We start from the raw sequence: 57,671 nt of genomic DNA on the forward strand, positions 1-57,671 counted from the left end.
CTCTGGGGAGGGAGGGGGAAAAGAGTTCGAGACCGACGAAAGGCCGCCCACAGGGAGGGGGTGGAGGGCGGGGGATGAGGGACAAAGCCTGGAGCCCCCGCGCAGCAGGAGTGGGGGCCCCCCCCCCCCCCCCCCACCTTCCGCCGTGGGACGGGTCACTGTGCGGGGCTCACCGCCACGTTGTCGAACGCGGCGCCGGTGCCGAAGACCCGCACACCGTTCGCGCCGCTGGTGTACGTGGCGTCGGTGACCGAGATCCTGGGCCGCCGCATGTCGTCGACGTACACCTTGATGGAGGAGCCGACGGCCGTGACCCGCAGCTTGTGGGTCGAGCCCGGAGTGATCCGCAGACCGGCGGTCCGCAGCGGGGTCCAGGAGTCGTTCACCCTCCCGAGCACCACCTGACCGTTCGGGCTGATGCCCGCGTAGTAGCCGCTGTACCTGTCGGTACCGACCGCGGGCCGGGTCACCCGGAACGTGAGGCCGGCGTCGCCACCGTGCGAGGACACGGTGACGTCGGCCTCCTGGGTGAAGTCGGCGAAGTCCGTGTCCAGCAGCGCCTTTCCACCGGCGGAGGGACCCGCCCGATAGCGTCCGCCCGTCGCCTCCCAGGACCCGCCGTAGGTCTTCCAGCCGAGCGCGTTACCGTCGGCGAAGTTGTCCCGCACCTTCATCTCGATACGCTCGATCGTGCCGTCGGACCGGAAGTACATGCGGTCGTACGCCAGTTGACGGTGGTTGCCGTCCGTCTCACTGAGCGGGCGCCGGTGGTAGAAGATGTACCAGATGTCGGTGCCGGGCACATTGACGACCGAGTTGTGGCCGGACCCCCTGGCGACCGCCGGGTCCTGGGCGAGCACCTTGTCGAGTTTCTCGAAGGGGCCGGTCGGCGAGTCGGAGATGGCGTACGACACCGAGTAGTCGGGCCCCGTCCAGCCTCCCTCGGACCACATCAGGTAGTACTTCCCGTCCCGCTTGAACATCTGGGATCCCTCGACGTAGTCCGCCGGGGTGATCTCCCGATATGTCGATCCGTCGTCGAAGGTGCCCAGGCTGGTCATGTCCGGGTTGAGCTTGACGACGTTCGCGTGACCCCAGCCGCCGTAGTACATGTACGCCTGGCCGTCGTCGTCGATGAAGACGTCCTGGTCGATGGGCTGGGCACCGTTGTGGAACTGTGAGATCAGCGGGCGTCCGATGGCGTCCTCGTACGGGCCCTCGGGACGGTCGGCGACGGCCACCCCGATCCCGCCGAGCTGGGAGTTGTTCTGGATGTCGTTGGCGGCGAAGTACAGGTAGTACTTGCCGTCGCGCTCGATCGGGGCGGGTGCCCACATCGCCCGCTCGGCCCAGGAGATGTCCGCCTTGGTCAGGACCTCGCCGTGCCTGGTCCAGTGGACCAGGTCGGTGGACGAGAACGCGTCCAGGTGCGTCTGCTGGCCGTAGGGCCGAGAGGTGGTGGGGAAGACCCAGTAGGCGCCGTCGTACACCGCGATGTCCGGGTCGGCGTACCAGCCGTCGACGAAGGGATTGCCGGCCTCGGCGGTCGTGTGGTCGGGTGCGGCGACGGCGACGGAGGGTGACACCGTTGTCAGAAGGCCGCCGGCAAGCAGGGTGGCGCAGCACTTGGCGGCGAGTCCGGTCCTTGTTGCAGTCATCGTCCAGGAGCTCCAGTGGTGGGGGAAACGGGTACGGTGGCGGCCGCGTACGGCCGCCACCGCTCTTCTCACGCGGCCGGCATCGCCGCGGTCACGGGGCCCAGGGCGCTTGCACGGCCCAAGTGGTGTCCTCCGTGAAGTGGGCGGGGTTGTCCCAGGTGCGTGTTCCGCCCGGGGTGGCCAGCCACAACTCGGCGTGGTAGTGGCGCAGGTACTGCTCGGGGAAGTTGTAGGCGGACAGCCTGACACCGCCGTTCGCGCCCCGAACGGGGCAGAAGGTGGCGTCCGCGCGGAACAGGTCGCTGCTGCCGCCCTCCTTGTACACGCGGGAGTTGCGGTGGCGCAGGTACTCACCTGCGTAGTTCCGCGACTCGAAGGAGTAGCACGAGCTGTCGGCCAGGCCGGGGACGATCCGCCATGTGGCGTCGTTCTTCAGCAGCGTGTCACTGCCGCCGGTGACGACCGCCGTGAACACCGCGCCGTCCTGGTGCCGGACGTAGCGGTCGGTGTGGCCCGGCGTCGTCACGCGCAGGGACGTGTACTGCCCGGTCGGCAGCGTCACCGGCGCGGCCGGCGAGCGGGAGGCGTCGATCAGCGCCCGGTTGGCGGCCCTGACCCTGGCCTCGTCCACCTTGACGACCTGGCGGTCGTAGGTGAGCAGGCCGTTGGCCTCGTTCTCGACGTCGGTGATCTCGGTGTAGACCGACGCGGACAGTCCTTTGGGCATCCGCACCTCACGGATGCCGTCCAGCAACCCGACGAACCGGTCGCCCAGATGCGCGAGGTCGGGCTGGTCCTCGTAGCTGAAACCGCCGCCGGGATACCACTCGTGCCCGGCCACCGCGAAGCCGAGCCCGCCGAACTCGCCGAGCACGGCGGCGCGCGTGGCACTGGGCACCGTGGTGCCGGGACCGACGTAGACGTGATGGTCGACGACGTCGCCGTTGCCGCCGTCCACGGCCCCGCAGCAGTTGACGCCGCTCATGTTGTCCACCAGGCGGGAGGGGTCGTACGCCTTGACCTCGTCGGCGATGCGCGCCTGGTCGTACTGGCCCCATCCCTCGTTCTGGTTGACCCACATCACCAGGGACGGTGAGCTGCGGTGCTGGTCGATGACGCGGTCGTACTCCGCCTCCCACTGGGCGCGCCCGGCGGCGTCCGGGGTGCGCTCCATGGAGGGCATGTCCTGCCAGACCAGCAGACCGAGCCGGTCGGCCCAGTAGAACCAGCGCTGCGGTTCGACCTTGATGTGCTTGCGGACCATGTTGAAGCCGAGGTCCTTGTGCTTCTGCAAGTCGTACCGGAGGGCGGCGTCGGTCGGGGCGGTGTAGATGCCGTCCGGCCAGTAGCCCTGGTCCAGGGTGCCCGTCTGGAAGACGAACTCCCCGTTCAGGACGGGGCGCAGGATGCCGTCGACCCGGGCCAGGCCGATGGAGCGCATGCCGGTGTAGCTGCCGACGGAGTCGACCGTCGTGGAGCCGGCCAGCAGCTGGGCCCTCACGTCGTAGAGGAACGGATCGTCCGGCGACCACCGGTGGGCGTTCGGCACCGCGACGGTGAACTCGACTCCGACCGGACCGCTGGCCGTGCCGATCGCGGTACCGCCGCTGGAGACGGTCACGCGAGCCTGATGACCGTTGGTTCCCGCCCCTCGTACGGTGACCTTCAGACGGTTGTTCGTGAGGTCGGGCACCATGTCGAGGCGGGTGATGTGCGCGGCCGCCGTGGGCTCCAGCCACACCGTCTGCCAGATGCCGGACGCGGCCGTGTAGAAGATGCCCCCACCCGGATGCGGTGCCACGTCGTTGAGCCGTTGCTTGCCGACCGCCTGACCGCCGGTCTGGGTGGGGTCCCACACGGAGACGACGAGGGTGTTCGTGCCGGCGTTCAGCAGATCGGTGATGTCGTACGAGAAGGAGTCGAAACCGCCGCTGTGGGTGACACCGGCCTGCCGGTCGTTGACCCACACGGTGGTACGCCAGTCACTGGCACCGAAGTTGAGCCGGACACGGCGGCCGTCCCAGCCCGACGGGACGGTGAAGACGCGCTGGTACCAGAGCCTGTCGTTCTGCGTGATCTTGCGCTGGATGCCGGACAGGGCCGACTCGGCGACGAACGGGACCCGGATCTGCTCGGTGAACGACGCCGGCCGGCCGGCGTCCGCCGCGGTGACGGCGAAGTCCCAGATGCCGTTGAGGTTGGCCCAGTCGGGACGGGTGAGCTGGGGCCGGGGGTATTCGGGCAGCGGGTTGTCGACGGAGACCTGACCGGTCCAGGGCGTGGTCATCGGCGCCGGCTTGGGAGCCCACGCCCGGGGCGCCGCGGTCGCGGTGCCGGAACCGGTGAGCGCCGTGCCGGCCAGCACGGCCAGCACGGCCAGCACGGCCGACAGGGCGGTGAACCACCGCGACCAGCGTCTGACGCGAGGGAGGCGGGCAGGTGGGGCGAGTACTCGACGCATCGTCACTCCTTGGGAAGTGGGGGTGGGAGACGTGCGCGTGCGAGAAACGGCCGGCCCACGTCGGAGCGTGACCGGCCGCCCTGGTACCGGACGCGGCGGCGGGGAGCCCTCAGTGGCCCGCTGCCGCGTCCGGAGCTCTACATCAGTTGCCGTCGGCGGCCCAGCCAGGTCTGGGCGACGACCACGACGGCCAGGAAGGCGCCGCTGACGACCTGCTGGTAGGAGGAGTCCAGCGAGCCGATCTGGTTGATGACGTTCTGGATCACCTTGAGCAGCAGCACCCCGACCAGAGCGCCGCTGACGTAGCCGAGTCCGCCCGTGAGCAGGGTGCCTCCGATGACGACGGCGGCGATGGCCTCCAACTCCATGCCGTTGCCGAGGATGGTCACCCCCGAGGCGAGCCAGGCCGCGTTGAGCGCGCCGGCCAGGCCCGCCAGTACTCCGGACAGGGTGTAGACGAGGATCTTCGTACGGGCCACCGGAGCACCCATCAGCGCCGCCGCGTCCTCGTTCCCGCCGACCGCGTACACATGCTGGCCGAACCGCGTACGGCGCAGCACGACGGCCCCGGCGACGAACATCCCCAGGGTGATCCAGACGGGGTTGCCGAGACCCAGGGTGCTGCCCTGACCGAGTTCGGCGAGGAAGGAACCTTTGCCGATCAGATAGGTGTCGGCGCCCTCGTCGGTGAGTGCCAGCATCAGACCGCGCGCACCGAGCATGGCCGCCAGGGTCACGATGAAGGGTGCCAGCCGGGACCGGGCCACGAGCAGCCCGTTGACCACGCCGACGGCGCCGCACACCAGGAGCGGCAGCAGCAGCGCCACCAGGGTCCCGTGCCGGGACCCCCAGGCCGCCAGGACCCCGCCCAGCGCGAACAGCGAACCCACCGACAGGTCGATGCCGCCGGTGATGATCACGAAGGTCATGCCGAGCGCGACGATCGCCAGGAACGCCGAACTCGTCGCCATGTTGCTGACGTTGTCGCCGGTGGCGAAGGAGTCGAAGCTGAACGACGCCACCAGGGAGACGACCACCAGCACCGCCAGCGCGCCGTGCTGCTGGACCAGCGCGCTCACCCGCTCGGAACGGGCGGAACCCACGGGCCCGCCGGCCGGCGCCGGTGGCTTGTCACTCGTCGCGGTCACCGGGGCGTCCGTCTTCGTGGCGGTCATCGCTTCCCCCGTCCCCGTGCCGCGTAGACCGCGCACACGATCACTATGGCCTGCGCGATCTGCGTCCAGGAGGGCGGCAGATCGTGCTTGATGAGGGTGGCGGTGAGCAACTGGATGAGCACGGCTCCCGCCACCGTGCCGGCGATGTTCACCCGCCCACCGGTCAGCGGTGTCCCGCCGACCACGACGGCGGTGATGGCGGACAGCTCCATCAGATTGCCCAGCGAGGTCGGGTCGCTGGCCCCCAGCCGTGCCGTGGCGAGAACGCCCGCCACCGCGGCGAGCAGCGCGCAGACGACATACACCACGATCAGCACCCGGCGCACCGGCAGTCCGGCGAGCTGTGCCGCGGGGCGGCTGTCGCCGATCGCGAGAAGCTGCCGTCCGAATGTGGTGCGACGGACGGTGAAGGCCACCAGCAGCGCCAGCACGGCGGCGATCAGGATCAGATACGGGATGCCCAGCACGTCACCGGAGCCCAGGGAGGCCAGTGCGGGGTTGCGCAGGTCCTCGAGTTGCGGCAGCAGCACCAGGGCGAGACCCCGGCCACCGACCATGAGCGCCAGTGTTGCCACGATCGGCTGCACCCCGACGAACGCGACCAGCACGCCGTTGGCGAGCCCGACCCCCGCGGCGAACACCGCCACCACGAGCAGCGCCGGCAGGAGCCCGTAGCCGAGGTAGAGGGCCGTCACGGAGGCCGCGAGGGCCATCACGGCACCGACCGAGAGGTCGACGCCCTCGGTACCGATGACCAGGGCCATGCCCAGCGCGACGATGATGACGGGGGCGACCTGCACGGCCTGGGTACGGAAGTTCTCCGCGGACAGGAAGTGCGGGGTCATGACGACGTTGACGACCATCAGCAACGCCACACCGGCGTAGACGCCGTACGTCTGCAGCCACTGCAGGATGCGGGCCTTGTCCAGGGGGACGGTCTTGAGGGTGGCTTCAACCATCGGTGGCCGCCTCCTGAACCGCGTGCCCGTCCGGGGCGTGCCCGGCGATGGTCCGCATCAGCTTGTCCTCGGTCACCTCGTCGCCGGTCAGCTCGCCGACGACGGCGCCGTCCTTCAGTACGACCACGCGGTCGGACCCTTCGATCAGTTCCTCCAGATCGGAGGAGATGAGCAGGACGCCCAGGCCGTCCGCGGCCAGTTCGTCCACGAGCTTTTGCACCTCGGCCTTCGCTCCGACATCGATGCCCCGGGTGGGCTCGTCCAGGAGCAGCACCTTCGGGTTCATCGCCAGCCAGCGGGCGAGCAGCACCTTCTGCTGGTTGCCGCCCGACAGTTCGCCCACCTTCTGGTGCGGCGAGGACGCCTTGATGCGCAGCCGCTCGATGAAGGTCTCCACGATGCTGTCCACGCGGGCCTCGGAGACCAGGCCGAAGCGGGAGAGCCGGGGCAGGACGGCCAGGGAGATGTTCTCCCGGACCGACAGACCGGGCACGATGCCCTCGCTCTTGCGGTCCTCCGGCAGCAGACTGATGCCCGCCCGGATGGCCGCGGGTGTGGAGCCGGCGCGGAGCGCGACCCCGGCCACCGTCACCCTGCCCGAACTCGTCGCCAGCGCACCGGAGATGGCCTTCGCGGTCTCGGTGCGTCCGGAGCCGAGCAGCCCGCCCAGTCCGACGACCTCGCCGGGGCGGATGCTCACGGACACTCCGTGCAACTGGTGGGGGACCGTCACATCACGTGCGTCCAGCACCGGTTCGGTGTCCGTGGCGTGATGGGCACCGGTGAACTTCGTCAGGCCCTCCTTGCGGACCTCGCCCAGTTCCCGGCCGAGCATGGTGGACACCAGGGAGAGCCGGTCGAGTTCGGCGAGGCGGCCGTGGTGCACACGGCGTCCGTCGCGCAGCACGGTGACCGTGTCGCACACCGCGTACAGCTCGTCGAGACGGTGACTGACGTAGACGACGGCGATGCCCGCCTCGCGCAGCCGGCGGATGACCGAGAACAGCGTCTCGACCTCCCGGGGTTCCAGGGAGGAGGTCGGTTCGTCCATGATGACGATGCGTGCCTCGCTCGCCACGGCGCGGGCCAGGGCGACCATCTGCTGCGCACCCACACCGAGGCTGCGCAGCGGCCGGCGGACGTCCACCCGCACGCCGTAGGCGCGCAGGGTCTCCTCGGCCTCGCGGTTCATACGGGCGAAGTCCAGCAGGCCGAAGCGGTTGCGCGGCTCGCGGCCCAGGAAGAGGTTGCGGGCCACGCTCAGCAGCGGAATGAGGTTGACCTCTTGGTAGATGGTCGAGATCCCTGCCCTCTGGGCCTCCAGCGGGGTGACGAAGGAGACCGTGCGGCCCTGGAAAACGATGTCACCGGCGTCGGGCCGGTGGACCCCGGTGAGGAGCTTGATGAGCGTCGATTTGCCGGCGCCGTTCTCGCCGATCAGGGCGTGGACCTCACCGGCGTGCAGGGTCAGGTCCACGTCGTCCAGGGCCCGGACGCCGGGAAAGGTCTTGCTCAGTCCGCGGACGGCGAGGACTTCGGCGGGGGGAGCCACCTGTGCCTCCAGGAAGAATGGGGTGACGGACGGGCCGGGGCCCGGAAACCCCGGGCCCCGCGGCGAGATCAGTAGGCCTTGCCGAGGTCCCGCTCGGCGTTGTCGGCGTTGTAGGCGCTGTCCTGGATGATGATGTCCTGGGGGACTTCCTTGCCCCGGGTGAAGGTGTCCAGCGTCTGGAACGCCAGCGGGCCGAACCTCGGGTTGGACTCGATGACACCGCTGATCCAGCCGTCGACGACGCCCTGCACGGCGTTGCGCGTACCGTCGACCGTGACGATCCTGACGTCGCCCGCCTTCTTTCCGGCGCCCTTGAGCGCGGCCATCGCGCCCAGGCCCATCTCGTCGTTCTCCGCGTAGATGCCCTTGATGCCGGGCTTGGACTGGATGAGCTGCTCGGTGACCTGCTGGCCCTTCTCACGGGTGAAGTCACCGGTCTGTTCGAACACGACCTTCAGGCCGGGGGCCTTCTCGGCGACGCGCTCCTTGAATCCCTGGGTGCGCTCGGTGGTGACGTTGTTCCCGGCCGAGCCCAGCAGGATGGCGACCTCGCCCTTGCCGCCGGTGGCCTCGATCATCTGGTCGGCGGCACGCCGGCCCTGCTCGACGAAGTCCGAGGCGATGAAGGAGACGTAGTCCTTGCAGGCCGTGGCGTTGATCTTACGGTCGATGGTGACGATCGGGACCTTCTTCGCGGCCGCGGCCTGCAGCACCGGGTCCCAGCCGTCGGAGTTGAGCGGGGCGATCACCAGCAGGTCGGCGCCCTTGGCGAGCAGGTCCTGCACATCGCTGATCTGCTTGGAGAACTGCGACTGGGCGTTGGCCGTCAGCAGCTTGACGCCCCGCTTGGCCGCTTCGTCCCTGATGGACTGCGTCTCGGCAATGCGGAAGGGGTTGGCCTCCTTCTCCGACTGGGAGAACCCGACCGTGGCGTCCTTCAGGTCGATCTTCTCGCCGCCGTAGGAGTCGATGGTGCAGGTCTTGCTGCCCGGCTTCGGTGTGACGACCTTCTGGCCGGCGTCGGCAGCGGCCGCCGGGGACTTCTTGCTGTCCGCCGCGTCGTCCTCCGACTTGGCGCAAGAAGTGGCGGTCAGGGCCACGGCAGCGGCCAAGGCCACGACCAGAGGGCGGGCGAGAACGAGAGAACGGTGAGTGGTGCGCTGCATGGTGACCCCGATCCGGGTGACGCTGAAAAGGGAACTGGGAAGCCGAAGGATGCGCAGATGTGGAGCTGCTCCCCCTGTGCACGGCGGCGTCCGGTGTGCCGCAAGGAGGTTTTACATCGTTGGAAGGATGCTGTAAACCCCTTGCGCGCAAGGTGGGAGGGGGAGGGGGCGGCTGGTCGAACCAGGGCCTCGGTGTCGCACCGGAGACGGACGGCGGGGGAAGCGCTTGCACCAGGGGACGAGCGCGCAGGTGGCACCGCATGCGGTGAAGTGCGTTGATGCCGTGGGGATTTCGCGGGAGAACGACGGGTGGGGCACCACGGGCGTACCTCTGTCCGGGCGGGGGCCGGCCGCCGAAGTCGCGGTGGGACCGGTCTGCTCGAGCGAGCGTGGCTCGCCCGGAGCGCAACGGTGTCGTGAGGGGTGGACAGCGCCCCTCGCCGGCGACGGCCGCCACCGTGCTGCCCGTGAACGCCGCGCCCGGTGTTCACATTCGGAGCCGGGCGTGGCGGCGGCCCCGACGGGTTCGCCCGCACCGGTGTGAACTCCGCAGTCGCGAACGCGCCGATACGAAGACGCGGGGTTCGTGGCGCCGTACGGGGTCCCGTGACCATGGTGTGCGGTGTTCACACCGTGGTTGGGAGGTCGCTGTTTCTGTGTGGAGGCGCCGGTCCGGAGCCACCGCTGTGAACACCGCGGCCGCTGTGCGCACGTGGCACGAGGACCCTGCGCCCGTCAGGCCGCTCCGAGTCCTGGCCGGCAGCGGGTGCTCACGCCGAAGCCCGTGCGCGGCTGTGGTGTCCGTGTTCCTGCACCGGCCCTGGCTCACTGTGAACTCCGCGGTCGGTGTGTGTGTCCACCGCGGTGAGTCCCCGGCCCTCAAGCCACGGGGGCGGCCACTCCGGCGACGGGGGCGCTCGTCAGGTGGTTCCCCGGTCCGCGCCGGCGGGGCGGCCCAGTGTGCTCTCCCGTTCCACAAGCTGGTAGTCCGCCCAGATGCGACGCGGTTCCGGTGCCCGGCCGCCCAGCCGGGCGAGCACCGATTCCACCGCGAGCCGGCCGATGGCCGCCTTGTCCGGGGACACGGACGTGAGGGTGACCGCGCCGAAGCGCCCCTCGATCACATCGTCGAATCCCACGACGGCGATGTCCTCCGGCACCCGCAGGCCCCGCTCGTGCAGCACCCGCATCGCCCCGATCGCCATCGGGTCGTTGTAGGCGAACACCGCGTCGGGCCGCCGTCCGCTGTCCAGAATGTCATTCATGGCCAGCGCCCCGTCGGCGTGCCCCCAGCCGTCGGTGGCCGCGACGAGCCCTTCGTCGGCCGGGAGCCCCGCGGCGGTCAGCTCCTCGCGCCATCCCCGTACGCGCAGTTGGGCGGGCTCGCTCCGCTTGCGCCGGGCCCCGATGAAGGCCACCTCCCGCCGCCCGCGCCCGATCAGATGCCGGACGGCGGCGCGGGCTGCGGCGACATTGTCGATCGCGATGTGGTCGTACGGCAGGTCGTAGTCCCGTTCGCCGAGCAGCACCAGCGGCACGTCCTCGGAGCGGTCGCGCAGGTCCGCGCTCTCCAGCTCGATGGGACTGAGGATGAGCCCGTCGATCACGCGTGCGCGGAAACCCTGGCTCACCAGGAGTTCCTGCTCGCGCGATCCACCGGTGTGGTCGAGCAGCACAATGTAGTCGTGCTGGGAGGCGGCGTCGATGACGGAGGCGGCCAGTTCGGCGAAGTAGGGGTTCCCGAGCTCGGGCAGCGCGAGGGCGATGATGCCCGTGCGTCCCTTCCTCAGATGCCTGGCGGCAAGGTTGGGCTGGTAGCCGAGCGCGTCGATGGACCGCTGGACACGCTCGCGCATGGCCGGGGTGACGTGCTGGTAGTTGTTCACCACGTTGGAGACGGTCTTGATGGAGACCCCCGCGTGCGCGGCGACGTCCTTGAGGCTGACCCGCACGACAATCCCTTCGTGAGCGGCCCGACTCGGTTGGCCGGTGCGGATGGTGTGCCGTCACCATGAGTCGTGCGCCGAGCCGCCGGGCTCAAGTTTTACAACGTTATACATGCCGTTCCGTGGCACTGACAAGGCTATGGAGGCCGTCGTCCGGTGCATGCCGCCGTCCATGTGCTCGTTCGGCGGGAAGGCACCTCCCGTGAGGCTCTCATCCGCCCGGACCCTCCGCACGACCGGCCGGTGCCCCGTCGTTTCCGTCCGACGCCGCGGGCTTCACCGAGGCCGCCTTCCGCGGATACCCGGCCCTCGGGCCGGAAATGACGAGCCTGCGGAGCGGTGGGCCGGACGCTCGTCGGCGTGGTCCGTCGACGGTGACGGTGCCGCTGGACGCGACCGGACAAGGGTTCGGCTCGATGCCCGTCGAGGCCCCGGCCGTCGAGCCGCCGGCCGCCACGGACACGGCAGTCGCGATCGACCCGGCCCCGACCTCGGGCACCTGCCGGCACGGTCCTGACCGCGCCGCGCCCGGTCCTGGAAAGAGCCTTCGACCGCCGCCACCACGGAAGCCACCGCGTCCGCCGAGGTCGGGCCGTGCGAGTGGAACCGTGGCCTCGGGACGGAGGACTGCCCACTCTGGAGCGTCTGCCGCGACACGGGTATCCCCGCGCACGCCGCGAGGACCGCGGCGCTGGGCATCTACGGGTATGTGGCTGGGGTTGCCCCCGCCGATCACGAGGCCGGGATCCACGGCGAGCGCGCCCGCGGGGTCGCAGCCGACTACGGTGTGCGGGTCGCCACGGCGGCCTTCGCGGGTCCGACCGGTGGCGGCTTCGACCGCACGTCCGGCCGCTCGGGCACCTGGTCCGCAGACGGGAAACTGGTCGCCGAGGCGTGCGCCGCCCCCGATGAGATCGCGCGAGCGGTTCTCCTCAAGTGAGTCCGAGTCGGAGCGCGGGAGCCGCGTCGGCAGATGACAGAGGGCAGCCGTGCTCGACTGTCTTGTGCGGTGACAGTGTTGTTGATCGTGGCACTGCCTTTCAGCTCATGGGTGTTGGGCCACGCGGGGGCGGAACCGCCCGCAGCAGCTCCCACAGTGGACGCGAGCCCGACGCCCACACGGCCAGCGTCTGGCGGTCGACGACGTGCAGCCGCTGCTGCCTGGCGAACAGCACCGCGGGACCGGTCACCCGGCCATTCGTGACGATCACCGCGACGTCCGCCCCGTGCACCTGCCGGGCCGTCCCGTTGAGCACCTGCAGATCCGGCGTCCCCACCGCCGAACCCTGGGCACCGTTGCGGCGGTGCTTGCACTGGATCACCCAGTGCCGTCCGAACGGATCCGTGGCCTTCACGTCCGCGCCCAAGTCCCCACGGCCGCCGACCCGCTGCGCATCCCGGCAGCCGTCGCGCTGCATCAGCTCCCGTACCGCATCCTCGAACCGCGTGTGGTGCAGCGCGTCCAGCTGAGGAAGCCCGTAGCGCAGGCCCTGCGCCCGCACGGCCTCCCACCGCGCCCGTTGCTGCCGGTTGTACAGCCGGCCCGCACCCGCCAGCACCGCGAGCACCAGGATCACGACGAGGACCCACCAGTGCGCCAGCAGCCAGTTGACCGTCATCACCACCAGACCGATGGCAGCAGCCGTCACCACGGCGAAGACGAGCAACTGCGCCTCCCGCTGCTGCTGCCGTCGCCTCGGTCGCCTCGTACGCCGCCGAGCCGGCGGCCGCCGCCGGGTCACCGCTCCCACCGGATCGGGTACGACACCGACGGACGAGGCTCCGGCGCCCGCTCGGCAGGGGCGTGGTCGAACCGGATCGGATACTGCACCGTCGACTTCGGCGGCGGAGACCCGGTCTCCCCGGCAGAGACGTTGCTGTTGCCCAGCCCGACCACGGCCAAGGCCATGAAACCGAAGATCATCGTCTCCCGTCCGGCGCCCGGAGCCCACCGCGCATGACCGCGAACCGGTGTCCCGTCAGAGCGCACGTACGACCGTACCCAAGGCATACAAGCCTCCCCCTCGTCACAACTCACCGCACACCACCACATGCTGACAGAAGCCACTGACAACGCGTCAGGGAATCAGCACTCGGGGTGATCGAGGGGTCGCCTGCGTCGTCCGCTGCATCGCACTCCCGTGGCACTGGCTCGCCGAGGTGGAAGCCCACCGTGCCGGCGGAGAAGTCCGTGCCGCTGTAGTCCAGCGCGCCGCCGCCCGGTGACGATCAGCCGACGGCCACGGCACATACGCGACTCCCGAACACGCGGGCGTACCAGTCCCCCCGCTGTTCTTGCGGACAGCCGGTCACGCGCGATCTCCGTCGCCCCGCAGGTACGCTCCCGCACGTGCCGCAGCCACTGCGGCCTCGGCGGCCTGGTCCGCGGCGGCTTCATCGAGGTGGCCGCTGCTGGTCAGCAGGCGGTAGTAGAGGGGGGCGGAGACGGCGCGGATCACCTCGTGGGCATCGGTGCCCTTGGGTACCTCGCCCCGGTCGATGGCCTGCTGGACGCAGGGCGCCCACTCCCCGACACGGATGTCGTAGAAGCGGTGCAGGGCCTCGGCTGTCTTCGCCTCGCAGGTGGCTGCGGCGATCACCGCCTTGAACAGCGCTCCTTGCCGCGGGTCTGCCAAGGTGCGCTGCACGAGCCGGGCGTTGGCCTTGAGGTCACCGAGCAGCGAGCCGGTCTCGGTGCGCGGCAGTGACTGTTCGGCCATGTCCACCAGCAGATCGGCCACCAGGGCGGTGACCGTGCCCCAGCGGCGGTAGACGGTGGTCTTGCCCACCTCGGCTCGGCGTGCGACGTCGGCGAGGTCCAGGTGGGCGAAGCCGTGTTCCGCCAAGGCGTCCCCAGCCGCTCGCAGTACCGACGCCCGCACCCGCGCCGTGCGTCCACCAGGACGGACGGTCCCCGGATCCGCACCCTCAAACCCCATAACGGGACTCCAGTTTCGTTAATCACTCACACCTGCTACGTTGAGACCCAGGTTAACGGAACCATAGGCCCATTAGTCAGATCGGGCGACGAGAGAGGAACAGGTATGGAATACAGGCGGCTGGGTGCATCTGGCCTCAAGGTCCCCGCACTGAGCTTCGGCACCGGCACCTTCGGCGGCCACGGGCCGTTGTTCGGCGCCTGGGGAAGCACCGACGCGCAAGAAGCGCGCCGTCTCGTGGACATCTGCCTCGACGCCGGGATCACGATGTTCGACACCGCCGACGTCTATTCCAGCGGAGCCTCCGAGGAGGTGCTGGGCGAAGCGATCAAAGGCCGCAGGGACCAGGTGATCGTGTCCACCAAGACCGGCCTGCCGATGGGCGACGGCCCGGGCGATGCGGGCTCCTCCCGTTCACGCCTGATCACCGCATGTGAGGACGCCCTGCGCCGGCTCGGCACCGACTACATCGACCTGTTCCAACTGCACGCCTTCGACGCCGGCACACCGGTGGAGGAAGTCCTGTCCACACTCGACGATCTCGTACGAGCCGGGAAGGTCCGCTACCTCGGCATCTCCAACTTCTCCGGCTGGCAGGCGATGAAATCCCTCGCCAGCGCGGAGAGACACGGCCACCCGCGCTACGTCGCCCATCAGGTCTACTACTCCCTCATCGGCCGCGACTACGAATGGGAGCTGATGCCCCTCGGACTCGACCAGGGACTGGGAGCCCTCGTCTGGAGCCCGCTCGGCTGGGGACGGCTCACCGGCAAAGTCCGCCGAGGCCAGTCGCTCCCGGCCAACAGCCGCCTGCACCACACCGCGGACTACGGCCCGCCGGTCGAGGACGAACACCTCTACCGCGTGGTCGACGCCCTCGACGAGATCGCGGAGGAGACCGGCAGAAGCATTCCGCAGATCGCCATCAACTGGCTGCTGCAGCGGCCGACCGTCTCCTCCGTCATCATCGGTGCCCGCGACGAGAACCAGCTCCGCCAGAACCTCGGCGCCGTCGGCTGGAGCCTCACGCCCGACCAGACGGCGAAACTCGACGCTGCCAGCGGCAGGACAGCGCCCTACCCGTACTTCCCCTATCAGCGCCAGGAAGGCTTCGCCCGCCTCAACCCACCGCTTGTCGCACCCCCGCCTGCGGCATGACATCGGCGCCAGAACTGGAGCACGAAGCCACACGTCCCGTACTCGGACCGGGAAGGCCCCCCGGGACCGGTGAGCTCGCATGTTCAGGTGCCGCGTATTCGCGGCCGAGCCCGGAGGGGGCTGACGCTGAGTGATCTGCGCGAGCTCGGAGGCACTCGGCACACTCGACAGTCTGCCGGTCGGCGATTGCCGCCACTGGACGCACGTCCAGCCTCCCGGCCGGCGGATCACAGCGCGTTGCCCGGTCCGGTCAGGCGTGGTCGTCCTGCGGGGACTCGGTGAAGGCGCCGGCGGATGCCGCGAGGGCGGCGCCCCTGGCTGCGTGGTCGGGCAGATGAGGATCGGGAGGCGTGCGGAGAAGTACCAGTTGGTGGTACAGCGGCGCGGTGGCGGCGATGAGCAGGTGCCGCGCGTTGGTGCGCGCGGGGATCTCCCCGCGCCGGGCTGCTCGCGTTACGACGATCTCGCAGCGTGCGTACCGGTCCTCCCAGAAGCGCTGCAGGGCGCGGGCGGCTTCGTCGGATCGGAAGGAGGCGGCGATCAGTGCTGCGGTGACCGGCGGCTGGGCGGTCAGTGCCGTGTGGATCTGGTGGTTCAGCGCCGCCAGGTCTCCTGGCAGGGTGCCGGTGTCCTCGGGCTGCCAGTCGTCGTCGCTCGCAGCGTCGAGGACATCGGCGAGGAGTCCGCCGACGTCCCGCCAGCGTCGGTACACCGTCGTGCGGTGGACGCCCGCGCGGGCCGCGACGGCATCCACGGTGAGTGCGTCGTAGCCGACTTCCACCAGCTCTGCGCGAACCGCGTCGAGCACCTGCACGCGGATGCGGCTGGTGCGACCGCCCGGGCGGCGCCGGGCCGCCGGCGGAGGCGAGGAATCTCCGGCCGGGAATCCGGTTGCTCGGCGGGACGGCGTCATGACAGCATCTTAATGCAACTGTTGTCGCACTAGTGGAGTCGTCGATGCTCTTCCGAAGCGTTCACCTGACCCAGCGGCCCGTGGGGGCCGCCCCGTCCTCGAATGCTTCGGAGTCTTCGCATGCCTACGCAGATCACCGCTCTCGCCGTCAGTAAGTCCCTGGGCGGCAGGCTCGTCCTCGACTCGGTGACGTGCTCGCTCGCCGCGGGCGAGCGCACCGGGATCATCGGCGAGAACGGGTCCGGCAAGACCACCCTGCTGCGCCTGCTCGCCGGCCGCGAGCGGCCCGACCAGGGAGAGGTCATCATCCACGCCGACGGCGGCGTCGGCTACCTCCCGCAGGACGGGCGGCTCCCCCCTGCTGCGACCGTGCAGGAGGTCATCGACCGGGCCCTGGGCGAGCTGCGCGCGATCGAGCGGCGGATGCGCCGCCTCGAGGCGGCGATGGCCGACGGCGACGAGTCGAGTATGGCCGAGTACGGCGAGCTGCTGACGGTCTTCGAACTGCGTGGCGGCTACGAGGCCGACGCCCGCGTGGAACGTGCCCTGTACGGCCTCGGCCTGGGCATGCTGGACCGTGACCGTACCGTGGGCAGCCTGTCCGGCGGTGAGCAGGTCCGGTTGCGCCTGGCGGCCGTTCTCGCAGCGAGCCCGGAGGTGCTGCTGCTGGACGAGCCGACCAACCATCTCGACGAGGAGGCCCTCGGATGGCTGGAAGAACACCTGCGCACCCGGCGCGGCACCACGGTGGCGGTCTGCCACGACCGTGTCTTCCTCGAACGCGTGGCCACCAGTCTGCTGGAGGTGGACGCCGACCAGCGCGGTGTGATCCGGTACGGCACCGGCTACGCCGACTACCTCGCCGAGAAGGCGGCAGCCCGCCGGCGGTGGGCCCAGGCGCACGCCCAGTGGCAAGCCGACGTGGACCGGCTCCGCGAGACCGCCGCGACCACCGCCCGCCGGGTGGCCCCGGGCCGGGCGATGAAGGACGGCAACAAGATGGCCTACGACCGGGCGGCAGGCCGCGTACAGCAGTCGGTGGCCAGCCGGGTACGCCAGGCAGAGGAACGCCTGCGCCGCCTTCTCGCGAACCCGGTCCCGCCCCTGCCGCAGCCGCTGCGCTTCGCCCCCGTACTGCGGGCAGGCCATGCGCGGGGCGTCGTGCTCGACGCCACTGACGTCAGCGTCTCAGCCCGGCTCGGCCCCGTCTCCCTTACCGTCACGGCCGGGGAACGCTTGCTGATCACCGGACCGAACGGAGCGGGTAAGAGCACCCTGCTGCGTGTCCTGGCCGGGGACCTGGCCCACGACAGCGGGACCCTCGCCCGCCGGGGCAGGATCGGCTACCTCCCGCAAGAACCGCGACCCGGCCGACCGGACGACACGCTGCTGGCCGCCTTCGCCCGCGGACGAGCCGGACAAGCCGCCGACCACGCCGAACGGCTGCTGGGTCTCGGTCTGTTCGACCGCGACCAGCTCACCGTTTTGGTGGGCACCTTGTCCACCGGGCAGCGGCAGCGTCTCGCGCTGGCACGGATGGTCGGCGAACCGTCGGATGTCCTGTTGCTCGACGAGCCCACCAACCATCTGTCCCCGGCCCTCGTCGAGGACCTGGAAGCCGCCCTGGCCGACTACGACGGCACCCTCGTGATCGTCAGCCACGACCGCCGGCTGATCCGGCGCTGGCACGGTGCCCACCTCGCCCTGCAGGCGACTCCCAGATCCGCCGCCACCCGCTGACGCCGTAAGCACCCCATTCGTCACATGGAGCCCCGATGCCCCGCCATGCAGCCTCGATCAAACAGATACCCGTTTCCGGCCCGGCCTCGGGCCCCTACGCCATCACCGCCGGCCCCGACGACGCGCTGTGGTTCACCATGGTCCACGCCGGTGAGATCGCCCGCCTGACGCCCGCCGGCCAACTCGACCGCTACCGGCTCGACTCCGTATCCTGCGGCCCGTCGGTCATCGCTACCGGCCCCGACGGGGCCTTGTGGTTCACCCGCAGCCAGGACCACCGCATCGGACGGATCACTGTCAGCGGCCAGACGTCCTCGTTTCCGGTCCCGACGCCGGGCAGCGGCCCGTTCGGCATCACGTCCGCCGGCGACGACGCGCTGTGGTTCACGCAGATGCACACCGACCGGATCGGCCGTATCAGCACCGATGGCCGCGTGACGGAGTTCCCGCTGCCCGTCAGCGGCGCCTTCCCTTCCGCCATCACCACCGGGCCCGACGACGCGCTGTGGTTCACCTTGAACCAGGCGAACGCGGTGGGCCGTGTCAGCCTCGACGGAGACGTCACGATCCACCCGCTGCCCACCGCACAGGCCGGCCCGGTCGGCATCACGCAGGGCGTGGACGACGCACTGTGGCTGGTGGAGATCGGCGCCGGACAGATCGGCCGGATCGACACAGACGGCCGAATCCAGGAGTACCCCCTCCCGGACCGCGCCTGCCGGCCCCACGCGATCATCGCCGACCCGGCGAGGGGGGTCTGCTGGTTCACCGAATGGGGCACCGGCCGCATCGGATCCATCACCCCCGGCGGGCACATCGAGGAGTACGACCTGCCGGGGGGCCGCTCCTGCGAGCCGCACGGCCTGGCGGTGGGACCGGACGATGCCCTCTACATCGCCTTGGAGACCGGAGAGATCACCCGAATGGAACCGTAGCCGACCCCGTGCCGGCCACGACCGGGACGACGAAGGCGCGGGTACGACGGACGCCGCGCTCGAGACACCGCAGAGGGCGGCCACGGTTCCCCGGCAGGAGCCGCCCCGCCCGAGGCGTTGGGCGCCCGGCGGATCGCGGGCCTGCTCGCCGATGCCCGGTTCGTCCGGTCCCTTTGGCCGGCAACGACGGGCAACTGGCGCAGGGTCGGGAAAGCTGACCGGCCGCATGCCGCATTGCACCCACCGGCACGCGCCTACCTGATCGTTACCGGGTGCGACTGGAGCAGACCGTACACCTCGGTGTAGTCCCTCGGTCACAGACGCCGGGATCTCTGATCGCATAGCCGGATTCATCGGTTCTCCCTGCCGAATCTCCGGCGCCTAGGTGCCGGTGCACAAGCACACGGGAAACCGCCCGTTCCCCGGCGGCTGGCACGGATCGCCGAACATGGTCGGCCCATCCTTGTAGAGACCCACGGCAACCTGGAACCCCGACATCTCCTGCGGGATCACGTAGCCGTGCTTGAGGCCCGGTCGCACGTCGGGGTTCTCTCGGCCGGCGCCCGAAGTTGTTGCCTCACCTCTTCGGGTGCGTCCGACTCCCGATGAGCCCTGGGTGAAGAGGCGGCCTCCCACACGCCCTCCGCATGGCGTGAATCGCCGACGCCGTGGTGCAGAAGACGGTGCGTGCCCGGGGTGCCGGCGCGCAGCGGTGATCTCGCTCCTGTTCGTGGTGGTGTACGCGGGGATCTCGGTGCCGGTCATCGGGGTGGGCCTGCTGTCGGAACCGATGGGTCTCGAAGGTGCGGGGTTCGTGTTCATCGCCTTCGTGGGAACCTTGGTGGTGACCGCGGCCGGCTACCTCCTGTGGCGTCCGGTGGCGACGAGCGCGTGACGGGCCGATCGCCGAGACGCGGGATCTCTCAGGGCGCGATCTCCCACTCGGCACCCTATCGTCTGACGCAAATGTTGAAACTCGAACTTCCTGGGTGGAGGGCAGGCGGCATGAGCAACACGGAGACACGGCCCCCGGAGTTGAGGTGCGGGGGCGAGGCGGAGGCGGCACGCCCGGCCGACGTCGAGGTCCTCACCGCACGTGACGTGCCGCTCGGCGGCCCACGCGCGATGAGGGTGCGGCGCACCCTGCCTCAGCGGGCCCGGACCCTCATCGGTGCCTGGTGCTTCGCCGACCACTACGGTCCCGACGATGTCGCCGGCACGGGCGGCATGGACGTCGCTCCCCACCCGCACACCGGTCTGCAGACGGTGAGCTGGCTGTTCAGCGGGGAGATCGAGCACCGTGACAGCCTGGGCAGCCATGCCTACGTCCGGCCGGGCGAGCTCAATCTCATGACCGGCGGTCACGGCATCAGCCACTCGGAGGTGTCGACGCCGGGCACCACGCTCCTGCACGGTGTGCAGTTGTGGGTGGCGCTTCCGGGGGAGCACCGCGGCACGGAAAGGGACTTCCGGCACTACATACCCGAACCGCTTCCGGTGGACGGCGGCGAGGTGCGCGTCTTCCTCGGCTCGCTCGAGGGCGACACGTCCCCCGTCCGCACGTTCACTCCTCTGCTGGGCGCCGAACTGTCCGTCGCCCCGGGGGCCGGGATGACCCTCGGTGTCGACCCGGCCTTCGAGCACGGCGTCCTCGTCGACGCGGGGGACGTCCTCGCCGAGGGAACCGCCGTACGCCCGTCCGAACTGGGCTACACCGCCCCCGGTCGTACGACTCTCACTCTCACCAACCGGGGGACCGAGCCGGCGCGGCTCGTGCTGCTGGGCGGGCCACCGTTCGACGAGGAGATCGTCATGTGGTGGAACTTCGTCGCACGGTCACATGATGAGATCGTCCGGGCTCGCGAGGACTGGATGAAGGGGACCCGTTTCGGTGAGGTGCGCGGATACGACGGAGCCCCGCTGCCCGCGCCGGAGCTGCCGGGTGTCCCTTTGAAGCCCCGGGGGAGGGTGCGCTGACCTGCGGGACATACGGGTTCTGGGGAAGAGGGCCAAGACTTCGTGCACGCTGCCGAACCGGCCGTTGCGGCGACCGGCGGACGGGCCGCTGTGAGACGGCCGTGGCCCGCCTCACCACCGCACTCGCACGTGCCCCCACACCCGCCCGGGCGCCTTCTCCGGCCGTGATCCGCCGCGGCGGGAGAGCTCCTCGCGCGCCAGGCCCTCGCCGCCGAGTGCGAGTTTCCTGATGTCCCGGTCCGCCTTGCCCGCCGGGGGTGGCTGTATCCCCGCCCCTGGCGTGACACGGCCGAAGGCGGCTCTGTGCGAGGACGGTCGTGTGCCGGGTGTCGCGACGGTGCCGACGGCCCGCGGGTGCTGATGCGGCGAGATGTCTCACGCCGCCGTACTGCGCGAGGGCCGGTAGTCCGTGTGCGCGCCCGATCGAGCCCGGAGGAGGAGGGTGACGCAAGCCACAATGACTGGCTGTCCGATCGGTCAGTTCTGACCGATCGGACAGTTACGGTGGGGGAATGGCACGCTCCGCCTCCGCCATGCGCGGTCAGATCCTGCAGTCGGCACTGCGACTGTTCGCCCTGCACGGCTTCCGTGGCACCTCCTTGCAGGACATCGCCTCGGACGTGGGCTGCTCGAAGGCATCGCTCCTCTACCACTTCGCGGGCAAAGAGAAGATCCTCACCGAGCTGCTGACCCCGACTCAGGACGCCCTGGCCGCACTGCTCGACCGCGTGGCCGGGCTGGAGGGCGGTCGGCTGGTGGAAGAGACCGTCGTCGGATACGTCGACCTGACGCTGCGGTTCCGCCGGGAAATCCGGCTGCTCTTCGAGGACATCACCGAGATGTCCTGCCACCAGGACCTCAACGTCATGGAGTTGGCGGACGGTCTGCTGGACGCGCTGGCCGCCCGCTCGCAGCGGGCGCCGGCCCGGGTGGCGGCGTGGATGGTGCTCGGCGCCGTCTTCATCACCAGTGCCACCGATGACGAGGTGGCACCGGACGAGGTGCTGCGGGCCGAGATGATCCGCAGTGCGCTGCGGACACTTGACCACACTCCCAGTTGACCCCTCACGGAAAGATCCCTCCTTCATGGCGACCTTGCTGTACCGGCTCGGGCGGTTCTCCTTCCGCAGAAGAGGCCGAATAGCCGCGGTCTGGCTGCTCCTGCTGACCCTGCTGGGTATCGGAGCCGCCACCCTGATGGGCCCGACCAGCGACAAATTCTCCATGCCGGGTACCGAGTCCCAGCAGGCGCTGGACGACCTCGAGCGGCAGTTCCCCCAGGCCGGCGGAGCCACCGGCACCATCGTCGTCGTCGCGCCCGAGGGGGCGAAACTGGACCCCGCCGCGGTGGCGCCCGTGGTGAAGGAAGCCTCCGGGATCGATGGCGTCACCGCCGCCCTGGACCCGTTCCGGGCCGGCGCCGTCTCCACGGACGGCCGCTACGCCCTGATCCAGGTGCAGTTCGACAAGGCCGTCGACGAAGTCACCGACGGGCAGAAGGCGGCCTACGAGGCCGTCGGCGCCGACGCGGAGGGCGTGCGGGTCGCGCACGGCGGCGAGGTCATGGGCGGTGAGGTGGAGGTCGGCTCCACCGAGGCGCTCGGAGTCCTGGTCGCAGCGGCGGTCCTGGTCGTCACCTTCGGCTCGCTGGTCGCCGCCGGTATGACCCTGCTGAACGCGCTGATCGGCGTCGCGGTCGGCATGGCCGGTCTCTTCTCCCTGACCGGTGTCATCGAACTGACCTCCACCGCCCCCATCCTGGCGCTGATGCTGGGCCTGGCCGTCGGCATCGACTACTCGCTCTTCATCACCTCCCGCTATCGCCAGTACCTCGCCGAGGGCCTCCAGCCCGAGGAGGCCGCCGGCCGTGCGACCGGCACCGCCGGCTCCGCCGTCGTCTTCGCGGGTGCCACCGTCGTCATCGCCCTGGCCGGCCTCTCCGTCGTCGGCATCCCCTTCCTGAGCGTGATGGGCCTGGCCGCGGCGGGCACCGTCGCCGTCGCCGTACTGGTCGCCCTCACCCTGCTGCCGGCCTTCCTCTCCTTCGCCGGCAGGAAGATCCTTCCGCGCAAACAGCGTCAGGCGGGCGGGCACACCCCCGGGGACGACACGGCCGCCGAAGGCTTCGGCTTCACCTGGGGCCGGCTCGTGACCACACTGCGCGTCCCACTCCTGGTCGTCGGGGTCCTCGGGCTGGGCGCGCTCGCGCTTCCGGCTCAGGACATGCGCATGGCCCTTCCGGACGCGGGCACCGCCGCCGAGGGCTCCCCCGCACGCGAGGCGTACGAGCTGACGTCCGAGGGCTTCGGCGAGGGCTTCAACGGCCGTCTCATCGCCGTCATCAACGGTGAGAACGCGCAGGCCACCGAGACGGCCGCAGAGAAGGCCACCGCCCTCATCAAGGACACCGACGGCGTCCTGACCGTGGTCCCGCCACAGCTGAACGAGCAGGGCACCACCGCCCTGCTGGCCATCATTCCCGATGCCGGCCCGACGGCCCCCGCCACCGAGGCCGCCGTCCACGACATCCGCGACCGGGTCGCGGACATCGAGGGGGCCGACATCGCACTCACCGGCGCGACCGCCCTCGGCATCGACGTCTCGGAGAAGCTCGCCGACGCCCTGCCGGTCTACCTGTTCCTGGTGGTGGGGCTGTCCATCCTGCTGCTCATGCTGGTCTTCCGGTCGCTCCTGGTACCGCTGAAGGCAGCCCTGGGATTTCTGCTCACCGTGGGCGCGACGTTCGGCATCACCGTCGCCATCTTCCAGGAGGGCCACCTCGCCGGCCTGGTGGGTGTCGACGTTCCCGGCCCGCTGGTGAGTTTCCTGCCGATCCTGCTCATCGGCATCCTGTTCGGCCTCGCCATGGACTACGAGGTCTTCCTCGTCTCCCGCATGCGTGAGGACTTCGTCCACGGCGCCGACCCGCAGGCGGCCATGGTCAGCGGCATGGGCCACAACGCCCGCGTCGTCACGGCCGCCGCCCTCATCATGACGTCCGTGTTCGGGGGCTTCGTCCTGATGGACGACCCGATCATCAAATCCATCGGGTTCGCCCTCGCCGTCGGCGTGGTCATCGACGCCTTCGTCGTCCGCATGACGCTGGTCCCGGCGGTGATGTCGCTGCTCGGCCGTGCCGCATGGTGGCTGCCCAAGTCCGTCGACAGGGCATTGCCCGACCTCGACATCGAGGGCGAGAAGCTGAACCGGCAGCCGGTCCCGGAGACGCGCGAGGAGAAGACCCCCGTCTCCGTCTGACCTGCGCCGGCCGGACCGGATGACCCCGGAGGACGGGACCGTACGACGGTCCCGTCCTCCCCGCGTCCGGGCGTCGGCGCCGCCGCCGCGAGGCGTACAGCGCTCTCCCCCCGCATGGGGGAGAGCACGTCACTCGGGCCAGGCGGAGTTCCGGATGACGTCGACGAAGTCGGTCCGGCGGAAGCCGGGGACGAAGTGCTCCAGGACATCGGCGTTCACCGTGCCGAAGGTGCTGTCGGGGCGGTGCTCGAAGCCCTCGGTGAACGCCTGGAGGATCTGCCGCTTGAAGTCCGGCCGGGGGTGGGCCGCGGTCACCTCGGCGATGTGGGCCTCGGAGACGGCGGCCAGGTGCAGACCGAGTACGTCGGTCTCCACTCCGGCCGTGGTGGCCGCGATCTCGGGCGCCATCCCGTAGGGCACCTCCGGGGTGGTGTGCAGGGCGATGGCCGTCCACACCGTGTCCGCGTCGCCCTCGGACGCCCCGTGGCTCAGCAGGAAGGCGCGGGCCTGGTCTGCGCCGTCCATCTCGAACCGCTGGTCGTCGCCGCGGTACGGCGCCACGAGGCCCGTGTCGTGGAACATGGCCGCCACATAGAGCAGCTCGGGGTCGGGCCGCAGCCCCCGCGCGGCGGCCTGCAGGCTGCCGAACAGATACACCCGCCGGGAGTGGTGGAAGATCAGCGGTGGAGTCGTGTCGCGGATCAGCTCGGTCGCGGCCCGGGCCGGCTTGCTGTCGGGGATGGTGACGCCGGCGATCTCTTCCCTCATCGCTGTCTCCTCGGTCAGTGGTGATCGGGCATCTCCACGATGCGTCCTCGGCGGACCGCCCGTCCGCTGTCGGATGTACCGGATGGCCGACAACCCCTCGGAAACGGCCACGCCTGCGCCTCCGAATCACCCGCCGGTGGCGGGGGGGGGAACCGTGGTGGTGAAGCGGTGCCGGTACTTCGTCGGCGGAACACCCGGATGACGTGGGGAGGCGCGGCGCGGACTCTCCTGGCGGGGGAGGTCCGTCCCATGCCGCGGCCCGGCCCAGGCCACTCGCTCCCGCGCACTCGGCCGCACGTGACCGCCGGGCTGCGCCGACGCCGCGGTTCCCCGGACGGGCGCCACGCGGACCGTCGTCCTACGACTTCACGAACTCCAGGATGTCGCGGTTGAGGACGTCCGGCTGGGTCGACAGCATGCCGTGCGGGAAGCCCTCGTAGGTCTTGAGGCTGCCGTGCTTCAGGAGCTTGCTCGACAACGGCGCCGAGTCCGCGTAGGGCACGATCTGGTCGTCGGTGCCGTGCGCGACGAGGACCGGGACGTCGATCTCCTTGAGGTCCTCGGTGAAGTCGGTCTCGGAGAAGGCCTTGATGCACTCGTAGTGGGCGTTGGCCGCACCGGCCATCCCCTGCCGCCACCAGTTGTCGATCAGCCCCTGGGAGACGTCCGCGCCGGGCCGGTTGAAGCCGTAGAACGGACCCGACGGCAAGTCGATGTAGAACTGCGCCCGATTGGCGGTGAAGGCCGCACGGAGCTCGTCGAAGACCTCGATCGGCAAACCACCCGGATTGCTCTCCGACTTGACCATGACCGGCGGAACGGCGCTGACGAGCACCGCCTTGCCGACCCGGCCCGGCTCGGCGCGCGCCACATAACGCGTGACCTCACCGCCACCGGTCGAGTGCCCGATGTGTACGGCTCCCCGCAGGTCGAGCTCGTCCGTCAGTACCGCCACGTCGGCGGCGTAGGTGTCCATCTCGTGGCCTGTCGGTGACTGGCTGGAGCGGCCGTGACCGCGCCGGTCGTGAGCGATCACCCGGTAGCCCTGCGCGAGGAAGAACAGCATCTGGTTGTCCCAGTCGTCGGCGCTCAGTGGCCAGCCGTGGTGGAAGACGAGCGGCTGGGCGTCACGTGGACCCCAGTCCTTGTAGAAGATGCTGGTGCCGTCAGGAGTGGTGACCGTGCTCATGGTTGATCCTCCCGCGTGAATGGCTGAAGGTGACGCATCCGCGGGCCGCAGGCCAGGCTGGATGCACGGACATCACCCTACGTTCTAGTCCATAGCTCCTCATCTCCATCGATGTCAGGTCTTACAGTGACAAGAGGCATATGAGTGCATAGAGGGCCCTATGGTTGTCCGATGCCGATTGTTCCCAGATGGGTCCTGTTCTCGTCCGGGTGTGCGCCCGTGCTGCTGATCGCGGGGTGGCTGATCGCGGCGTTGCTGGAGGGGGCCGGATACGACCCCGTCACGCAGACGATCAGCGTCCTGGCGGCTTACGGGGCCGAGGGGTTCTGGGTGATGACCGGTGCGCTCTTCGGCCTGGGCGTCTGTCATCTCCTCACCGCCTGGGGGCTGAGGGCGGCGACAGCTGCTGGACGTGTGGCACTGGCGGGTGGGGGAGTGGCGGCTCTGGTGGTGGCATTGGTCCCGCCGCCGAGCAGCGGCGGGTCCATGCGGCACGGCTCGGCGGCCGCCGTCGGATTCGCGCTCCTGGCCGTGTGGCCGGTCCTGGCCGCCGACGGCAGCGGCGCCGCCCCATGGGCCCTGCGGCCCGCGCCCTCGTTCGTGGCGACCGCCGCCATGGTCGCCGGCGCGGTCTGGTTCCTGATCGAGTTGCACCGCCATGGTGCGGCCGGTGTCGCGGAACGTGTCGTGACGGCCGTTCAGTCCCTCTGGCCCTTCGTGGTCGTCGCCTCGAGCCTTCGCCACCGACAAGGCGGCGACAGGCCGCCGAGATGATCCGCGGGCCGGAAGGACCGATCGGGCCCGGCCGACCGGCCGGACCCGCCGAACGGGCCCGCACCAGCGGCTGGATGACGCCCGCTCAGAAGAACCGGGAACTGGCCACCGGGCCGGAGGACCGCAGGCGGGCGCGGTCGCCCCGCAGCCATGTGCCGCGCACCGCGGAGACGAAGTCCGTGAGGTGTTCGACCGGGTCCGCGGGTGTCTGCCCGTCGCCCTCGTCCGGCGTCGGGTCGGCCCCCACGATCTCCGCGGCGATCTCCCTCTCGGGCCGCTCGTCGGGCTCTCCGCTCTCCACGCCCCCGTCGGCACCCTGCCGGAGTCCGGCCGCCCACGGGGCCACGGCCGACTGGTGCAGCAGTGTGACACTGTCGGCCGTGACGCCCGGCGGATCGGTCCAGCAGCCGGCGTGCTCGTGCAGCACCTGCCCCGGAGTCCGGTCCTGGAGCTCCTGCAGTATGCGCGGGCCCTCCGCCTCGCCGGCGGTCGCGCGAAGGTCGTGGGCGATGACGACGGTGTCCTGCCGCCCCGCCTCGTAGGGCTCCGCCGGCAGGTCCATGACGTCGGCGGCGGCCAGGCCCAGGATCCTGCTGCCGCGGTCCGGCAGCAACGACACCGAGCGCGGTCGTACACCGGCCGCCTCGAGCACGGACCGCAGCCGCAGCAGCCCGAGCAGACACTGACCGTGGGTGTCCTGGATCCAGGCGTACCGGCCGGCCATCCCCGCGTCGTACCCGTAGGGGGACAGGGTGCCGAGGACGGTGCCGCCCATCACGTACTGCCAGCCCCGCAGGTCCGCGTGGTCCAGCGGACCGGCCTCGCCGGCGCCGGCGGCGCGCTCCAGGACACGGTTCTGCCGGTCGCGCGCGCCGAGCCAGATGTCGTCCTGCGGGACGGGCAGCAACGTGTGCTGACGCCGCGCCAGCCCCAGATCACCCGCCAGAACGGCGTTGAAGACCAGCAGATAGCGGTCGGGCCAGTCGACGAGGCGGTCCTCGTGCGCCAGCAGCACATCGGCGGCTTCGCGGTGCCGGCCCTCGTCCTCGTACGCGGACACCAGCTCCCGCAGCACGGCGGGGGAGGCGGGGGACAGGCGCAGCGCCTCGCGCAGGGCCGGTATCGCCAGGTGGGACACGCCACGTTCCACACACGCGTATCCGTAGTCGTACAGCGCGCCGGGCCGGCCGGGGTGCGCGGCCAGTGCCGTGGACGCCTCACGCAGATCGTCGAACCCGGACATCCGGGCGGCCCGCCCGACGACGAGGGCGACCTGGGCGAGGGGCGCCGCGCCGGCCTGCCGCAGCTGCCGCAGCGCGCCGGGGACGTCGTCCGAGTCGAGACACTCCCAGGCCCTGGCCAGCTCGGGGGAGGTGGGGCGGCGGTTTCTGCGCGAGAACACGTGGAGCATCCTCTCCGAGAGTGCGGCCGTCCTCAACCGCTTTGCCGGTCCACCGCCGGCACGGGCCTGCCGGCCGCCCCTCCGGCACCTCGATGAGCTGGTGGAACGGGACGGCCGGCACTCTGTTCAGCGGTGAGGGCGGGCCCTTCACTGCCCGACCGGAACGCTCGGTGAGAGCTACGGCATGGTCATCGGCCCGACCTGCTGTGGGGCGACGCACCGACCACGGTCCTGGCGATCGCCTTCTCCTTCGTCCTCGGCGACTCCGTCACCCTCGCCCACGCCCGCCATCGACCGCGGTTCAACCCGCTTCGTTTCCGAGGACCCGGCGGGCCGCCTCCGCTTCGGCCGCCGGCGGGGACAGCTCGTCGAGGGAGTCGAGTTCGGTGTCGGCTTCCAGCTCCCGCTCCCAGGCGGCCGCGAGCCGTTCCTGTTCCTCACGCGGTCTGGCACCGACGACCTCCCGGTGCTCCGGGTCCAAAGCCGTCAGAAATCGTCCGACCGGGTCCGTGGGCATGCCGTGCTCCTTGTCGCTGGGAAGGGGCCGCTCCGACCCAGGATGGCCAGGACGCCCGGAGACGGCCGCCCGACACGGCCTGTGGCCACCCTGATGGCCCTGCCCCCCGCCCGCGGGAGTACCGCGCCGACGTCCGCGCCCCGGGGCTGTTGTCAGCGCCCTGCTCTACAGTTCCCGTCACTTGATCAGTGTGGATGCGGGAGGCACGCATGGGGTGGGTGTCGGCCGGCGGCTATGAAGTCGCCCTCGACGACGGCAAGGTGGTGTGCCGCAACGCGGCCGGGCGGAGGCTGAAGTCCGTACCGTCCAAGATCGCTGATGATCCGGCGGTGGTGGGGCTGCGCCAGCTCGTCGAGTGGCTCGAACGGCATGAACGGCAGTGCCTCGCCGACGTCGAGCGGTGGATGGTGCGCTCGCTGCCGGTGCCGTTCGCGGTCCTGGCGCGGGTGTGGCCGGACCCGGCCTGGCAGGGTGCCCTGCGCGACATGGTGGTCACGGGGGCGGACGGCGTGGTGGCAGGGTTCCTGCGGGACGCCGACCCCGAGCGCGGCCTCGGCCTCGTCGACCTCGACGGCGACACCGTCCGGATCACCCCCGGGCTGGTCCGGCTGCCCCACCCGGTCCTTCTCGACGAACTCGAGGACCTTCGCGAGTTCGCCGTCGAGATAGGCATCGAACAGCGCGCCCAGCAGCTCTTCCGCGAAGTGTGGCACCGGCCCGCGGCCCTCGACGCCGATGCCGCCTCCGTCGAGGACTACGCGGGCGGCGCCTTCAAGGAACTGAGGTTCCTGCACGGCCGTGCGACTCAACTGGGCTACCGCGTGCGCGGCGGCCACGCCGTCTGCTCCGTACTGGAGGACGGCCGCGGTGTCGAGGCCCGGGTGTGGGTCGGCGACTACGACGGCTACTCCGAGACGGAGACCGGCCCGCTCGTCTTCACCGACCCGGCGGGCCGGGTCCTGAAGCTGGGTCAGGTGGGGCCGGTGGCCTGGTCGGAGGGCCTGCGCATGGCGGCCGCGCTGTACGCCGGACGCGACACCGAGGACGAGGAGCGTGCGGCATGACGACATACGAATACGACGGGTTCGTCTTCGACGAGAGCACCTCGGCCGCATTGCTCGATGCCGGTGCCGTACTGCCCTCGGGCGCCACGGACCGGGAGGACGCCGATGTCCTCACCGCCCGCACCTACACCCACACCGCGCTGGACGAGCGGAAGGTCGTCCGGCTCGTCCCGGGCACACTCGGCGAAGCCGAGGACCTCGCCCTGGACTTCCTCGGACTGGCCCGGGAGCCGGGGACGCTCGAGGTCGGCCAGGTGCGCAGGGAAACCCTCGGCTTTCCCGCGTGGGCGCTTGTCAACGACCCGGCGAACGGGCACCACGCACTGGCCCTGGTCAGGGACATCGAGCGGCTCGCCCGGCAGGCCAAGTCCCGCCCCGGCAACGCCAAGGAGGGCTTCGAGGCGCTCGGCGAGCAGCTCGGCCGGGCCGTACCGCACTTCCTGCCCACCTTCTACGAGCAGGCCGCCCGCGTCTTCCTCCAGCACGAGAACACCACCTACGCGGCGGCCTTCTTCGGCAAGGCCCGCGACGCGGAGCGGGTGCACGCGCTGACCGTGGACGAGGAGCGGCAGCGGGCCGTGTTCCTGGAGTTCGCCTTCGCCGGGGCGCTGACGGTCAAGGCACTCAAGGAACATGTGAGGGCCCTCGCGGCCCGGCTCACCCCGGCCGAGGCATGGACGCAGTTCCGGCAGCTGACCGTGGAGCGCTGCGCCGCCGGGATGCCGCCGTACGCGTCCCTGCCCCAGGACGCGCGCGCCCTGATCAAGGCGTCCGGGCTGAACCGGGTCACCGAGGAGTGCGCCCTGGTCGCGGACCTTCTCGCGTCGCCTGCGGCCGTGCGCGCTCCCGCGTCCTTCTGGAACACCTACCGGGCGACGCTGGTCGTACTCGCCGAGCGGCAACCCGCGATACGGGCCCGGCTGCTGGAGATCATGCCGGCCGGACTGGGCCGCTCCACGAAGGACGACGAGTTCTGGCTGGCGCTGCTCGTGGAGACCGGCGCCGACCGGCTGCTGACGGGTGAGATCGCGACCGAGGACAGGGACGGGTTCGACGCGGCGGACTGGCTGAGCCGCTGGTCACTGCACCGCAAGCACGGCGGCACGGTCGGCGATCGCTCGCCGGCCACCCTCGCGCTCGTGGAACGCATGGCCCCGCGCCTGCGCGCACACGGCCGTCCCGTGGACCTCTTCACCGGCCGCTGGCACGCGGGCGCCGACCTGGACCTGCTGGACCTGTGCGTGGCCAGGGACGTTCCGCTGGCCCGGCCCGCCCCCGACACGGACGTCCATCTCGACCTCGGCCGGTGGATGGAGGACACCCGGGACGGGCGACGAGACCTGACGGCCGTCGCGGCGGACCCGCACGGCAGGCGCATGCTGTACGACGCCGTCGGCACCGTGCACCGTCGACGGGCCGGCACCGGGCTGCTGGAGAAGATCGCCGGGCACCCCGTGCTGGCCGGTGTGCTCCGCGAATGGCTGGACGACGCCGCCGCCGAGCTGGACGGCGCGGAAGGTCTGGCGGGCGCCCGCACGGCGCTCGAGCGGCTGCGTCCCTTCCATACGGTCGCCGCACGGATCAGCCCGCGGGCCGTCGCCCGGGTCGCCGCACTCGACATCGCGCCGCTGCTCGGCAACACCCTGCGCGCCGGTATCCCGGACGAACTGGGCTGGCCCGCCCTCGAGGAGGCGGTGCGACGGCTCGAGGCCGAGACCCGGCGCGAGGGCGACGACACCCTCGCCGTCCAGGAGTCCTGGCCGGCCCTGATCCTCTCCCGCGGGCACAAGGCGATCGTGGTGGGTCCGCAGGACATCCTGCTGGACCACGACCTGCGGCTGCCGGTCGAGCTGGACCGCTGGCAACGGCCGTCGTTCCGCTACGCGGACGGTGAACTGCTGGTCATGTGGCGGGAGGGCAGCAAGCAGTACGGCTACTGGTCGTCCCGCCCGGCCGAGGTGTTCACGCCGGGCGGCGAGAAGCTCCCGTCCTGGTACAGCGGCGGCGACGCCGGTGAGACCTCGATCCCGCTGCCGGACGGCGGCCGTGCCACCGGCGGGCGCACCCTGCGCGCCGGAGACACGGTCCTGCCGCCCGGCCGCCCCGTCATCGGGGACGGCACCTCGTTCTGGCGCCAGGGCCGGCAGGGAGCGCGGCAGGTGTGGCTCGAGTACGACCCGGCCACCGGCACCCACGGCCGTGCCTCGCTGCCCGCGTTCCTGCGCTCCGGCATCCGCGACGGTGCCACCCTGCTCCAGCAGCACTGCACGGTACTGCCCCTGCAACCCGGCCTGGAGCACAGCCCGTTCGGCACTGACGGCACGGTCCTCGGTCGATGGGTACGCACCGAGGGCGAGGGCGACGAGGCCCGCACCACCGTCGGCACACCGGACGGCCGGACCGCCACGCTGCCGGCGGCGGACAACCGGATACCGGGCGTTCCGCTCGGCGCCCTGCGACTGCCCGGCGGTGTCGAGCCCGTCGTCGTCGCCCACCATCGCCAGATCACCCTGTACACGACGGACGGCACCAAGGGCGTGCGGGAACTGGGCAGACTGGCACCGCTTCGACGCGGTGGCGAGTTCGCCGCCGGCACACCACTCGTTCCGCCGGTCGACTTCTGGCACGCCCTGCGCCCCCGTGACGAGAACGCCTCGGCGGTCCTGCGCGCGCTGAGTGACGAGCAGGCCCGGGAACTGCTGCGTGCCGGAGCCCGCGTCCTCTCGGAGCGGGAGGCCGAGATGGCGGCGGCCAGACGGGCGAACGCGGCCTCCGGGGCCGGGGACAGCCAGGCGGCCACCTCCGGCGATTCCGCGGTCCCGAGCGCCCAGGACGTCCTGCGCACGGTCGTCTCCCGCTCGCTGCCCACCCTCACCGAGCCCCGTGTGCTCACCGGCGTCACCGCCCTCGTACACGCGGTGCTGCGCATCGCCGAGTCCATCGCCTCGTTCGTCGAACCTCCGGTGGAACGGCCCAGGACGGAGTCCCCGTGGGTCGTGGGCATGTTCGCCGACTACTGCCCCGAGGACGGCGACGACCAGACGCTGCGCGAGGCGACCGCCGGCCTGGCCGAGCAGCGTGGCTGGTGGGGCGGCGGGCAGCGGTGGAGTGTGCTGCGCCAGATCCGTGCCGTCAACCACGTCCTGACCGGGAAGCCCGCCGAAGGCAAGGCCCTGCCCGCCGCCGCCCGGCTCGCCGGCCCCGCCGACGGCTGGACCAGTGACGCGCGCACCGTCCCCGCCGAGGGCCCGGCGTGGCCGTCCCTGCTGGACGCGCTGCGCCCGCTCGCCTACCGCGCCGCCTCACCCACCCTGACGGAGGCACACCGCAGAGCACTGCTGCTGCTCTTCGAGGCCATCGCGGAGGGCCCGCTGGCCGCACCCGGAGCCGCGCTGCGCGACGTGGTGCTGAGTGAGCCGCGTGGCAAGCAGGACCGCGCCGGTCAGGTGCTGCGCCGCGACGGCCGCACCGTCGTCGTCCTCGGCTGCCAGAGCGTCGACCACTACCACGAGCGCGTGAACTGGCTGGCCCTGGACCACGATCCGACGGGCGCGTTCGGTGCCGTCGCCCACTTCGCCTCGGGCCGGGAGACTGCGCACCCGCCGGTGTTCCCGGCCGAAGCACTGGCCGCCGTGACCGAGCTCATCCGGGACAAGGGCGCGGCGCCCTGGCAGCCGGCGGCGGCCGCCGCGCTCGCAGCCGCCACGCACAGCGGCCTCGGCCCGGTACAGGCAGCCCTGCTGCTCGCCGGAAAGCCATCCCAGTTGACCGACGAGGTGAGCGCCGTCACCGGCCTGAAGCCGCGTCAGAAGCAGTTCGGCGACGCGCTGCTGGGCTTGCTGGAGCCCGGCGACCGGGCCGCGCTGGTCGGCGCGCTGCTGCCCGCGAACCCCGGTGATCTGTGGACGACCGGACCGGACACGGACGCGGCGGGCCGGGTGTGGGCCGAGCGCTTCGACGGCCTCGTCCGCCTCCCTGAGGACCTCGCCGGTGATCTCGCCCTGCCGGGACTGTCCACCGTATCCGTCGAGGCGTTGCTCAACCCGCGCCGCACCCCCTGGCTCAGCCGCACCACCGTCCAGCGACTCGACAAGGACGGCAACCTCGTACCGGAGGACCCCCGGGCGCTGCCCGGACGGTACGACCTCATATACGCCGTGTCGTCCCTGGCCGGGCTCGCCTACTCGCTGCCGTACGGGAACCCCCTGCGCGCCATGCTGCCGGAAGGACTGGCCGCGCTGCGCCGCCGTCTCGCGGACCCCGGGCTGCTGCTCGACCTCGACCTGGACAGGACGGAGAAGGGCTCGCCGACCGCCGCCGAACTGCGCAAGGCGTACGGACTGCCCGCCACCGGCGGCGCCGACGCGCACGGCCTGACACCCGTCGGCGAGGCGCTGGTACTGCGCCCCTGGTACGGCGACCAGGAGGCCGTCCTCGTCCGCACCTCCGCACTCGACCGCGCGGACGACCCCGTGTTCGGACTGATCGAGGGACTCGTCGGACCCGGACGGGGCGACGGCATGCGGGCACTGCGCACCGCCCTGGACGACGGACTCGCCCGCGCCCTCGCGGCCGGAACGGACCCCGAAGGACCCACCGGTTACGCCCAGGACCCGGCGGTCGGCGCACCCGAACTCGTCGACGAGGCCGCCGAAACCCACGGCCTGAGCGCGGACGCGGCGGCGCTCTACCTGCAACTGCTCGCCCTCCCCGACCCGACGGACCGCAACTGCGCCCGCTGGACCGGCTGGAAGCCCGCCCGCATGAAGAAGGCCCGCGCCGAACTGGCGGCCACCGGCCTGGTCGTCGAGGCGAAGCGGTCCCGCGCCGGGCGCACCCTCTTCCTGCCGTGCGGCTGGCTCGACCTGAAGTCCCCCGCACTGCCGGTGGAGATCTGGAAGCAGAGCCTCTACCCGGTGCGCGGCAACGCCCGCGCGGTGCCGCTGCTGCCGGTACCCGAACTGTTCCGGCGCGCGTGGGACCGCGTGCGTGCCGGTGACGCGCCCGCCTACGAGGAACTCACCACCCGCACCACCCGAAAGGGCCGCCGCCGATGACCACCGTCCACCCGCACCTGGAAGAACCCGAGCCGATGACCACCACCCTGTCCGCCTCCCCGGCCCGACAGATCATTCCGCCCGAGGACCGGTACGCGACCGAACTGGCCTTCCTCGCCGCCCACGACGACGGACCGCGCCCGCCCGCCTGGCGGCTCACCCCCCGCGCCGTCGTCACGTTCGTCATGGGCAGCGCCGGCGGCGCCCTGAAGCTGCCCGACGATGCCGAGGTGGACGAGGGGGTGCCCCGCCGCCTGGTGATCGAGGAGAAGTTCGTCGGCGACCGGGCGCTGGTCGAGCGGTGTGTGGTGACGCTTGCGGGGGAGCGCGGCCTGCTGCTCGTCGGCGAGCCCGGTACCGCCAAGTCGATGCTGTCGGAGCTGCTCTCCGCCGCCGTGTGCGGCACCAGCGGCCTGGTCGTGCAGGGCACCGCCGGTACCACCGAGGACCAGCTCAAGTACGGCTGGAACTACGCGCTGCTGCTGGCGCAGGGCCCCACCCGGCAGGCGCTCGTGCCCTCGCCCGTGCTGACCGCCATGTCCCGGGGCGCCGTGGCCCGCGTCGAGGAGGTCACCCGCTGCCTGCCCGAAGTGCAGGACGCCCTGGTGTCGTTGCTTTCCGAGCGGCGCATCGCCGTCCCCGAACTGGCCGGCGGCGAGGACGCCCTGGCGCATGCCGCGCCCGGGTTCAACCTCATCGCCACCGCCAACCTCCGCGACAAGGGCGTCTCCGAGATGTCCGCGGCCCTCAAGCGCCGCTTCAACTTCGAGACCGTCGGTCCCATCGGGGACCTCGACGCGGAGACCGAGCTGGTGCGCGGCCAGGCGCGGGCGTCCGTGGAGCGGGCCGGTGCGCCGTTCCATGTCGACGACGCCGTGCTGGAGGCCCTGGTCACGGCGTTCCGGGACCTGCGCGAGGGCCGGTCGGCGGAGGGCTGGGAGGTGGAGCGACCCTCGACGGTGATGAGCACCGCGGAGGCCGTGTCCGTCGCCGGGGCGCTCGCCCTGGCCGCGGCGTACTTCCCGGGCGACCGCGACGTGCTCGGACTGCTGCCCGGTCATCTGCTCGGAGTGGTCCGCAAGGACGACCCCGCCGACGCCGCCCGGCTGCGCGGCTACTGGGACGGCCCCGTCCGGCGCCGCGCCGAACAGGGATCCGCCACCTGGCGCACCCTGTGGGACCTGCGTACGGTCCTGGAGGGCTGACGGCCGTGTCGCTCCCCCAAAGGGTGGTCCCCCAGGGGCCGCCCGTCCTGCCCGACGAGGCCCTCGCCCTCCTCACGGACCGGTCCGCGCCCTATCTGGTCGGCGTACGGCACCACGCTCCCTCCCTGGCCGCGGCCGTGCCCGCGCTGCTGGACGAGGCGAAGCCTCAGGTGCTGCTCGTCGAACTGCCGGCCGAGATGCAGCAGTGGCTGCCCTGGCTGGGGCACGAGGAGACACGCGCCCCGGTGGCGCTCGCCGCCGCTCCCGTCGACGGGAGCGGCGGGGGACCGGCGTTCTATCCGTTCGCCGATTTCTCGCCCGAACTGGCCGCTGTGCGCTGGGCAGCCCGGCACGGCGTACCGGTGGTCGCCTGCGACCTGCCGCTCGCCGACCGCGCGTGGGCCGAAGGACGGCGGGCCGCCGCGACGGGGGCCGGCGGCCCCGGGCTCGCCACCGCCGTACGGGCCCGCCTGACTGGCCGTCCCGGGGACGACCTCTGGGACCGGCTCGTCGAGGCGACCGCCCCCGGCTCCCCGCCCGAAGCCCTGCGCCGGGCCGCCCTGCTCACCGGGTGGGCGCTGCGCGAGGACGCGGCCGCCTCGGGCGGCGTACCGGAAGTGGACCTGCGGCGCGAGCGCTGGATGCGCGCCCGGCTGGCGGAGGCCACCGCACGGGGCGAGCGGGCCGCCGTGGTCGTGGGCGCCTTCCACGCCCCCGCGCTCGTTCGGCAGGAGGCCGGCGAGGAGGCGGCACCGGACCCGGACCCGCGGCGGCCCGGCTGGACCACGTCGCTGATCCCGTACACGTACGCCCTCCTCGACGAGCGATCCGGTTACCCGGCGGGCATCCGGGACCCCGAGTGGCAGGACATGGTCCTGCGCGCGGCGGGAGATCCGGCGGCGCTCGAGGAGGCCCTGACCCGGGCGGCCGTACGCGTCTGCGCCGAACTGCGCGGGCTCGGCCACCCCTCCGGACCCGCCGACGCACGGGAGATCATCCGTCTCGCCTCGGACCTCGCCCGGCTGCGCGGCCTGCCCGCGGCCGGCCGTGGTGAACTGGTCGAGGCCGTGCAGACGGTCCTTGCCCAGGGGGAGCCGTACGGGAGGGGGCGGGCCGTGGCGCGGGCGATGGAGCGCGTCCTCGTCGGCACCCGCAGCGGACGTCCCGCACCGCAGGCGCCGCGCAGCGGGCTCGCCCCCGCTGTCGAGGCCGAGGTGGCGTGCCTCGGCCTGCCCGGTCCGGAGGCGGGTGGTCCCGCGCGGGACCTGCGGCTCGACCCGCTGCGGTCCGGCCTCGACCTGCGGCGCGAACTGCTGCTGCGTCGGCTGACGGTGTGCGGGGTGCCCTACGGGGAGGCCAAGGAGGTCGTCGGCGCGGGCGGAGCCGAGGCTCTCACCTCGCGGTGGGAGGTGCGCTGGACGCCGGCCACGGCGGCCGTGCTGACCGCGGCCGGCGTACGGGGAGTCACCCCCGAGCAGGCCGCCGAAGGTGTCCTGCGGGAACGGCGGCACGTGGAGCACGACGAGGGCGGACCGACGGCCGCGCAAGCCCTCGCAGGACTCGCCCAGGCCGCGGGGTGCGGCCTGGGCGGCCTGACGGACGAACGGCTCGGCGATGTCGCCGACGCCCTGCCCGGGGCCGGTACCCTGCCCGAACTTCTCGCCGCTCTGGCCCTGCTGGACCGGCTGCGGGCCGGTCATGTCCCAGGGCTCGGTTCCGACGCGGACCGTGAGGCCCGGGTTGCCGCCGTCGCGGAGTTGCTCACGGCGGCGGCGGTACGGCAGGTGGACGGGCTGACCGGATCCGAGGACCTGGCCGACGCCCATGCCCTGCTCGAACTCGCCCACCGTACCGACCTGCTGGGCGGCATCCGGCTCGCCGACGCCCTGGACCGGCTGTCCGCCGGCGGCTCCCCGCTGATGCGCGGAGCCGCCGGAGCCGTCCGTGTCCTGCTCGGGCACGAGGACGCGCGGGCCTTCGGCGACCGCGTGGCCTCCTGGGTCGACGGGGCCACCGACCCCGACTCCCGCGCCGCGCTCACCGCCCGGCTCAGCGGCCTGCTGTCCGCGGCAGGCCCGCTGCTGGAGACGGCGGAGCCCGCGCTGGAGCCCCTGCTCACCCGGGTGAGCGAGTTGCCCGACCGGGAGTTCCTCGACCGGCTCCCCGCGCTGCGCGGCGGATTCGACACCCTGAGCCCCGCGGCCCGCGACCGGCTCTTCGCCTCCGTCGACGAGCGCCTCGGCACCGCGTACATCGCCGACACCGACGGTGCCGACCCGGCCGCCCTCGCCGCCTGGACCGCGGCGGACTTCACGGCCCGCGAAAGGCTGCGGTCCCTGGGACTGCTGCCGGGACCGGACGGAGGGCCGGCCGAGGAAGGCGCGGCCGGAGGTCGCCCGCCGGACGGGACGTCGAAGGCCGCGAGCGGCCCCCCGGACGGGGACACCCGGAAGCCCACCACGGTGCGCCCCTCGGCGGGCGTCACGGCACAACCCGTGCCGGATGCCGCGACGGAGTCCGGGGCGGATGCCCCAGCGCCATCCGAGCCCGGTGCCGACGTGCGCTCCGGGCCGGACACTCCGGCGTCACCCGAGCCGGATGTCGTGGCGCGATGCGGACCGGCTGCTCCGGTGTCACCGGGGCCGGATGCCCCGGTGCGATCCGGACCGGTGGGCGCGGGGACGAACGGCACCGTCGAGGGCATCGCTCCTCCCGGGAGCGGGGACCATTTCCTCGCTCCCGCCGACCGCTGGCGCCTGCTTCTCGGCCGCCGCACCGACGCGCTGCCGCCGTCCGCCGCGCCGCTCGCGACCGCGCTGGACGAGCTGTACGGCAGCGGACGCGGCGAAGGCAGCCGGGGCAGCCTCGCTGGCCCGGGGGCCGGTGGGGGACGCGAGGCCCCGTATCCCGGGGTGCGGGAGTGGTCGGAGGAGCTGGCCGCGCTGTTCGGGCCGGGCATCCGCGAGGAAGTCCTCGCGGCGGCCGCCGCCTCCGGCCGCAGTGACGTCCTCACCGAACTGGACGCGGACGGGGTGCGCCCTTCGGTGGACCTGTTGCGCACCGTGCTGCGGCACGCGGGAGGCCTGCCCGAGGCCCGGCTGGCCGCACTGCGTCCGCTCGTACGGCGGCTGGTCGACGCGCTGGCCCGGCAGCTGGCCACCCGCCTGCGCCCCGCCCTGCACGGTACGGCCCTGCCCCGCCCCAGCAGACGGCCCGGCGGCGGCCTGGACCTGCCGCGCACCCTGCGGGCAAACCTGGCGACCGCCCGCCGCGCCCCGGACGGCACGGTGCGGGTGATCCCCGAGCGGCCGGTCTTCCGCACCCGCGGTCGCCGCGCCGCCGACTGGCGGCTGATCCTGGTCACCGACGTGTCGGGGTCCATGGAGGCGTCCACGGTCTGGGCCGCGCTGACCGCTTCGGTGCTGGCGGGGGTCCCGACCCTCTCCACCCACTTCCTGGCCTTCTCCACGGAGGTCATCGACCTCACCGGGCACGTCGACGACCCGCTGTCCCTGCTGCTGGAGGTCAGCGTCGGCGGCGGCACCCACATCGCCGCGGGACTGCGGCACGCGCGCGAACTCGTCACCGTGCCGTCACGCACCCTCGTCGTGGTCGTCAGCGACTTCGAGGAGGGCTACCCGCTCGGCGGTCTGCTCGCCGAGGTCCGCGCACTGGTCTCGGCCGGCTGCCACATCCTGGGCTGCGCAAGCCTCGACGACACCGGCCGGCCCCGCTACTCCACGGGGGTGGCCGGCCGGCTCGTCGCCGCCGGCATGCCCGTCGCCGCCCTCAGCCCGCTCGAACTCGCCCGCTGGGTAGGGGAGAAGATCGCATGAGCCCGGACCTGCCTCCGGTCGTCCCGTCCGTCACCGCCGAACTCGTCGGGGCGCTCCCGCCCCGGCTCCGCAAACGGCTGGACGCGGGCGTCACCAAGCTCCTGGCGCGTCCGGCCACCCGGGACGGCGACACCGTGCGGATCGCCGTCGACGACGAGGCCGACGTCGTCCTGCACGCGCCGGGCGGAGTGGTGACCAGTGTGGACGCGATCCGCTGCGGATGCCTGCTGGCCCCCGACTGCCTGCACCGCGCGGCGGCCGCCTCGGCCGCGCCGGTCGCCGACGACACCCCGGACGACACCCAGAACGGCGCCGGGGACACGGACATGCGGGACACAACCCTGGGAAAGGGGCGAGCCGGGTCGACGGCAATGCCGGGCCGGCCGACTGGGGCGACGGAACCCGAGACCGCCACCGCCGGCCAACGCGCCGCCGCCCGCGCGGTGTTCGAGGCGGCAGCCGCCGTCCTGGAAGCCGGTACGGACGGTGCCGGTGCCGTGCTCCAGGCGGAGCTTCTGCACGCCGCGCACACCGCCCGCCTCGCCGGCCTCCCGCGGGCCTCCGCCGCGGCCGTGTCCGTGGTGACCGCGGTCCGGGCGGCCCGTGCCGCCGACCCCGGGTACCGGCTCACCGGCCTCGCCGACGCGTTCGCCGCCGTCCTCGGCGTCGCCCACCGCCTTCCGCACGCCAGCGGCCCCGACCTGACCGAACTGCGCGGCACGGTCCGCCGGCCGTACCGCCCCGACGGCTCCCTGCGCCTGTACGGGGTCTTCTCCGAACCCGTCCTCACGGCCACCGGCTACGCGGGCGCGGTCACCTGGACCGCCGACGCCGACGGGCGTCTGTACACGGTGTCGGACGTGGCACCCGGTGGCCCCGCCCGGGCGGCCGGCGCCGCCGACCGGGCCGTACCCGTCGGCGGCACCTCCCTGACCCACCGCGAGCTGTCACGGGCCGGGCTGGCCGTGTCCGGCGCCACCGTCTCCCCGACGGGCCGCCTCGGCGCGGGCGCCGGAGTACGGGCCGTCCGCGCGTCCGGCGCGGCCTGGCATGCCGAACCGCTGGACCGGCTGTGGGCCGTCCCCGCCGCCGAACAGGTGACCCGGGCCCTGAACGGCGGGCAGGACCTGCTGTTCCTCGAGGTGACCCTCGTCGGCACGCTGCGTGAGGCGACGGGCGACTGTCTGCTGGCCGACTGCGCGGGCGTGCCCTTGCGGCTGGTCACCGCCCACGACGATCCGGTCCTGCCCTGCCGTGACAACCTCCGCCTGCTCGCCGCCGCCAGGGGCAGCCGGCTGCGGATCGTCGCGCGTCTGGCGCCCGGCCCGCAGCCCCGTGCCCTGCTGCTCGCCACCGAACACCCCACCGATCCCGCGGCCCGGGTGGATCTGGGCCTGGACCGCCTGCAGCGAGCCGATCTGCCCCCCGGGTCCCTCGTGCCGCCGGCTGCGGCCGCTTCCGGCGGCGGGGACGAGGCCCCACTGCACCTGCTGCGCCGCCGCGTCCACCAGGCGGTGCCGGGGGGCCGTCGGGTCCTCGCCCTCGCCGGCAGCACGCCGGGCGATGCCGCCCGCCTGCGCCGTGCCGGACTCGCCACGGCGGCCGGCCTCCTCGACGACCTCCACGCCGCTGCGGCGGACCGGTCCCGTGACGCCTTCGGCCGCCTGCTCCCGGCCGACACGGGCCGCTTCGCCCGGTCCTGGCTGGCCGCGGCCGTCTACACCGGCGTGGTCGAACAGGCACTGTGCGCCCACGCGTGGGGAGCCGCCACCGACGGGGTGGCCTCGTCGGCCAGGATGTGACCGGCGGGGTCTGCCGGTCCTCCCGCTCCACCGGGAGCCACAGTTCGGCGTCGGCTTCGGTGTTGTCCGGGAGCGCGCTGCCGGTTCGAGATGGCGCTCGATGTGTTCGATCGTCTGGTTGAGCCGTTCCAGCACGTCCGGTCCCCGACCTCTTTCGTGGACACCGCGCCAGGCAGCCCGCACACCACCGCACCCGACATCCTGGGCCCGACCGGATCGGGTCCGCGCGGTCACCGTGCCCGTGAGCCGGACGATCCGGATCAGGCTGCTCGCGTCCGCAGGGGTCACCGCGTCGACCGCTGTGCGGCCGCTGCCGGTTGGCCCAGGACCGGATCACCGCCGCTCCGCCACCCGGCTACCCGGAGGGCCGGGAACGCGACGGGGACGGTGCCGAGGCCTCCTGCTCCACCCGCAGCAGTGGCCAGTCCGCGAGGTCCCGCAGCAACTGTCGGTCGTGTGTCGCGACGACGACGGCGGCGCCTGTGGCGCGGATCGCGTCGGTCAGTTCGTCGACCAGCCGGGGCGACAGGTGGTTCGTCGGCTCGTCGAGCAGGATCAGCGTGGGCCGCCCGGACAACGCCAGCGCCAGATCGAGGCGCCGCAGCTGCCCCTGAGACATTCGCCCCACCGGCGTACGCGCCGCCTCGGAGTCGAGCAGCCCGAGCGCCGGGAACGGGACGGCTCCGTCACCGTGCGGCATTCCACGGACCGTCAGCCGGCCCACGTGACGCTCGTACACCTCCCGGGCGGTGAGCAGGGGGTCGTGCCCGGCGGTCTCCTGGCCGACCTGGACGATCTGTGCCCCGTTCGCCGTCCGCACGTACCCGTCCGTGGGCCGGAGCGAACCGGCCAGCACCGCGAGCAGTGTGGACTTCCCGGCGCCGTTGGGTCCGGTGACGAGCAGGCGGTCGCCGCTGTCGAGCGTGAGGCCGACCGGACCGGCCAGCCGCCCGTCCACGGCCACTCCGTGCGCCCGCAACTGCGGCGTTCCCGGCTCTGCTTCCGGTTCCGGCCACCGCAGCGCCGGTGGCGGCTCCGGCACGTCGATCCGGTGCGCCCGCAGGGCCTCCTGCTGCCGGTTCAGGGCCTGCACGACGCCCGGTGCGCGGGACTGGCGCTGGTGCTTGCCGGTCCCCTTGTCCGGCCGCCAGCCGGTGGAGAGGTGGTCGCGGGCCTTGGACACCGCGTCCCGCAGCCGCAGGTGCTCGGCCTGCTGGCGCTCGTACTCCTGCTCCCAGCGTTCCCGTTCACGACGCCGGGCGTCCTGCCAGTCGTCGTACCCGCCGGTGTACAGGCATGCCCTTCCCTCACGGGCCGGGTCGAGGTCGACGAACCGGTCCGCCACGTCGCGCAGCAGCGCCCTGTCGTGGCTGACGAAGGCGAGACCGCCCTGGTGCTCGCGCAGCCTCCGGGTGAGGAAGTGCAGCCCGCCGGCGTCGAGATGGTTGGTCGGCTCGTCGAGCAGCAGGACGTCGTGCCGGGCGCCGAGCAGACAGGCCAGCCGGACGCGGTAGCGCTGCCCGACCGAAAGCGTCGCCAGCGGACGGCCGCGGTCGGTACAGGCGCCGAGGGCCTCCAGGGCGACGTCGACCCGGCGTTCGGCGTCCCAGGCGTTGAGGCGGGTGGCGGCGTCGAGCGCGGAGGCATAGCGCTCGTCGGCGGCAAGGTCGCCCCTGGCCAGGGCGAGGGCCGCTTCGTCCAGCGCGCCGAGTGCCGAGAGAGAGGCGGCCAGCGCGGCGGAGGTCAGGGTGCCGACGGTTTCCCCGTCACGCGCGGACAGTTCCTGCCGGGCCAGACCGACCGTGCCCGTTCGCCGCACAGTGCCCTCGTCGGGCGTGATCAGTCCGGCGAGGACATGCAGCAGTGTCGTCTTCCCCCGGCCGTTCTCGCCCACGACGGCGATCCGCGACCGTGTGGAGACGGTGACCGAGAGGTCGTTCAGGACACGCCGGGACCCGCGGGTCACGGTGATGTTCTCGGCGCGGACGTGCGCGCCGGAGCCTGCCTCGACGGGCAGGGACAGGGCTTGTGCAGGGGGATCGGGATTCAACGGATGCTCCGCAGCTCGCAGGGGAGCCGGGCAGCGATGAGGGCCGCCCGGCGGGAACCGGAACGGCGAGCGCGGATTCAGCAGGAGGGGCGCCGCCGTCAGCGGGCGGAGCGGACCTTCTGTGACCAGATACCTCGTGCCATGCGGGCAGGCTACCAACGCGGGCGCCCCGCTTCATCCCCATTACGGCCCGCGGCGGCACCGGGCGGCATCAGAATGATCACCATGACCTGCGATCTCCGAACCCGCGACGGCATCCCGGGTCATGCGGTACCCGGGCGCCTCGCGGCGGCTGCGGCCGTGCCGGCCGTCATCGGCGCGGGACTGGTTCTGAGGGCAGTGGCGACGGGTGACCTGGCCAAATACGGCGGAGATGCCCTGTACACCCTGCTGGTTCTCGCCCTCGTCGTCCTGGCCGCACCAGGGACGACGCCCCCGCGAGCCGCCGCAGTCGCGCTGGCCGTCAGCTGGGGCGTCGAGTTCCTGCAGTTCACCGGGCTGCCTGCGCAGCTCGCACGGCACAGCACCGTCGCCCGTCTGGCCCTCGGTTCCACCTTCAACGCACCGGACCTGTTCTGGTACACAGCGGGCGCGGCAGTCGGCTGGCTCGTCCTGAGCTACGTGTGGCGCCGTGGCGAGGCCCGCCACTTGCCGAACCGATCGAATATCGATAGCTTCCTATCGTAATTCGATCGAAGCGCCGTCTTGGTGAGCACCTGAGTCGAGCGACGCCACGACACGCGCCCCGCAGCGCGTTCACGTCGACCCATGACCGACTCCACGAGGAGCACAGCCATGCCCACAGCAGCCCGCACAGCCCACCGCCCTCGCGGCGTGGCCAAGTGCGACGTCCTGGTGGCCGGAGCCGGGCTGGCCGGCCTGCACGTCGCCACCCTCCTCGCCCGCCAGGGCCACGACGTGCTGCTCGTCGACCGGCGAACCACTCTGGCCGCGGCGATCCGCACCACGGGAATCTTCGTACGCAAGACACTCGACGACTTTCCGCTGCCCGACGAGCACCTCGGACCCCCGATCCGACGTGTCCTGCTCTACCCTCCCGGCCTGCGCCGCCCTGTCAGCCTGGTCAGCGACCGCGACGAGTACCGGGTGGGCGACATGGCGCGGCTGTACGAGGCGGCGGCCGGGGCCGCCGCCGAAGCCGGCGTGCGGATCGCGCTGGGCACGCGGTACGCCGGCCGGCGCGGCGGCACCTTCCACCTGATCGGCCGCGACGGTCCGGCCGAGGTCGGGGCGCGGTTCGTCGTCGGTGCCGACGGAGCCCGTTCGACCGTCGCGCGTGACCTCGGCCTCGACCGCAACCGCCACCTCCTGGTGGGCGCCGAGGAGGTCTTCGAAGTCCTCCCGAACGGCGAACCACCCACCTTCCACTGCGTACTCGACCCCTCGATCGCCCCCGGATACCTGGCCTGGGTGATCCACGACGGGCAGCACGCCCACGTCGGCACCGCCGGCTACGCCGACCGCTTCCCGGGAGGCCTGCGCCGGGCCCTGGAACGCTTCAGCGCCTCGGCACCCGGACTGTCCGGCGCGGACCGGCCCGAGGCGGTGGAGCGGCGCGGGGGACCGATACCCGTCGGCGGCGTGTTGCGCCGCATCAGCTGCGCCGACGGACTTCTCGTCGGAGACGCCGCGGGCGCGGTCTCCCCGCTCACCGCCGGAGGCCTGGACCCCTGTCTACGCCTGTCGGAACTGGCCGCCTCCGTCCTCGACGACGCGCTGAGCGCCGGGAAACCGGACGTGCTGGCGCACTACGGGGGAGCCGGGCTGCGGGCCGCCTTCCGGGGGCGGCTCTCGCTGCGCCGAGGGCTGTCCCACGTACGGACGCCGGCCGCGACCACGGCGGCGTTCACTCTGCTGCGCACACCGCTGGGCCGCGCCGCGGCCGGCCGGATCCTCTTCGGCGACCGGTCCTTCCCCGGTCGACCCGCTGCTCCCCGCGTCCACGTCGCGCACCGGTGACGGCCGGGGGGCGGAAGCCCCCGGCCCGGGAGACACGCCCGCATGCGCGCGGATGCCACCCATTGCACGCTGGTGTCATGGTGAGCGACCACCCCATCGTGATCTACCCGCCCGGTGACGACGGCGGCCGGCGCGTCCGCGCGGGCGCACGGTTTCTGGGCATGGCGTACGGGCTGCTGGATGTCGTGGAGTTCCTCCGCCTGGCCGGGCTGGACGACATCGACGACGACTGGATGCGGCAGTCCGCGCTGGTCGAGTGGCGCGGCGGCGGCCCGGACGCCTGGAGCGGGTGACCGGCCGTCGGTGCCGTCCGGCAGGGTGTGGGCCCTGGGCGAACGTGTTGAACGGGTCGACGAGCAGGAGGAGATCCTCGCCGTGGTCAGCAGGGACGACGCCGTACGCCACGGCCGGCTGCATCGCATCGCACGGTCCGGGGATCGGCGTACCGTCCCGGGCGGTCGATGGCGTCACGGCCGTGGTCGTCCCTCCCGCGCCACCCGTGTCGCACACGTTCCACCGGGGTGACGGACGGTGCGCTCGCCCGGCGGGCGGGCCCCCACCCGCCGAGGCCCCGTGAGGCCTGCCGGGACGCCTGTGTACCGTCCGGTCGTATGGATCAGCCGCCCCGCCCGCAGCCCACACCGGACCCCCGGCCCCGCGCCCGTGACCTCGGCATCGTCATCGGACGCACCGCTGCCGGCCCTCTGGGCGCGATCACCGATGTGCCGGGCGTCCGCGTCGGCCACACCACGGTCCGCCGGGACGCCGGGGTGCACAGCGGAGTCACCGCCGTGGTGCCCGACGCGGTGAGCCCCCGAGCCCCGCTGCCCGCGGGGGTGTTCACCGGCAACGGCTACGGCAAACTCCTCGGCACGACTCAGCTCACGGAACTCGGCACGCTGGAGACCCCGGTGCTGCTCACTTCCACCCTGTCGGCGTTCCGTGTCGCCGACGCCCTCGTCGGCTGGACACTCCGACGTCCCGGCTGCGAGGACGTACAGAGCCTCAACCCCGTCGTGGGGGAGTGCAACGACGGTTTCCTGTCCGACATCCGCTCACGGCCGGTCCGGGAGGAGCACGTCCGGGCCGCGCTCGACGGGGCGTCGGGCGGACCGGTGGCCGAGGGCTGCGTCGGCGCCGGCACCGGCACGATCGCTCTCGGATTCAAGGCCGGCATCGGCACCGCCTCGCGCACACCGGACCTGGGAGACCGGCGGATCACCGTGGGTGTCCTGGTGCAGGCGAACTTCGGCGGCACCTTGCGTGTGCTGGGCCGCACCGTCACCCCGCGGTCCCTGGGGTTCGAGCCCGACGATCCGGCGCCGGTCGCGGAGACCGGCTCCTGCATGATCGTGGTGGCCACGGACGCCCCGCTCGACGCCCGGCAGCTCACCCGTGTCGCGCGGCGGGCGGTGTTCGCGCTCGCTCGCACGGGCGCGGCCTACAGCCACGGCAGCGGCGACTACGCCGTGGCCTTCGGCACGCGGCCGGACGCCGGCGCCCCTGCGGCGGACGCCGAACTGGGCCCGCTGTTCGAAGCGGTTCTCGACGCGGTGGAGGAGGCGGTGCTCAACTCCCTGCTCGCCGCGACGACGACCACCGGATTCCGCGGCCGGACCGTGCGGGCCCTTCCGGCGGACCTGCTGCTCGCCGCCCTCACCAGTCCCGCCCTGAACGGGAATTGACGGGCGACGGCTCCGGGGCGGGCGCCCGGCGGACACGAGGGCGCCGACCGCGACCGGCCGGTTCCCCTTGCCCGCCGTTCGGGCTCCGGCGGCGCTACTGTCGACGCATGAGCGAAGACTCCAGGCGTTCCGTCGTCGTCGAGCGAACCGGCACCGGCAACTTCGTCGCCACCAATGCCCGCGGTGGCACGATCGCCTTCGGTACCGCTTCCGGCGACAGCCGGAACGTCGATTTCACTCCGGTGGAACTGCTGCTCGCCGCCATCGGCGGCTGCACCGCCGCGGACGTTGATGTGGCCACAGCCCGTCACGCCGAGCCCGCCGAGTTCTCGGTGTCGGTAACGGGCGACAAGATCAGCGATGACCTGGGCAACCGCATGACCAACCTCGTGGTCACCTTCGACGTCACCTTCAGGGACGGCGAGGGCGCGGACCGAGCCCGCGCGATCCTTCCTCGCGCGGTGCGGACGTCCCACGACCGGCTCTGCACGGTCAGCCGCACCATCGAGGTCGGCACCCCCGTCAGGACGACGGTCACGGACGTCTGACCGGAGGCCTCCCGCCTTCTCCGCGGCCCGGACCGCCACGGCAGTGGCCGGCCGATCGGCCCCGCCGCGTCCGGGCGCCTGCAACCCCTGCCGCAGGCGGTCGCGCGACCGAGGCCAGCGCGAACCGGAGCGGTCAGAGGGCGGCGAGCAGGCCGTCGAGCGGGGCGGGTACGCGCGCGGTGCCGAGTGCCTCGACGAGAACCCGGCCGTAGTGGATCTTGCGCCCCTTCTTCGTGCCGAAGAAACGCCGGAGCTGCTGCTGTGAGGCGCGGCCCTGCTGCGCGGGCTGGCGCAGGAAGGTCTGCAGCGCGCGGTCGTCGCCCTCGGCACGGATGACCTCCTTCACCCGGGTCACGCCCAGTGCCCGGATGAGCTCGTCCTCCAGATCCGCCGCGCAGACGAAGAACTCCTGCCCTTGCGCACCGGCCCGCTCCAGGCCGCGCGCGTAGTAGCCGTGCTCCGCCTCGTCGCACAGTCCCGTGAGGCGCAGCCCCAGTCCGGGCGGTCCGACGAGGCCGGCGAAGCGCGCGACGCTCATCGCACCGCCCATCGGCAGAAGGCAGACCCCTTCGGCCGCCAGGTCCCGGCCGCGGCTCGCCGCCAGCGCGTCGACCGCCGCCGCGTCGCTCAGCCCTTCGAGCAGGATGGCCGTGCGGACGCCCAGCCGGGTGGTCAGTTCACGCGCGGCATCACCTGAGGCACCGGCCGCCCATGCGGTGACCGCCTCCCGGAACGCACTCATGTCCGCCATGGGGCGAGTCTCCGTCCTTTCCGGCCGCCGGGACAGCCGATTTTCGTCCGGGCACTTGTCGCATCCCTGACAAGGCGGAGATTCCGTGGCGCTCTGCCTGACGCACGTCGGTCCGCACAGCTCTTCGTTCCCCCATTCCGCCCGGGCCCGAATGGTCCCGGCACGGCAGTAGGAGACATGCGTGAGACGCCACCACACCGCTGTGGGCATCCTGTCGGCCGTCGCAGCCCTTTGCGCCGGTGGCCTCGCCGGCACCGTGAATGCCGCATCCGCCCCAGTGGCCGACGCGGCACCGGCCGTGACCCGTGCCGTCCCGCTCGCCGAACAGCACACGTCCCGCACCTTCTGGACCGCCGACCGGATGCGCCGCGCCACGCCGCTCGATCTGAAGCCGACACCCTCGGCCGCCAAGGGCCTCGAAGCCCCCGCGCCGGCCGGGAGGACCACAACCGTCGTACCGGGCGCCGCACCCGCTGCCTTCCCGCAGGCCGGAGGCCCGTGGACCGGCGCGGGAGCGGTGGTGTCGACCTCGGGCCGGGGGTTCTTCACCTTCCAGGGGCGTACGGCGTCCTGCTCCGGCAACGCCGTCACCAGTCAGAACGCCAGCACCGTCATCACGGCCGGGCACTGTGTGAAGTACCAGGGCAGCTGGCACACCAACTGGGTCTTCGTCCCGCGTACGACAACGGCAAGGCCCCGTACGGCCAGTGGACCGCCTCGCGGACGCTGACCAACCCGCCGTGGGAAGCGGGCGAGGACATCAACCACGACATCGGCGCCGCGGTCGTGGCCCCGCTGACGGGCAGACGCTCACCTCGGTCGTCGGTGCGCAGGGCCTGCAGTTCAACGGCGGCTACAACAAGCGGATGTACGCGTGCGGCTTCCCCGCCGCCGCACCGTACGACGGTACGAAGCTCGTGTACTGCAGCGGCAACAGCTCGAAGGACTTCCTCTTCTCGCAGGACCACAGCCTCGGCTGCACCATGACGGGAGGCTCCAGTGGCGGCCCCTGGTTCACCGGCTTCGACGAGACGACCGGCACCGGCCTTCAGGTCTCCGTGAACAGCTTCGGCTACACGTTCCTCCCGAACCGGATGTTCGGCCCGTACTTCGGCGACGAGGCGAAGGCCCTGTACGACAGGGCGCAGGTCTCCTAGACCACGAGGGACCGTCACGTCCGCGGGCGGCCGAACGACGGACGGCCGCCCGTCGCCGTGACCCGTCTTGCGTGCTCCGCAGCATGCTCGGCCATCGCCTTGCGCGTTCCGGGACGTGGCGGGCCACACGCGGACGGCCCGCCTAGCGTGAGGCGCATGAACCACGCCACCCCGCCCCAGGCATCCCACGGCACACACCACGCCCACCGGCACGATCCCGAGCACGACACGGGCGACCAGACGGAGTTCCTCGATCTGGAGGCAGAGGTACTCGCCGAACACACCGCGACCGTCACCGCCTGGCTGCCCCTCGGGACCGCCCCCCGCCACATCGTGGACCTTGGGTGCGGAACCGGGGCCGGCAGCCTCGCTCTGCTCGCACGCTTTCCCGGCGCCGAGCTGACCGCCGTGGACTCCTCCACCGCCCACCTGCACCGGCTGCACCAGAAGGCGGCGGCAGCCGGGGCGGCCGACCGCGTGCGCCTCGTACGGGCGGACCTCGACGCGACGGTCTGGCCCGGCCTCGGTGCCCCGGAGCTGGTCTGGGCATCGGCCTCCATGCACCACATGGCCGACCCTGCCGGCACTCTGCGCCGGGTGTACGAACTGCTTGCCCCCGGAGGACTGTTCGCCGTCGTCGAGCTGGCCGGCTCACCCCGGTTCCTGCCCGAGAAGGCCCCGGAGACCGCTCCCGGGCTCGAGGAACGCTGCCACGCCGTACTCACCCACCACCATGCCCGGCGGATGCCCCACCGAGGTGCCGACTGGGGAGCGATGCTGACCGAAGCCGGCTTCACCCTCGAAGGCGAGCGCACCCTCACGATCGGCATCGGCGCGGACCGCACGGAGGCGGTGGGCCGCTACGCGACCAGCAGCCTGCTCCGCATGCGCGACAGCGTGGCCACTGCCCTGACGGCCGAGGACCTGACCGCTCTCGACCAGCTGCTCGACACCGGCGGACCCCACAGCATCCTGCGCCGCGGCGACCTGAGCGTACGCACCGAACGCAGGGTCTGGGCCGCGCGGCGCCCCTGATCACAGCCGGAACCCTTACGAGTGCGCCTCGGGAGCTTCCGCGGCTGCCGGAGCCTCGGCGCGGAGGTGGCGCCGGCGCGGCAGCAGGGCGGGCGCCGCCGCTGCCAGGGCAACGGCTGCCGCGGCCAGTGCCCAGGGAACGCCGGACATCCCGTCCGCGCCCAGGGCATGGTCCACCGACCGGGAACCCGGGCCGGTCGTCGCCAGGACCAGTGCCAAGGCCCCGTAGACGAAGGGGACTTCATAGCCACCGAGGTGTGTCCAGAGGCTGTTCGACCCGTTGGGAGCAGCGGCGACGATCCTGGTGCCCAGGAGGATCGAGGCGGCGAGCGGCGTGGCCGCCCCGGAGGCGAGCAGGACGGCCCCGGTCAGTTCACAGGTGCCCGCGAGGAGCACCATGGGCCTTCCGGGACGGAAACCCCTGCTCTCGAAAACCAGGGCGGTGTCCCGCGGACCCGTGCCGCCGAAACGGCCCGGCAGCTTCTGGGCCGCGTGCCCGAAGAGCAGTACCGCCAGCAGCAGGCGCAGAAGCAGCAGACCGGCGTTCATGTCGTGATGTCCGGGTCGGAAGGGTGAAGTGCGCCAGCCGCTCGGTGCACTGCGCCTGAAAGCCCAGTCCTTCGTGGTCGCGTTCGAACATGGCGATGAACAGGGTGAGGGTGAGGAAGGGGTGGGCGCCGAGGGCGAAGAGCGCAACGGAGAGGGCGGACCTCACCCGACCGCGGCGCGGGCGTCAGCGTCGCCGGCGACGGACGAGCCGGCGGAATGCCTTGGGCCCGCCGTCCGGTGCGGACAGCGTCCCTGCCACCGCATCGGCCAGCAGGGAGCCGACGGTCTCCGCCGCGCAGACGCGGTTGGCGCCGATACCGCCCGAGGGCCCGCGTTTGCTCCAGCCCACGACATACGTCCCGGTCCTGCCGCTCACCCGCCCGCGGTCGTTCGGCACGGTCCCGGTGGCCTCGTCGAACGGAAGCCCCGCCTGCGGTACTCCGCGGTAGCCGATCGCCCGCAGCGCCAGGCCGGCCGGGATCTCCAGCTCCCCGGTACCGCCGGTGACACGCACCGCGCGGGCGTCCTCGTTGCCGCACACCGCCACCGGGGCGGAGAGGAAGCGGAACACGATGCGTCGCTGCTGCCGTCCCTCCGCGCCCGGCGACAGGGACCAGTCGACGGCCTCTCGCGCCACATCCCGCAAAGCCGCCGCCTTGTCCCCCGGGGCGGCGGCATCGATCGTGGTGCCGATGCGCGGATCGTGGTCGTCGACGATCAGGTCCACCCCGGAGAGGTGCTTCAGGGCGAGCAGCTCGGACCGGGTGTACGCCGCGTCCTGCGGGCCGCGGCGCCCGACCACCACCACCTCGCGCACCTTGCTGCGGCGCAGTTCCGCCAGCGCGTGGCCGGCGATCCCGGTGCCGGCCAGCGTCTCCGGGTCCGTGACCAGGATCCGGGCGGCGTCGAGCGCGACGTTGCCGTTGCCGACCACGACGACACGTTCCGCCGACAGACCGACGGCATCCGGCGCGACCTCCGGATGCGCGTTGTACCAGGCGACGAAGGTGGTCGCGGAGACACAGCCCGCCAGGGTCTCGCCCGGGATGCCGAGCCGCCGGTCCGTGGCGGCGCCCACCGCGTAGATCACCGCGTCGTGGTGGGCGGCGAGTTCCTCCGCCGTGATGTGGGCACCCACGTCGAGACCCAGGTACATCCGCACCCGGGGATGAGTGTGGAATCGGGCGAAGGTCTCGCCCACCTTCTTGGTGGACGGGTGGTCGGGCGCCACACCGTACCGGACGAGCCCGCCGGCGACCGGAAGCCGGTCGATGAGCGTCACCTCGGCCCGTGTGTGCAGCAGCAGGTCCTTGGCGGCGTACATGCCGGCCGGTCCGGTGCCGACGATCGCGACCCGCAGCGGCCCGAAGTCCGAGGGCAGCACCCGGTCGAAGGCCGGCTCGCCCCAGGCGTGGAAGTTCGGGCCCGGCCCTGTCGGGTCCTGCTCCGTCTTCTCCGCTCCCTCCGTCTCCTCCGGAGACTTCCCCCCGCCGGGCTCGAAGTAGGCGGCATTGATCCGCGCGTACTCCCGTTGGGCCGCGGGCAGCCGGTCGACCGGGAAGATGGCGTCCACCGGGCAGGCGTCGGCGCAGGCACCGCAGTCGATGCAGCTCCGTGGGTCGATGTGCAGCATCTCCGTGCTGCCGAAGGCCCGTTCCTCGGGTGTGGGGTGAATGCAGTTGACCGGGCAGACGGACACACAGGTGGCGTCGTTGCAGCAGGTCTGGGTGATCGCGAAGGCCATGGTCGTCCGCTCCGCTGAAGGCCGGGACAGGTGCAGTGGGCAGGGTGCAGTGGGCAGGTGGGTCGGGGCGGTGCAGTCGTCAGATGAGGTGGGCGCGCTTGTAGAAGAAGAGCGCGGGCCTCGTGAGCAGTCCCACCGAGGCCAAGAACTCCATCAGGCCCGAACAGCTCGCACGCATCATCGACTTGTGGTGCTCGTTGGCCTTCGCCTCGCGCAGCGCGCGTTCCTCGTCCAGACCGGCGTTCGCGTAGACCTTCCGGTTCACCATGCTGGTGACGATGACGTAGGCCGATATGGCTATGAGCAGGGCGTGGACCCGGCGGCGCAGCCGCCCAGCGCGCGCGAGGTGCCTGCGGGTCTCGTCGCGGGCGAACTTCATGTGCCGTGATTCTTCGACGACATGAATGTTGTTGATCGTGCGGACGAACGGCACGACCCGCTCGTCGCGCATCCAGTCACGCTGCATGACGTCCAGGACCTCCTCCGCGACCAGGATCGACGCGTACGCCGCCTCACCGAAGGCGACGGTCTTGAAGAACCTGCCGAGTTCGACGGCCACCCGGCGCGGACGGTAGGCCGGGGCCCGCAGCTTCTTCGCGCCGCGGGCGAACATGATCGAGTGCCGGCATTCGTCGGCGATCTCGGTGAGCGCCCACTGGACGGTGTCGTCCGTCGGGTCCTTGGCGTAGATGTCGCGCAGCACCAACTGCTGCAGGATCATCTCGAACCAGATGCCGGTGCTGGCGACGGACGCCGCCTCCTGGCGTGTCAGTGCCTTGCGCTGCGCGTCGGTCAGCTCGTTCCAGTACGGCGTCCCGTAGAGCGTGCTCCACTCCGGACTGGCGCCGTGGAAGGTGGTGTCGAGAGGCGTGTCCCAGTCGACGTCGGTGAGCGGATCGTAGGAGAGCTGCGCGGACGAGTCGAGCAGCCGCCGGGCCGCGCCGTCGTCGGAGGGCTGGGTCCGGGCCTCCGGCTGAGAGGTGCTGCTGGCCATGCTGAGGGCTCCTCCGGGTCGAGACCGTGCGTGATTACCGCGGGTAACAGCCGCCGCTTGCTGACGAACTGTATAGCAGGAGTGGCCGACTTCCTACCCTCCGGTAGGGAACTCCCGGCCGGAGCCGGAGCCGGAGCCGGAGCGGGAGTCGGAGCGGGGCCATCCGTATGATCAGTGCTCGGCCCCCGGCCTGCCATGTCGGACACACGGCCTCCCCCCGAACCGCTCGTCCCCCGGACCGGTCCCGCCGTGCTCGATGACCTCCGCTCACGACTGCGTGCGACGCGTCGGCCGGACGCGCCCGCGGACCTCCGGCTGGTCGCGGGGTGCCGACGTCGCCCACCTGCCCGGCCTCACCGCCTACTGGGCCAACTGCTTCGACGTTGCAGGCGCGGAAGGCCGCGCTCGCCCGGCTGCCGCGCTGCTCCGTCGGCCTCGGCATCCACGTCGCACACCGAACGCACGACGGACGTCGTCCACGTGAGTGAACCCGCCCGCGGCGGGACTTCGCACCGTTTCGTGGAACGCGGGCCCTGGGCGGAGGAACCGCGGGCGTGTTCGCCCCTACCGGACGGCGACGGACCGAGGAGGCGGCAGCGGCCGTGGCGCGGTCCTCCCACGCGGTCTCAGAGACCGGTGACCTTGCTGCTCGCCGAGACGTCGTAGACCAGGGTGACGGTGCGCCGGCTGCCGGGGCCCAGGGGGATGTTCCAGCGCACGATGCCGTCCGCGTCCACCGCGTCGGGCACGGGCGAGCAGGCGTCCCTGTGCAGGTGTACCTCCACTGCCGAGACCTCGGAGACGGGAATGCGCTCGCGGAGGGCGATCACCCTGTCGTCGTCCTCACCGGGGGCGGAGAACCTGGACAGATGCAGTCGGACGGTCCGGGTGAGCACGGTCCGCTGGGTGAGTCCGGCGGTCTCACGGGTCTCTTCGGTCTCCCGCAGGACCCGGTGGTCGTCCCGGCTGCCGAAGGCGAGGTCGACAGGGGCGCCCGGAGCCGTGAAGTCCAGGGTGCCGCGCCCGTTGAAGCCGCTGCCGCCGATGAGGTCGACAGGCCCGGCGAGCAGCGCGTGCCCGGACCGGTTGTCGAACCGGACCACCTGGCTGACCAGGGGTGACAGCTCGGGTGAGCAGGTGTACTCCGTGCGTGCCGAAGAGGTGAAGGAGGAGAGCGGAACGCGATGGGCGTGGCCGTCCGCCGGCACGGAGACCGGTGCGGGGGAGCGGAGCACCCGCACCTCGCCGCCGTCGTCCACTCCCGGCAGCCCGGGCACAGGGGCGGGGCCGAGTTCCGCGATCTCCTCCTCGCGCAGGCCGACATGGACGGTACGGCGCTCCGCGGCGGAGCGCTCCGTCAGTGTCAGCCGGTCCTCGCCGAGCCGTGGCGGCTGTGTCGCCGACGCGGAGCGGGCGGTCGACAGGGTCAGCCGGACGTTCGACCAGTCCTCGCCGGTGCGCTGCCAGACGATCGCGTCCGTGTCCAGGGTGAGGTCCTGCCCGTTCAGTACGGCCCGGTAGGCGGGCCGCCACAGCGCGCACGGGGTGAGATGGCTCAGCCGCAGTCCGGCCTGTCCGTCGGCGGGGGCCTGGACGGTCAGTTCGACGTGGCCGGTCAGCTCCGCGGGCTCCGTCCCGTAGAGGCCCATGGCACGATTGACCTCGGAGAGTTCGGCGGCGATGCCGGCCAGCCCGGCTTCCGCGGCGCGCAGCCGCTCACCGCAGGAGTCGCGTTCGCCGTCCACCCGGTCCAGCTCCCGGCTCCAGCGGTCGCGTTCCGTCTCTCCGGATCCGGCGCCCTCGGCGATGTCCCGCAGCAGGTCCGTGGCGAGACGGCCGAGCAGCTCGACGCGGGTGCGCAACCGGTCACGCCGCTGTTCCAGGGCAGACCGCTCCTCTTCCAGAGCCGTCACACGGCGGCGCAGCGCGGAGTCGTCGTCGGCGGGCTCCGGCCCGCGCGGGGTCCAGGTGCGTACGATCCGCACGTCGAGCACGGTCGCCGGGTGGCCGTCGGTCAATTCGGCGTGGAGACTGCGGTCGACGGCCAGCGCGCTGACCGGTCCCAGGCGCAGCCGCTGCGTGCCGGCCCGCAGATCGAGCACGGCGGTCCGCTCCACGTGGGCGCGGTCCTCCGTACAGGTGACGGCGGTGACCGGCAGGGCGATCAGGGGGATCGGCTCCGATGACGTAGACATGGCTGTGTCAGCTCCTGCGGTTGCCGCCGGTGAGGGCCTTGCCGGCCGGGATCCGGATCTCGTAGCCGCCGTCGAGTGCGGCGGTGCCACCGGCGGGAAGCTCGACCCGCCACAGACGCGTGCCCGGCGCGTGCCGCTCCGCGGCCTCGCCGCTCCCGGGCGCCGTCCAGTCGGCTCGTTCCTCGATCCGGACGTCCGCGTCGGCAGTGACGGGCACGCGCTCGCGTACTTCGACGCGGACGGGGACGGTGAGCCGGTTGGCCAGTTCGACGTGGACGCGGTGGTCGAGCACGGTGATGTTGTTGCGCAGACCGGAGGTCGACTCGTGCAGATTCGTACGGCGGGTGACCCTGATGGCCTCGGCCGGCCCGAGCCCCACCCGGCACTCACCGCCCGGGGCGAGAGTGGGCAAGGAGGCGGTCAGCAGGTGCTCCTCGCCCACGGTCACCTCCACCGGGCCGGACAGCAGGGCCTGTTCGGTGGCGTTGGACAGCATCAGCGTCGCGTACACGGTCTGTTCCACTGACGGTACGCAGACGTACTCGGTGCGCAGGCCGACCGGGATCTCGCCGACAGTGACGGTGTGCCAGGTACCGTCGGAGGGAATGTCGGCCGGTGCGACGGCGTCGAACCGGTGGTCGAAGGAGCCCGCGGACTCGCGGGGCCGCACGGCGTGCCCGGGAAGCGGCAGTGTGGCCACCGTCTCGGCGCGGCGGCGGTACTCGGCGGTCACCGGGTCGAAAACGGAGCCGGGGAACAGGCGGCCCCGGCGGCCGTCAGGTTCGTCCGGTCCGCACAGGACGAGCGCGGTGTAGTCGAGTTGGGCGCCGTCCGGCCGGGGCGGCCCGGCCGCGGGCGGAACGGGCGGGACGAGGCCCGCGGACTCCGCGGGCCGCGGTGCTGCCCCGGGGGCCGCGGGGGGCAGGGCGGCAAGGGCCGCTGCGGGCCTGGCGCCGGTACGTGGCCTGGCGCGTGTCAGGGGCTCGGACGGCGGAAGGAGATCAGCGCTGCCGTAGGCCTGCGAAAAGGCTTCCTCCGCGTCACCGGGCACCGGCCGCGCGCCGTAACCCACCGGTGCCGGTGGCGGAGGCGGCGGAACAGGACCGGAGGAGGCTGAAGCCCCGACGATCGGGGGTGCGGCGTTCGTGTCCGGCCGGGGGCCCGCCGCGTCGTAGCCGGTGAACAGGCCGCTCAGCCCTTCCGGATGCGCACGCCAGCCCGAGGGTGTGGGGGCGGGCTGACTGCGTCCGACCCGGACCGAGCGGAGCCGCGGCTGGTCCGTGCGACGGCGCAGGTCCGCGGTGGCCAGGGCGATCCGCACCCCGGTCCAGTCCTCACCCGTGCGCTGGGCTACCGAGGCCCGAAGCAGCAGGCGTCCTGCGGCGTCACCTTGACGGTACGTCAGGTGATAGGCCGGCACCCAGACGGCACCAGGCACCCCATACTCCACCTCCACCTCCACCTCCACCTCCGCCTCACCCGTGCCGTCCAGCGTCAGCACGGCACCGAACGAGGTGGCCACATGTGCCGAC

Annotated in this window: 40 protein-coding genes and 2 pseudogenes (1 of these 42 running past the window's edge); 21 read left to right on the top strand and 21 right to left on the bottom strand. The window is 72.2% G+C overall.

Going from position 1 to position 57,671, the window contains the following annotated elements:
* Positions 1-155 precede the first annotated feature (155 nt).
* The 7 genes from ACZ5C2_RS31405 to ACZ5C2_RS31435 all read right to left on the bottom strand — a co-directional run bounded on the left by ACZ5C2_RS31405 (position 156) and on the right by ACZ5C2_RS31435 (position 10,923).
* Entirely contained in the window at positions 156-1,658 is a 1,503-nt protein-coding gene (locus ACZ5C2_RS31405; RefSeq protein WP_468798978.1) for a glycoside hydrolase family 43 protein, read from the bottom strand.
* Between the two features lie 91 nt (positions 1,659-1,749).
* Positions 1,750-4,119 (bottom strand): AbfB domain-containing protein, encoded by a 2,370-nt coding sequence (locus ACZ5C2_RS31410; RefSeq protein ID WP_468798980.1) that lies wholly within the window; start codon positions 4,117-4,119, stop codon positions 1,750-1,752.
* A gap of 137 nt (positions 4,120-4,256) precedes the next feature.
* Complete coding sequence (locus tag ACZ5C2_RS31415) at positions 4,257-5,294, bottom strand: ABC transporter permease (protein WP_468798982.1); 1,038 nt, start codon at positions 5,292-5,294, stop codon at positions 4,257-4,259.
* Positions 5,291-6,253 (bottom strand): ABC transporter permease, encoded by a 963-nt coding sequence (locus ACZ5C2_RS31420; protein WP_468798984.1) that lies wholly within the window; start codon positions 6,251-6,253, stop codon positions 5,291-5,293. Before ACZ5C2_RS31420 ends, ACZ5C2_RS31415 begins: the two co-directional genes overlap by 4 nt.
* Entirely contained in the window at positions 6,246-7,805 is a 1,560-nt protein-coding gene (locus tag ACZ5C2_RS31425) for a sugar ABC transporter ATP-binding protein (protein WP_468798986.1), read from the bottom strand. The genes ACZ5C2_RS31420 and ACZ5C2_RS31425 overlap by 8 nt, the downstream gene beginning before the upstream one ends.
* Before the next feature lie 68 nt (positions 7,806-7,873).
* Entirely contained in the window at positions 7,874-8,971 is a 1,098-nt protein-coding gene (locus ACZ5C2_RS31430) for an ABC transporter substrate-binding protein (protein ID WP_468798988.1), read from the bottom strand.
* A gap of 920 nt (positions 8,972-9,891) precedes the next feature.
* Positions 9,892-10,923, bottom strand: a complete 1,032-nt coding sequence (locus ACZ5C2_RS31435; RefSeq protein WP_468798990.1) for a LacI family DNA-binding transcriptional regulator — start codon at positions 10,921-10,923, stop codon at positions 9,892-9,894.
* A gap of 703 nt (positions 10,924-11,626) precedes the next feature.
* On the opposite strand from ACZ5C2_RS31435, the gene ACZ5C2_RS31440 reads away from it, so the two are divergent.
* Complete coding sequence (locus tag ACZ5C2_RS31440; RefSeq protein WP_468798992.1) at positions 11,627-11,857, top strand: hypothetical protein; 231 nt, start codon at positions 11,627-11,629, stop codon at positions 11,855-11,857.
* A 100-nt stretch (positions 11,858-11,957) separates the two neighbouring features.
* Here ACZ5C2_RS31440 and ACZ5C2_RS31445 read toward each other — a convergent pair whose 3' ends face one another.
* On the bottom strand, positions 11,958-12,659 hold the full coding sequence (locus ACZ5C2_RS31445; protein ID WP_468798994.1) for a restriction endonuclease: 702 nt from the start codon (positions 12,657-12,659) through the stop codon (positions 11,958-11,960).
* Between the two features lie 567 nt (positions 12,660-13,226).
* The gene (locus tag ACZ5C2_RS31450; RefSeq protein WP_468798996.1) at positions 13,227-13,856 is read right to left on the bottom strand and encodes a TetR/AcrR family transcriptional regulator; all 630 of its coding nucleotides are present in this window, start codon (positions 13,854-13,856) and stop codon (positions 13,227-13,229) included.
* Positions 13,857-13,961: 105 nt separating this feature from the next.
* Between ACZ5C2_RS31450 and ACZ5C2_RS31455 the strand changes: the two genes are divergently transcribed.
* Positions 13,962-15,014: an aldo/keto reductase gene (locus tag ACZ5C2_RS31455; RefSeq protein WP_468798998.1), complete on the top strand. Its 1,053-nt coding sequence runs from the start codon at positions 13,962-13,964 to the stop codon at positions 15,012-15,014.
* 250 nt (positions 15,015-15,264) lie between these two features.
* Here ACZ5C2_RS31455 and ACZ5C2_RS31460 read toward each other — a convergent pair whose 3' ends face one another.
* Positions 15,265-15,927 (bottom strand): TetR/AcrR family transcriptional regulator, encoded by a 663-nt coding sequence (locus ACZ5C2_RS31460; RefSeq protein ID WP_468799000.1) that lies wholly within the window; start codon positions 15,925-15,927, stop codon positions 15,265-15,267.
* Positions 15,928-16,047: 120 nt separating this feature from the next.
* Between ACZ5C2_RS31460 and abc-f the strand changes: the two genes are divergently transcribed.
* From abc-f to ACZ5C2_RS31490, 6 genes and pseudogenes are all read left to right on the top strand, one after another.
* A complete protein-coding gene (gene abc-f, locus ACZ5C2_RS31465; protein ID WP_468799002.1) occupies positions 16,048-17,667 on the top strand; it encodes a ribosomal protection-like ABC-F family protein in 1,620 nt (539 codons plus the stop codon).
* Positions 17,668-17,702: 35 nt separating this feature from the next.
* The gene (locus ACZ5C2_RS31470; RefSeq protein ID WP_468799004.1) at positions 17,703-18,602 is read left to right on the top strand and encodes a Vgb family protein; all 900 of its coding nucleotides are present in this window, start codon (positions 17,703-17,705) and stop codon (positions 18,600-18,602) included.
* Positions 18,603-19,287: 685 nt separating this feature from the next.
* Positions 19,288-19,497 (top strand): annotated as a pseudogene (locus ACZ5C2_RS31475) (MFS transporter); the annotation flags it as partial.
* Between the two features lie 110 nt (positions 19,498-19,607).
* Positions 19,608-20,579: a pirin family protein gene (locus ACZ5C2_RS31480; protein ID WP_468799006.1), complete on the top strand. Its 972-nt coding sequence runs from the start codon at positions 19,608-19,610 to the stop codon at positions 20,577-20,579.
* Positions 20,580-21,091: 512 nt separating this feature from the next.
* Positions 21,092-21,640: a TetR/AcrR family transcriptional regulator gene (locus ACZ5C2_RS31485; protein ID WP_468799008.1), complete on the top strand. Its 549-nt coding sequence runs from the start codon at positions 21,092-21,094 to the stop codon at positions 21,638-21,640.
* A 25-nt stretch (positions 21,641-21,665) separates the two neighbouring features.
* Complete coding sequence (locus ACZ5C2_RS31490) at positions 21,666-23,837, top strand: MMPL family transporter (protein WP_468799010.1); 2,172 nt, start codon at positions 21,666-21,668, stop codon at positions 23,835-23,837.
* A gap of 129 nt (positions 23,838-23,966) precedes the next feature.
* Here ACZ5C2_RS31490 and ACZ5C2_RS31495 read toward each other — a convergent pair whose 3' ends face one another.
* Together ACZ5C2_RS31495 and ACZ5C2_RS31500 are read right to left on the bottom strand one after the other, a co-directional pair.
* Positions 23,967-24,605, bottom strand: coding sequence for an HD domain-containing protein (locus tag ACZ5C2_RS31495; protein ID WP_468799012.1), 639 nt, complete (start codon positions 24,603-24,605; stop codon positions 23,967-23,969).
* A 358-nt stretch (positions 24,606-24,963) separates the two neighbouring features.
* Positions 24,964-25,794, bottom strand: coding sequence for an alpha/beta fold hydrolase (locus tag ACZ5C2_RS31500; protein ID WP_468799014.1), 831 nt, complete (start codon positions 25,792-25,794; stop codon positions 24,964-24,966).
* 171 nt (positions 25,795-25,965) lie between these two features.
* Between ACZ5C2_RS31500 and ACZ5C2_RS31505 the strand changes: the two genes are divergently transcribed.
* Positions 25,966-26,568 carry a DUF998 domain-containing protein gene (locus ACZ5C2_RS31505; RefSeq protein WP_468799016.1) on the top strand — a complete coding sequence of 201 codons (603 nt, stop codon included), beginning with the start codon at positions 25,966-25,968 and terminating at the stop codon, positions 26,566-26,568.
* An 85-nt stretch (positions 26,569-26,653) separates the two neighbouring features.
* Here the strand turns inward: ACZ5C2_RS31505 and ACZ5C2_RS31510 are convergent, their stop codons facing one another.
* Together ACZ5C2_RS31510 and ACZ5C2_RS31515 are read right to left on the bottom strand one after the other, a co-directional pair.
* Complete coding sequence (locus ACZ5C2_RS31510; RefSeq protein ID WP_468799018.1) at positions 26,654-27,970, bottom strand: tetratricopeptide repeat protein; 1,317 nt, start codon at positions 27,968-27,970, stop codon at positions 26,654-26,656.
* A gap of 301 nt (positions 27,971-28,271) precedes the next feature.
* Positions 28,272-28,487 (bottom strand): hypothetical protein, encoded by a 216-nt coding sequence (locus tag ACZ5C2_RS31515; RefSeq protein ID WP_468799020.1) that lies wholly within the window; start codon positions 28,485-28,487, stop codon positions 28,272-28,274.
* Between the two features lie 209 nt (positions 28,488-28,696).
* Between ACZ5C2_RS31515 and ACZ5C2_RS31520 the strand changes: the two genes are divergently transcribed.
* Genes ACZ5C2_RS31520 through ACZ5C2_RS31540 form a run of 5 tightly spaced genes read left to right on the top strand, consistent with a single transcriptional unit; the run spans position 28,697 to position 41,451 of the window.
* Positions 28,697-29,551, top strand: coding sequence for a DUF4132 domain-containing protein (locus ACZ5C2_RS31520; protein WP_468799022.1), 855 nt, complete (start codon positions 28,697-28,699; stop codon positions 29,549-29,551).
* Complete coding sequence (locus ACZ5C2_RS31525) at positions 29,548-34,608, top strand: hypothetical protein (RefSeq protein ID WP_468799024.1); 5,061 nt, start codon at positions 29,548-29,550, stop codon at positions 34,606-34,608. Before ACZ5C2_RS31520 ends, ACZ5C2_RS31525 begins: the two co-directional genes overlap by 4 nt.
* 35 nt (positions 34,609-34,643) lie before the next feature.
* Positions 34,644-35,813, top strand: coding sequence for an ATP-binding protein (locus ACZ5C2_RS31530; protein ID WP_468799066.1), 1,170 nt, complete (start codon positions 34,644-34,646; stop codon positions 35,811-35,813).
* Between the two features lie 5 nt (positions 35,814-35,818).
* Complete coding sequence (locus tag ACZ5C2_RS31535; protein WP_468799026.1) at positions 35,819-39,649, top strand: vWA domain-containing protein; 3,831 nt, start codon at positions 35,819-35,821, stop codon at positions 39,647-39,649.
* The gene (locus tag ACZ5C2_RS31540; RefSeq protein ID WP_468799028.1) at positions 39,646-41,451 is read left to right on the top strand and encodes a hypothetical protein; all 1,806 of its coding nucleotides are present in this window, start codon (positions 39,646-39,648) and stop codon (positions 41,449-41,451) included. Before ACZ5C2_RS31535 ends, ACZ5C2_RS31540 begins: the two co-directional genes overlap by 4 nt.
* A gap of 355 nt (positions 41,452-41,806) precedes the next feature.
* On the opposite strand, the gene ACZ5C2_RS31545 is transcribed toward ACZ5C2_RS31540, so the two are convergent.
* Positions 41,807-43,501 (bottom strand): ATP-binding cassette domain-containing protein, encoded by a 1,695-nt coding sequence (locus tag ACZ5C2_RS31545; protein WP_468799030.1) that lies wholly within the window; start codon positions 43,499-43,501, stop codon positions 41,807-41,809.
* A gap of 225 nt (positions 43,502-43,726) precedes the next feature.
* Between ACZ5C2_RS31545 and ACZ5C2_RS31550 the strand changes: the two genes are divergently transcribed.
* The 5 genes from ACZ5C2_RS31550 to ACZ5C2_RS31570 all read left to right on the top strand — a co-directional run bounded on the left by ACZ5C2_RS31550 (position 43,727) and on the right by ACZ5C2_RS31570 (position 47,714).
* On the top strand, positions 43,727-44,188 hold the full coding sequence (locus ACZ5C2_RS31550) for a ribosomal maturation YjgA family protein (RefSeq protein ID WP_468799032.1): 462 nt from the start codon (positions 43,727-43,729) through the stop codon (positions 44,186-44,188).
* A 108-nt stretch (positions 44,189-44,296) separates the two neighbouring features.
* Complete coding sequence (locus ACZ5C2_RS31555; protein WP_468799034.1) at positions 44,297-45,481, top strand: FAD-dependent monooxygenase; 1,185 nt, start codon at positions 44,297-44,299, stop codon at positions 45,479-45,481.
* 77 nt (positions 45,482-45,558) lie between these two features.
* Positions 45,559-45,774 (top strand): hypothetical protein, encoded by a 216-nt coding sequence (locus ACZ5C2_RS31560; protein WP_468799036.1) that lies wholly within the window; start codon positions 45,559-45,561, stop codon positions 45,772-45,774.
* 318 nt (positions 45,775-46,092) lie between these two features.
* A complete protein-coding gene (locus tag ACZ5C2_RS31565) occupies positions 46,093-47,166 on the top strand; it encodes a P1 family peptidase (RefSeq protein ID WP_468799038.1) in 1,074 nt (357 codons plus the stop codon).
* A gap of 107 nt (positions 47,167-47,273) precedes the next feature.
* Positions 47,274-47,714: an OsmC family protein gene (locus ACZ5C2_RS31570; RefSeq protein WP_468799040.1), complete on the top strand. Its 441-nt coding sequence runs from the start codon at positions 47,274-47,276 to the stop codon at positions 47,712-47,714.
* A gap of 133 nt (positions 47,715-47,847) precedes the next feature.
* Here the strand turns inward: ACZ5C2_RS31570 and ACZ5C2_RS31575 are convergent, their stop codons facing one another.
* A complete protein-coding gene (locus ACZ5C2_RS31575; protein WP_468799042.1) occupies positions 47,848-48,465 on the bottom strand; it encodes a TOPRIM nucleotidyl transferase/hydrolase domain-containing protein in 618 nt (205 codons plus the stop codon).
* A 181-nt stretch (positions 48,466-48,646) separates the two neighbouring features.
* On the opposite strand from ACZ5C2_RS31575, the pseudogene ACZ5C2_RS31580 reads away from it, so the two are divergent.
* Positions 48,647-49,622: pseudogene (locus tag ACZ5C2_RS31580) on the top strand (trypsin-like serine peptidase).
* A gap of 156 nt (positions 49,623-49,778) precedes the next feature.
* A complete protein-coding gene (locus ACZ5C2_RS31585; protein WP_468799044.1) occupies positions 49,779-50,657 on the top strand; it encodes a class I SAM-dependent methyltransferase in 879 nt (292 codons plus the stop codon).
* 15 nt (positions 50,658-50,672) lie between these two features.
* Here the strand turns inward: ACZ5C2_RS31585 and ACZ5C2_RS31590 are convergent, their stop codons facing one another.
* The 5 genes from ACZ5C2_RS31590 to ACZ5C2_RS31610 form a co-directional block, all read right to left on the bottom strand.
* Complete coding sequence (locus ACZ5C2_RS31590) at positions 50,673-51,206, bottom strand: DoxX family protein (RefSeq protein ID WP_468799046.1); 534 nt, start codon at positions 51,204-51,206, stop codon at positions 50,673-50,675.
* A 184-nt stretch (positions 51,207-51,390) separates the two neighbouring features.
* Positions 51,391-52,950 (bottom strand): FAD-dependent oxidoreductase, encoded by a 1,560-nt coding sequence (locus tag ACZ5C2_RS31595; protein ID WP_468799048.1) that lies wholly within the window; start codon positions 52,948-52,950, stop codon positions 51,391-51,393.
* Between the two features lie 79 nt (positions 52,951-53,029).
* Complete coding sequence (locus ACZ5C2_RS31600) at positions 53,030-53,944, bottom strand: AurF N-oxygenase family protein (RefSeq protein ID WP_468799050.1); 915 nt, start codon at positions 53,942-53,944, stop codon at positions 53,030-53,032.
* A gap of 626 nt (positions 53,945-54,570) precedes the next feature.
* The gene (locus ACZ5C2_RS31605) at positions 54,571-56,139 is read right to left on the bottom strand and encodes a mucoidy inhibitor MuiA family protein (protein WP_468799052.1); all 1,569 of its coding nucleotides are present in this window, start codon (positions 56,137-56,139) and stop codon (positions 54,571-54,573) included.
* Positions 56,140-56,146: 7 nt separating this feature from the next.
* Positions 56,147-57,671: the 3' portion of a DUF4139 domain-containing protein gene (locus ACZ5C2_RS31610; protein ID WP_468799054.1), read on the bottom strand. Its footprint extends 551 nt past the window's final position; the window shows 1,525 of its 2,076 coding nt (coding positions 552-2,076); the start codon falls outside the window, past its right edge — the gene reads right to left on this strand; it ends in the stop codon at positions 56,147-56,149.

The organism is Streptomyces sp. NPDC031365 (assembly GCF_055569765.1).

Excerpts from the sequence above, each read along its gene's own strand:
- ACZ5C2_RS31575 (WP_468799042.1), bottom strand. The coding sequence starts at position 48,465 with ATGGCGGACATGAGTGCGTTCCGGGAGGCGGTCACCGCATGGGCGGCC.
- ACZ5C2_RS31415 (WP_468798982.1), bottom strand. The coding sequence starts at position 5,294 with ATGACCGCCACGAAGACGGACGCCCCGGTGACCGCGACGAGTGACAAG.
- ACZ5C2_RS31540 (WP_468799028.1), top strand. The coding sequence starts at position 39,646 with ATGAGCCCGGACCTGCCTCCGGTCGTCCCGTCCGTCACCGCCGAACTC.
- ACZ5C2_RS31605 (WP_468799052.1), bottom strand. The coding sequence starts at position 56,139 with ATGTCTACGTCATCGGAGCCGATCCCCCTGATCGCCCTGCCGGTCACC.
- ACZ5C2_RS31455 (WP_468798998.1), top strand. The coding sequence starts at position 13,962 with ATGGAATACAGGCGGCTGGGTGCATCTGGCCTCAAGGTCCCCGCACTG.
- ACZ5C2_RS31600 (WP_468799050.1), bottom strand. The coding sequence starts at position 53,944 with ATGGCCAGCAGCACCTCTCAGCCGGAGGCCCGGACCCAGCCCTCCGAC.
- ACZ5C2_RS31530 (WP_468799066.1), top strand. The coding sequence starts at position 34,644 with ATGACCACCACCCTGTCCGCCTCCCCGGCCCGACAGATCATTCCGCCC.
- abc-f (WP_468799002.1), top strand. The coding sequence starts at position 16,048 with ATGCCTACGCAGATCACCGCTCTCGCCGTCAGTAAGTCCCTGGGCGGC.
- ACZ5C2_RS31550 (WP_468799032.1), top strand. The coding sequence starts at position 43,727 with ATGACCTGCGATCTCCGAACCCGCGACGGCATCCCGGGTCATGCGGTA.
- ACZ5C2_RS31515 (WP_468799020.1), bottom strand. The coding sequence starts at position 28,487 with ATGCCCACGGACCCGGTCGGACGATTTCTGACGGCTTTGGACCCGGAG.
- ACZ5C2_RS31560 (WP_468799036.1), top strand. The coding sequence starts at position 45,559 with ATGGTGAGCGACCACCCCATCGTGATCTACCCGCCCGGTGACGACGGC.
- ACZ5C2_RS31555 (WP_468799034.1), top strand. The coding sequence starts at position 44,297 with ATGCCCACAGCAGCCCGCACAGCCCACCGCCCTCGCGGCGTGGCCAAG.
- ACZ5C2_RS31595 (WP_468799048.1), bottom strand. The coding sequence starts at position 52,950 with ATGGCCTTCGCGATCACCCAGACCTGCTGCAACGACGCCACCTGTGTG.
- ACZ5C2_RS31565 (WP_468799038.1), top strand. The coding sequence starts at position 46,093 with ATGGATCAGCCGCCCCGCCCGCAGCCCACACCGGACCCCCGGCCCCGC.
- ACZ5C2_RS31420 (WP_468798984.1), bottom strand. The coding sequence starts at position 6,253 with ATGGTTGAAGCCACCCTCAAGACCGTCCCCCTGGACAAGGCCCGCATC.
- ACZ5C2_RS31570 (WP_468799040.1), top strand. The coding sequence starts at position 47,274 with ATGAGCGAAGACTCCAGGCGTTCCGTCGTCGTCGAGCGAACCGGCACC.
- ACZ5C2_RS31480 (WP_468799006.1), top strand. The coding sequence starts at position 19,608 with ATGAGCAACACGGAGACACGGCCCCCGGAGTTGAGGTGCGGGGGCGAG.
- ACZ5C2_RS31490 (WP_468799010.1), top strand. The coding sequence starts at position 21,666 with ATGGCGACCTTGCTGTACCGGCTCGGGCGGTTCTCCTTCCGCAGAAGA.
- ACZ5C2_RS31460 (WP_468799000.1), bottom strand. The coding sequence starts at position 15,927 with ATGACGCCGTCCCGCCGAGCAACCGGATTCCCGGCCGGAGATTCCTCG.
- ACZ5C2_RS31520 (WP_468799022.1), top strand. The coding sequence starts at position 28,697 with ATGGGGTGGGTGTCGGCCGGCGGCTATGAAGTCGCCCTCGACGACGGC.
- ACZ5C2_RS31430 (WP_468798988.1), bottom strand. The coding sequence starts at position 8,971 with ATGCAGCGCACCACTCACCGTTCTCTCGTTCTCGCCCGCCCTCTGGTC.
- ACZ5C2_RS31410 (WP_468798980.1), bottom strand. The coding sequence starts at position 4,119 with ATGCGTCGAGTACTCGCCCCACCTGCCCGCCTCCCTCGCGTCAGACGC.
- ACZ5C2_RS31525 (WP_468799024.1), top strand. The coding sequence starts at position 29,548 with ATGACGACATACGAATACGACGGGTTCGTCTTCGACGAGAGCACCTCG.
- ACZ5C2_RS31485 (WP_468799008.1), top strand. The coding sequence starts at position 21,092 with ATGGCACGCTCCGCCTCCGCCATGCGCGGTCAGATCCTGCAGTCGGCA.
- ACZ5C2_RS31585 (WP_468799044.1), top strand. The coding sequence starts at position 49,779 with ATGAACCACGCCACCCCGCCCCAGGCATCCCACGGCACACACCACGCC.
- ACZ5C2_RS31505 (WP_468799016.1), top strand. The coding sequence starts at position 25,966 with ATGCCGATTGTTCCCAGATGGGTCCTGTTCTCGTCCGGGTGTGCGCCC.
- ACZ5C2_RS31495 (WP_468799012.1), bottom strand. The coding sequence starts at position 24,605 with ATGAGGGAAGAGATCGCCGGCGTCACCATCCCCGACAGCAAGCCGGCC.
- ACZ5C2_RS31500 (WP_468799014.1), bottom strand. The coding sequence starts at position 25,794 with ATGAGCACGGTCACCACTCCTGACGGCACCAGCATCTTCTACAAGGAC.
- ACZ5C2_RS31450 (WP_468798996.1), bottom strand. The coding sequence starts at position 13,856 with ATGGGGTTTGAGGGTGCGGATCCGGGGACCGTCCGTCCTGGTGGACGC.
- ACZ5C2_RS31470 (WP_468799004.1), top strand. The coding sequence starts at position 17,703 with ATGCCCCGCCATGCAGCCTCGATCAAACAGATACCCGTTTCCGGCCCG.
- ACZ5C2_RS31405 (WP_468798978.1), bottom strand. The coding sequence starts at position 1,658 with ATGACTGCAACAAGGACCGGACTCGCCGCCAAGTGCTGCGCCACCCTG.
- ACZ5C2_RS31590 (WP_468799046.1), bottom strand. The coding sequence starts at position 51,206 with ATGAACGCCGGTCTGCTGCTTCTGCGCCTGCTGCTGGCGGTACTGCTC.